Raw genomic sequence first — 57671 nt, 5'->3', positions numbered from 1 at the left:
GACGGCACCTTCGACTCCAAGAACTTCGTGAAGTCCGTCGAGCTGATCATCACCGCGATGGACATCTCGATCTGCTTCGCCGACTTCCCGACCGCCCCGATCGGTGAGACCACGCGGGCCTACCGCCAGCTGGGCATCGGCTACGCCAACCTCGGCGCGATGCTGATGGCCACCGGCCACGCCTACGACTCCCGCGGTGGCCAGTCGCTCGCCGCAGCGATCACGTCGCTGATGACCGGCACCGCCTACCGCCGCTCGGCCGAGCTGGCCGGCATCGTCGGCGCCTACGACGGCTTCGCCCGCAACGCCGACGCCCACACCCGGGTCATGCGCAAGCACGCCGCGGCCAACGACGCGATCCGCCCGGTCGGCGCCGACGACGCCGACGTGCTCAAGGTCGCCACGACCCAGTGGCAGGAGGGCCTGGCCATCGGCGCGGAGAACGGCTGGCGCAACGCGCAGGCCTCCGTGCTGGCCCCCACCGGCACCATCGGCTTCATGATGGACTGCGACACGACCGGCATCGAGCCGGACTTCTCGCTGGTCAAGTTCAAGAAGCTGGTCGGCGGCGGCTCCATGCAGATCGTCAACCAGACGGTGCCGCGGGCGCTGACGAGCCTGGGCTACCAGGACGAGCAGGTCGAGGCGATCGTCGAGTACATCGCCGAGCACGGCCACGTCGTCGACGCCCCGAGCCTGCGCCCGGAGCACTACGCGGTCTTCGACTGCGCGATGGGCGAGCGCGCCATCTCCCCGATGGGCCACGTCCGCATGATGGCCGCGGTCCAGCCGTTCATCTCCGGCGCGATCAGCAAGACGGTCAACATGCCCGAGTCGGCCACGGTCGAAGAGGTCGCCGACATCTACTTCCAGGGCTGGAAGATGGGCATCAAGGCCCTCGCCATCTACCGCGACAACTGCAAGGTCGGCCAGCCGCTGTCCGGTGGCAAGGGCAAGAACGACGGCACCAAGGACGAGGTCGCCGTGGCCGAGGTCGCCCCGGCGGCCACCGCCCTGGCCCACCCGGTGCGCAAGCGCCTGCCGAAGAAGCGCACCAGCGTCACCACGTCCTTCAGCGTCGCCGGCGCCGAGGGCTACATGACCGCCGGCATGTACGAGGACGGCAGCCTCGGTGAGGTCTTCCTCAAGCTGGGCAAGCAGGGCTCGACCCTGGCCGGCGTGATGGACGCCTTCTCGATCGGGATCTCCCTGGCCCTGCAGCACGGGGTGCCGCTGGAGACCTACATCCAGAAGTTCACCAACATGCGCTTCGAGCCCGCCGGCATGACCGACGACCCGGACATCCGGATCGCCCAGTCGGTCATGGACTACATCTTCCGTCGCCTGGCGCTGGACCACCTGCCCGCCGAGACCCGCGCCGGGCTGGGGATCTTCTCCGCCGAGGAGCGGGCCGAGCAGGTCGCCGGCTCCTACGGCACCTCGGCCTCGACCCCCGAGGTCAGCGAGGACGACGTCGACCTGGAGGCCCTGCGGGGTTCCGCGCCGACCGAGACCCACGCCGAGGCCCCGGCCAAGGCCGAGGCACCGGTGGTGAAGGAGTCCCCCAAGAAGGCGATCAAGGAGGCCCACTCCTCCGCCGAGCTGCTCGAGCTGGTCACCGGCACCGCCACCGACGCGCCGCTGTGCATGACCTGCGGCACGAAGATGCGCCCCGCCGGCAGCTGCTACGTCTGCGAGGGCTGCGGCTCCACCAGCGGCTGCAGCTGACGTCGTCCGCCCCGGGCGTCCGCTGAGCCCGCGCCGGTCCCCTGACCTCGGACCGGCGCGGGCGGCGGCCCGGGTCACGACCGCCTGACCTCCGGCCCGGCGCCCTGTTCCCCCAGGGCCCCGGGCCGGAGGTCTGTCCGGACCCCCTCGGCCGGCGCCCCACCCGGCCCGGGCAGCCGACGGACCGCCGATCCCGGTGAGGACCCCACCGGCAGCGGTGCCGGAGGTCCGGCCTCGCGCCCAGTGGTCTGGACGACCCGTCTGTGGCCCGTGCAGCTGTCCGCCCACGCGAGGACCCCGCCCGGCGCACCCCGGGACGGGGGAGTCCGGCCTACGGTGGCGCGATGAGCCGGACGCCGGCCGACGGGCCGTTCTTCCACGGGACCAGGGCCGACCTCCGGGTCGGTGACCTCCTGACGCCCGGCTTCCGGTCCAACTACCGCCCCGACGTCGTGATGAACCACGTCTACTTCACCGCGCTCCGGGACGGCGCCGGCCTCGCGGCGGAACTGGCCGTGGAGCTCGCCGGTGGCGGCGACCCGCGCGTCTACGAGGTCGAGCCGACCGGGCCGTTCGAGGACGACCCGAACGTGACCGACAAGAAGTTCCCCGGCAACCCCACCCGGTCCTACCGCAGCAGCGCACCGCTGCGGGTCGTCGGGGAGGTCACCGACTGGACCAGGCTGACCCCGGGGGCGCTGCAGCTGTGGCGGGACCGCCTGTCCGCGCTCCGCTCCGGCGAGATCATCAACTGAGGCACCGCCCTCCCCACGCCGGGACCACCCGGTGACGTGAGGGCGACGGTCAGCCGGTGACGGTGGCGTCGGCGAACACCAGCGGTGCCCAGCGTGAGTGCGCGGTGCGGCCGAAGCCGGGGTCGACGCCGATCAGCAGCTCGCCGGCCACGCTGACCGCGACGTGCCGGTCGTCCCGCTGCAGCTGGATCCGGTCGCGCAGCTCGGGCGCGCGCAGCACCGGCTCGCCGCGCTCGTGGCCGACCACGCTGGAGTGGCCGTGCACCTGGGTGAAGGGCATCCGCACGCCCAGCACCTCGTCGGCGACCCAGGACGCGGCGAGCTCGGCGCCGGCCTCGGCCCACATCGGGCCGGCCGTGAGGTCGGGCGGGCCGCCGCCGAGCATCGCGCCGGCCCGCCACAGCACCGCCGGGTGGGTCCCGCGCAGCCCGTTCAGCGCGGCGGCGGCGTCGTCGGCGGTCCGGGGGCGGCCGAGGCAGCGGTGCAACCCCGACGTCAGCCCGGCGTGGCTGACCAGCACCTGCTCCCCGTCGCCGAGGGTGACCGCCGCGGCGACCCGCATCGCGCCGGTCGCCCACCAGCGGCGCATCGTCTCCTGCGCCCCGGCGGGGACCGTCTCCGGCCAGTCGAAGGCGGGCACGTCCACGTACTGGCCCTCGTGGTTGCCGGCCAGCTGGTGCCACTGCCCGGGCTGGTCGGCCAGCAGCCGGTCGACCAGTGCCACCACACCGGCGGAGTCCGGGCCGCGGTGGACGAGGTCGCCGACCTGCACGACCTGCAGGTCGGCCGGCAGGCGGAGCGTGCCCGGGTCGGCACCCAGCCGCCGCAGCGCCCGGCTCAGCTGCGCGAGGTGCCCGCCGATGTCACCGATGACCGCCACTCGTCCCACGGCGTCCATCGTGCCCGCGGCGCACCGGGCGGCTGTCCGGCGGGCCGGGACGGCGGCCGGACGAGGGCACCTGCTGTTCGCCTAGCGGGCTGCCCCCGGCAACATTGGTGACACACAGCGTGCGTAGGGTCACGCGCCGTGACTTCCGCTGACTCTCCTGTCCATCCGTGCTGAGCGCCACCCCCTCACGCCGGCGGCCCTCCCGGAGCCTCCCGCGGCTCGCCGGAGCGCTCGCCGCGGCCACCGCGCTGGGCGCTGTCCCGCTCGTGCTGGCCGCGCCCGCCGCGCAGGCCGCCCCCGGCGACCCGTCGGTCGTCGCCGTCGGCAGCGGCTCCTACGCCGCCGCGCCCCCGGCCTCCCTGGACGCCGGCCACACGCCGACCGTGTCGGCCACCGTCGACCAGCAGCTGTTCATCGACTCCAGCCAGGACGGCGAGCCGGTCCCGACCAACGCCTGGTGGACCGACCTCGTCGTGAGCCGGTACTCCGGTGACCTGTGGGCCGACCCGCTGGTCGTCTCCAACAGCCAGACCGGCACGAAGGTCACCTACCCGACGCAGTGGAACGCCGACGGCACCGCGATGAAGCTCGAGCAGCCGCTCGTCGTCGGCGGCACCGTCACCCCGCAGCCGGCCCCCGGCGACGTCGTCCTCGCCGACTTCGACTCCGCGACCGGCGCGCGCGGCTGGACCACCACCGGCGACGCCTTCGGCACGCTGCCCTCGCCCGGCACCAGCCGGGGCCAGAGCGCGGTCGCGGGCTTCCTCGGCACCGGCCTGGCCAACTCCTTCACCGACGCCCGCGGCGACGGCGCCACCGGCACGCTCACCTCGCCTGCCTTCACCGTGGACCACGCGTTCGCCGGCCTCATGGTGGGCGGTGGCAACCACCCGGGCACGGAGGAGGTGCAGCTCGTCGTCGACGGCCGGGTCGTGCAGTCGGCCACGGGCCAGGACTCCGAGACGCTGCGCTGGGTGACCTGGGACCTGTCGGCGTACACCGGCCGGCAGGCGCAGGTCCGGGTGGTCGACACCCTGGGTGCCGGGTGGGCGCACGTGCTGCTGGACCAGGTCGTGCTCACCGACCAGGCCACGGGCCTGGACACCCGTTTCGACCCCGCGTTCCGGGCCGACAGCGCCAAGGCGCTGCGCTGGGGCGACCAGAACGTCAGCTGGCGGATGACCCAGACCGGCGGTAGCCAGCACGTCGACGTGACCGCCTCGCGCGGCATGCCCTACACGTGGTTCGAGTACACCGACATGGCCCCGCGGCTCACCCTCGCCCCGGGTGCGGTGGTCACCACCTCGACCGGGACGCCGATCACCTTCCCGGTCACTACCGACCGGTTCGCCGTCACGCAGGGCGGCCGCACCTACGGCGTCCACGTGCCCGTGGGCACCACCTTCTCCCGCGCCGGCGACGTCCTCACCGCCGAGACCCCCGTCGCCCACCTCGTCGTCAGCGCCGTCCCGGCCACCGGTGCGACGCTCGACGACCTGCACCGGACCGCCTTCGCCGTCCCGCGCGACGTCTCGATGGACTCGGTCTACGACCAGGCCGCCGGCACGGTCACCGAGACCTGGACGACGCAGGCCGATGCCCTCGAGGGCACCAGCACCGCCACCGTGCAGGGCTGGCTGCCGCACCACTACGTGGAGACGACGACCGACCTGCAGTTCGCCGCGTTCGGCTACGCCACCCCGCGCGGGCCGATGAAGACGACCGTCGGCGACCGGCCGTGGACGGTGACCTACCCGTTCAGCGGCATCAGCCCGCTGGCCGCGCTGCCGACCGCACCGGAGTACGACCCGGCGCGGATGAAGCGCTACGTCGACGAGTACGCCGAGCGCACCACCTACGGCGGCGACACCTACTGGGGCGGCAAGGACCTGCAGCAGTACGCCGAGTACATGCTCATCGCCCAGCAGATCGGCGACACCGAGGCCTTCACGAAGCTGCAGTCGACGCTGCGCACCGCGCTGACCGACTGGTACACGTACACGCCGGGGGAGAAGGAGCACTACTTCGCCCGGTACGACACCTGGAAGGCGCTCATCGGCTTCGGTGACTCCTACGGCTCGTACCAGTTCACCGACAACCACTTCCACTACGGCTACTTCACCCTGGCCACCGCGCTGCTCGGGCTGACCGACCCGACGTTCACCGACCAGTACGGCGACATGGCGACCCTGGTGGCCAAGCAGTACGCCAACTGGGACCGCGACGACGACGACTTCCCCTACCAGCGCACCTTCGACACCTTCGAGGGCCACTCCTACGCCGGCGGCTTCAGCTCACCCGGCGGCAACAACCAGGAGTCCAGCTCCGAGGCGGTCCAGTCGTGGGCCGGGCTCTACCTGCTGGGCAGCGTGCTCGGCAACGCCGACATGCAGGCCGAGGGGGCGATGGGCTACGTCACCGAGCGCGCCTCGGTGCGGCAGTACTGGCTCGACGCCGTCGGCAGCCCCGCCGCCAGCCACCCGCAGGGGCCCTCGACCTACCCGGCGGCCTTCACCCACACCACCGCCGGCATCGTCTTCGACAGCGGCCCGACCTTCGCCAACTACTTCTCCGGCGACCCGGCCTGGACCTACGGCATCCAGTGGATGCCGACCGCCCCGTGGTTCAACTACCTCGGTTGGGACCCCGCGTTCTCCCGCTCGCGGCTGACCGACCTGTTCGCGCTGCGTCCGGCCGCGCTCGCCGCCGGGGTGCCCGGCGACGTCGCCGGCAAGCTCCAGGCGGCGGCCAAGAGCTGGTACGGCGTCGGCACCTACGGCGACACGAAGATCACCCTCGACCGCAACGCCGCGATCGGGAGCCTGCAGGACGCCGTCCGGACGGCGTACCTGCACAACCCGGCATATGTGACGGCGATGACGCCGGACAACCCGCTGGTCGTCGACGGTCGGCTGCTGGTGACGGTGGCCGCCGACGGCACGCTTGCCTTCCCGGCCGACGTGTGGACGCCGGCCGCGCTGCCCGCCGCCCTGACCCCGATCGCCCCGCCGGCGGACAAGCCGGACGCCGACCCGCGGACGTGGGGGCCGGCCTGGCCGGTCTTCCAGCGGCTGTCGACCGGCTACGTGGCCGACCCCGCGGTGGCGAGGGCGCTGTACGCCTACGACGCCGGCGACTACACCCCCGGCGAGGACACCGCGCAGGCCGCGGCTGTCTACAGCCGGATCGGTGACGCGCTGGGCAACGTGCTGCTGGGCTACCTCGCCCAGGCCGACCCCGCCCAGTACGTCGACATCAGCGACGCGCTGTGGCAGGCCCAGGACCCGGTGGCGACGTCGCAGTCGATGGCCGGGATCGTCTACTGGAACGCGATGTCGAACCTGGGCACCGGCACCGAGACCCTCGACCGGCACACCGGCGCGCCGCTGAGCCAGGTCTACCGGGCCGAGGACGGCACCTGGACCTACGTGGTCACCAACCCCACCGGCACCGAGCAGGCCTACCCGGTCTACGAGGGCACCGGCGCGGCCGCACGGACGATCGGCACCATCCGGGTGCCGGCACACAGCACCGTGCGGCACCACCTGGACGCCGCGCTCGACCACGTCGACGTGACCACCCCGGGTGCGGTCCGCACCGTCCAGCCCGGCAGCACCGTCGCCTTCACCGCGACCGGTGTCGACCAGTACGGCGCCACCGTCGCCCTGGACGGCGTCCGGTGGGCGGTCTCCGGCGGCGGCACCATCAGCCCGGCCGGGGTCCTCACCGCCACCACCGAGGCCGACCCGGTGACCGTCACCGCCACCAGCGGCGGGGTCACCCAGGCCTACACCCTGCGGGTCGCGCCGGCGCCGGTGCTCACCACGCTGACCGTCACCCCCGGCTGGCAGCAGGTGGTCAGCGGACAGTCGCTGGAGCTCACCGCCACCGGCCGGGACCAGTACGGCGACCCGGTCGCGGCCGGGGACCTCACCTGGACGACGACCGCGCCGGGCACGGTCGCCGGCGGCCGGTTCACCGCAGCCGGCACCGGCGCCGGGTACGTGACGGCGACCGCGGCGAACGGGGCCACCGGCTCCGCGGTCGTGGCCGTGGTCGCACCGCTGGCCGACGTCGCGCGCGGCAAGGCCGTCACCGCCAGCAGCTCCCTCGGCGGCAACACCGCGGCCCTCGCCGTGGACGGCCGCAGCGACACCCGCTGGGAGTCCGTGCACGGCAGCGACGCCCAGTGGCTGCAGATCGACCTGGGCGCCGAGCACGACGTCCGCCGGGTGCACGTCGACTGGGAGGGGGCCGCGGCGCGCACCTACCAGCTGTCGGTCTCGAACGACCCGGACGGCGGCGCGGCCGCCGTGCAGACGGTGACCAAGACCGACGCCGGCGACGACGACCTGGTCGTGGCCGCCACCGGCCGGTACGTCCGGATCACCGGGCTGACCCGGCTGACGCAGTACGGCTACTCGGCCTACGGCGTCGAGGTCTACGGCACGCCCAGCGCGGCGGCGGTCACCCCGGCCACCGTGCTGGTCACCCCGCCGGTGAGCACCGTGCTCGCCGGGGTGACCACCCAGCTCACCGCGTACGCCTTCGACGCCGCCGGCAACGGTGGCCCGCTGACGGCGGGCACCCCGGTGACCTGGACGGCCACCACCGGCCAGGTCGAGGGCACCGGCCGGTTCACCGCGTCGGCGTCGGGCGCGGCGACGGTCACCGCCACGGTCGGCGGCGTCGCCGGGACCGCGACGGTCGGCGTCCGCCCGCAGGCCGCCGCCCCGGCTCCGACCCCGACCCCGGCCCCGGCGCTGCGCGACGTGGCGCTCGGCCGGGAGGTGACCGCGTCGTCCGTGGAGTGGGAGGGGACGCCGCTGGCCGCTGCGGTCGACGGCCGGCACACCACCCGCTGGTCCAGCGCCTGGGGCAATGACGACGAGTGGGTGCAGGTCGACCTGGGCCAGGTCACGCCCATCTCGCGGGTCACCACCGACTGGGAGGCCGCGCACGCCGCGACCTTCCGCATCCAGGTGCGTGACAGCGTCGACGCGCCCTGGCAGCAGGTCGGGCCCGACCGCACCGGCTCGGTCGGTGAGACGGCCTACGACGTCTCGGCGTCCGCGCGCTACGTACGGGTGCAGGGGCTGACCCGGGCAACGGGGTACGGCTACTCGCTGTGGGAGCTCGGGGTCTGGTCGCCGGTCACCGGCGGCTGACCTGGCAGGAGGGGGCCGGCGTCGCGGTGGCCGGAGAGCCACCGCGACGCCGGTCATCCCGACTGTCAGCCGGCGGGGCGTACGGCCGGTCAGCCGGCCAGGACGACGAACAGCTGCCGCGGGCCGTGCACGCCCTCGACCCGCTGCAGCTCGATGTCACTGGTCGCCGACGGGCCGCTGATCATCGTCAGCGGCCGGACCGGGTCGAGGGCGGCGATGCCCTCGGGCACCCCGGCGACCACCTGGTCGACGGTCACCACGCACACCAGGCAGTCGGGCAGCAGCGACAGCGCCCGCCGCCCGCAGGCAGGGGAGCCGTCGAGCACCAGCGTGCCGGTCTCGGCGATCGCCACCGCGACCGCGGTGACGGCGGCGGCCCGCTCGGCCAGCTGCACCGCGGGCCGGTCGTCGTCCACGTCGCAGCCCTCGGGCCGCCAGGCGGCGTCCAGGCCGGGCGCGACGACGACGCCCGCCGCCGCCCAGCCGGCACCCAGGCCGCGGTCCAGTGCGGCGCGCACGGTCGCGCCGATCTCGTCCGGGGCGCAGCGCAGCACGTCGGCGCGGTAGTCGGTGACCCGGTCGACCAGCAGGTCGAGCAGGGCGGCGTCCGCGGGGGCGGTCCCGGCCCGCCGGTAGGTGCGAACCACCTGCGGCACCGGGGCGCGGGTCTCGCCGAGCGCCGTCCGGATCCGGGCCAGCACCTCGTCGCGGGCGTTCACCGGGTGCTCCTGGCGACGCTCGTGCTCTGCTGCCGGTGCGGCAGCAGAGCACGAGCGTCCGCGGAGTGGGTCATCGGCCGTGCTCCTCGGTCCACTGCTGCACGAACGTCCGCGCCGGCGGGGTGGGCAGGTCGCGGCTGCGGGTCCAGCCCGAGAGTGGTCCCGGGAAGGCGTTGGGCAGCGTCGGCCTCCCGCGTGCGAGGAGCCGGCCCAGCCGGGCGCCGCGCTGGGCCAGGTGCCACAGCCGGGGATGCGACATCACCCGGGCCAGACCGCGGAAGGCGAGCGCCTCGGCGGTCGGGCGCTCCTGCGCCTCGACGTGCTCGGCGCGCAGGTGCACCAGGATCGAGGGGATGTCGATCGCCACCGGGCAGACCTCGTAGCAGGCGCCGCAGAGCGAGGAGGCGAACGGCAGCGAGGCGTTGTCCTCGACGCCGGTGAGCATCGGGGACAGGACGGCCCCGATCGGGCCGGGGTAGACCGAGCCGTAGGCGTGCCCGCCGGTCCGCTCGTACACCGGGCAGACGTTCAGGCAGGCCGAGCAGCGGATGCAGTGCAGCGCCTCGCGGCCCACCTCGTCGGCCAGCACCGCCGTCCGGCCGTTGTCCAGCAGCACCAGGTGGAACTCCTGCGGGCCGTCGCCGGGGGTGACCCCGGCCCAGGTCGAGGTGTAGGGGTTCATCCGCTCGCCGGTGGAGGAGCGGGGGAGCAGCTGCAGGAACACCTCGAGGTCGGTCCAGGTGGGCACCACCTTCTCGATGCCCATCACGGTGATCAGCGTCTGCGGGAGGGTCAGGCACATCCGGCCGTTGCCCTCGCTCTCCACCACCGACAGCGTGCCGGTCTCGGCGACGGCGAAGTTGGCCCCGCTGACGGCGACCCGGGCGCGCAGGAACCGCTCGCGCAGGTGGGTGCGCGCCGCCATGGCCAGCTGGCGGGGGTCGTCGGTCAGGTCGGGGTCCACGCCGGGGATCGTGCGGGCGAAGACCTCCCGGATCTCGGCGCGGTTCTTGTGGATCGCCGGCACCAGGATGTGGCTGGGGGAGTCCTCGGCCAGCTGCACGATCAGCTCGGCCAGGTCGGTCTCGAACACGTCCAGGCCCACGGCCTCCAGCGCCTCGTTGAGCCCGATCTCCTGGGTGGCCATCGACTTGACCTTGACCACCTCGGTGCTGCCGGTGGCCTGCACCAGGGCGGTGACGATCGCGTTGGCCTCGTGCGCGTCGCGGGCCCAGTGCACGGTGCCCCCGCGCGCGGTCACCTGGCGCTCCAGCTCGACGAGGTGCTCGTCGAGCCGCGCCATGGTCGCGGCCTTGATCGCCTTGCCGGCGACCCGCAGCTGCTCCCAGTCGGGCACCTCGGCGACCACCCCGGCCCGCTTGCCGCGGATGGTCGCCGTCGCGTGGCCGAGGTTGGCCCGCAGCTGGCCGTTGCGCAGCTCGTGCCGGGCGGCGTCCGGGAAGGACTCGGTGCCACGCAGGTGCCCGACGCCCCGGGGGGCCGTGGGCAGGCCGAGGAACACGGCGGTCACGCGGTCACCGTCCCGGTCACCAGTGCCTGGTCCTGCTCCGTCGCGGCCAGGATCTCGGCCAGGTGGACGGTGCGGGTGCCGGCGCGCAGCCGGGACAGCCCGCCGCCGATGTGCATCAGGCAGGACGCGTCGCCGGCGGTGCACACCTCGGCGTGCGTGGACAGCACGGCCGCCATCTTGTCGGTGAGCATCGCGGTGGAGGTGTCGGCGTTCTTCACCGCGAAGGTGCCGCCGAAGCCGCAGCACTGCTCGGCGCCGGGCAGCTCCACCAGCTCCAGGCCGCGCACCGCCCGCAGCAGCCGCAACGGCCGGTCACCGACCCCCAGCAGCCGCAGCGAGTGGCAGCTCGGGTGGTGGGTGACCCGGTGCGGGTAGTACGCCCCGACGTCGGTCACCCCGAGGACGTCGACCAGGAACTGCGACAGCTCGTACGTGCGCCCGGCGAGCTCCTCCGCGGCCTGCGCCAGCGCCTCGTCCCCGGCCCGCCGGGCGACCGCGGCCTGCTGGTGGTGGACCGAGGCCACGCACGAGCCGGACGGCGCGACGATCACCTCGGCACCGGCGAAGGCCCGCACGTGGTTGGCGACGATGCCCAGCGCCTCGCGCCGGTACCCGGTGTTGACGTGCACCTGCCCGCAGCAGGCCTGCGTGGGCGGGACGACGACGTCCTGGCCGAGCCGCTGCAGCAGCCGGCCGGTGGCCGTCCCGACCGACGGCGTCAGGGTGTCCACCAGGCAGGTGGCGAAGAGCGAGACCTTCATGGCGCCTCCCCGGGCGGTGTGACGGCGACCACCCGCCGGGCACGCTACCCGCGGCGCCGGCGCGGGCGGGACCTGCTGCGGTGGCCGCGACCGGCGGGATGACGGAGGCTGGGGCGCCCCCCGCGACGACGTCGTCCCGGCCGGCGGCCGCGGGTGAGCAGCGCCCGCCCGAACACGACGAGAGGTCCTCCCGCCATGGGGCACGCACGCCGCTGGTCCTGGGTGCTGGTGCTGGTCGGCGGCGCCGCGCTCTACGAGTTCATCCGCCGGGCGATCGCCGACACCAGCAACCCGAACCTGCTGCCCTCGCTGATCCTGCTGGGCGCCGCCGTCGTCCCGACCGCCTTCGTCACCTTCATCGCCGGCCGGCGGCTGGTCTTCGGCGCGGGTGCGGGCACGGTCCTGCTCACCGCGCTGGTGGGCGGGGTGATCGGCGTCGTGACCGCCGGGGTGCTCGAGTACAACACCCTGCAGCGGCTGGGCACCCTGCCGATGCTCGCCGTCGGCCTCATCGAGGAGGCGGCCAAGCTGATCGTGCCGGCGCTGGTGCTGCTGGCCGTCCGCCGCAACCGGCACCCCGCCGACGGCCTGCTGCTCGGCGTCGCCTGCGGCGCCGGCTTCGCGGTGCTGGAGACGATGGGCTACGCCTTCGTCGTCCTGGTGCAGTCCCGGGGCGACCTTGAGGTCGTCGACGACCTGCTGTTCCTGCGCGGGGTCCTCAGCCCCGCCGCGCACATGGCCTGGACGGCGCTGGCCGCCGCCGCGCTGTGGCAGGCCGCGGCCGGGCGCTGGCACACCGCGGCGCTGGGCCGCTTCGTGCTCACCTTCGCCCTGGTCGTCGCGCTGCACACCGCCTGGGACCTGTCGGGCTCCACGGTCGGCTATATCGTCCTGGCCGTGATCAGCCTGGCGCTGCTGGGGGTCACCAGCCACCGGCTGGCCGCGCCGCACCGCCGTGACCCGCTGGACGGTCGGCTGCTCGCGCCGGTCTGAGCGCCCGTGCGCAGCTCCTTCAGCGGCGGCGGGGCACCAGCGCCCAGCAGCCCAGCAGCAGCGCGGCGAGCAGGCCGGCGACCACGGTCGCCACCGGTGCCGACGTCGCCGGCACCAGCGTGCTCGCCCCGACGACGGCGAGGCCGGCGAGGGTGGTGGCGGCGGTGCGCAGCACCCAGCGCCGGACGACGGCCGCGGCGACCGGCGTGCGCGCCGGGACGACGGCGGCGAACGCGGCCGCACTGTGCACGACCGCGGTGCAGACGGCCAGCGCCAGCAGCCGGGCGGTGCCGGCGTCGCCGCCGGTGGCCACCCAGGAGAGCGTGGCGGTGCCGATCAGCACCAGCGGCGCGGCCGACCCGGGCTGCTGCACGGCGATGAACACCGCCACCAGCCCGATCACGGTCAGCACCACCCCGACCGGGTCCAGCGAGGGCCCGGGCAGGGCCAGCGCGGCCAGCCCGCAGACGGCGACCAGCACCCGGGCGGTCACCGCCGGGCCGCCGCACGGGTGAGCTCCAGCAGCGTCTGGTCCAGGCTCGACGCCCCGCGCCACGGGACGACGGGCACCCCGAGTGCGGTCAGCTGCGCGATGCGGGTGCTGCGCTCCAGCCGCCACAGCCGCAGCGCCGGGGCGGTCCACGGCCCGACCTCGGTGGGGCCGGCGTCGTCGGGGAGGGTGTCGAGGACGACGACGGTGTGCCCGCCGCGGCCCAGCGCGGCGGCCCGGTCGAACACCCGGGTGCCCACCAGCGGGCTGACGACCAGCACCAGCGCCTGCGGGTCGATGCCGACGGGCTCGGGCAGCGCGGGTTCGGCGCCCCCGAGCCGCGGTGCGCTGACGTCGAGCAGGGCGGCCAGCACCGCCTGCAGCTGGCCGCGGCCGCCCCGCGCGGGCAGCTGCCGCAGCCGGCTGCTGCAGGCGATCAGCCCCACCCGGTCGCCCAGGCCCAGGTAGAACTCGGTGAGGGCCGCGGTGGCGCGCACCGCGGCGTCGACCCCGCTGGCCCGCCCGGCCAGCCCGCCACTGACCCCGGCGTCGTACCGGGCGTCGAGCAGCACCAGCACGTCGGCGTTCCGCTCGGAGGTGGTGGCGTTGACGTGCAGCTCGCCGGACCGCAGCGACACCCGCCAGTTGACCCGCCGCATCCGGTCACCGGGGGCGAACACGCGCACGCCGTTGAGCTCGGAGCTCTCACCCGGCCGCGGTGAGCGGTGCAGGCCGGTACCGGTGCGCGCGCGGGGGAGCAGCGTGGCCCCGCGGTGCGGCTCGGCCACCGGCAGCACCCGCACCCGCCGCGCGGGCAGCACGGCCGGCCCCCACCGGAGCAGGCCGCCGGCCGCCGAGCAGCTGACGGTCGCCGGGCCCACGTCGGACCGGCCCCACCGGGCGGCGGTGAGGTCGAAGGGCAGCTCGGCGTGGTCGCCGACGGGGGCGACGACCCCGGCGGGGCGGCGCCCGGTGCGCGACCGCACCCAGCCGGGCGTGGGCACCGCCGCGGTCACCGTCTCCGCACCGGCCACCCCGGTGAGCCGCACGACCGCCTGCAGGTCGCTGCCCTCGGCCGGCGTCTCGTCGTCGACGTCCAGCTCGGCCGCCGGTGCGCTGCCCGGACGCCGCACCAGCGGGAGCGCGGCGACCGCCAGCGGGGCGGCGATCGCCAGCAGGTCGGGCCGGTGGGCGAGCACCGCCACGACGGCGGTCACCGCCGGCAGGACGCTGACCCGCAGCAGCGCCGCGGTGGGCTGCCAGCTCACCCGGGGACGACGGCGAGCGTGCTCGTGGGCACCGGCACCTCGGCCAGCACCGCCCGCGCGACCGACACCGGGGTCACCCGCTGCATCCACGTCTCGGGCTTGAGGGTCAGCCGGTGGGCCAGCGCCGCCACGCCCAGGTCCTTGACGTCCTCGGGGACGACGAAGTCGCGCCCGCGCAGCACCGCCAGCGCCCGGGCGGTGAGCAGCAGCGCCAGCGCACCCCGCGGTGAGGCGCCGACCTGCACCTCGGGGCGGCTGCGGGTCGCGGTCACCAGGTCCACGCAGTACCGGCTCACCGACTCCTCCACGTCCACGGCCTCGACCGCGGCCCGCATCGCCCGCAGCCCGGCGGCGTCGGTGACCGGCTCGAGCGTGACCTCCTCGCGGCGGCGGCCCAGCCGGCGGGTGAGCACCTGCCACTCCTCCTCCGGCGGCGGGTAGCCGAAGGAGACGCGCAGCAGGAAGCGGTCCAGCTGCGCCTCCGGCAGCGGGTAGGTGCCCTCGTGCTCGACCGGGTTGGCGGTGGCCAGCACGCAGAACGGGTCGGGGAGGGCGAACGTCTCGCCCTCGACGGTGACCTGGTGCTCCTGCATGGCCTCCAGCAGGGCGCTCTGCGTGCGCGGCGGGGTGCGGTTGATCTCGTCGGCCAGCACCAGCCCGGCGAACAGCGGACCGGGCCGGAAGACGAACTCCGAGGTCGCCTGGTCGTAGACGAAGGACCCGGTGACGTCGGCGGGCACCAGGTCCGGGGTGAACTGCAGCCGCCGGAACGACAGCCCCAGCGCCTGGGCGAAGGACCGGGCGGCCAGCGTCTTGCCCAGCCCCGGCACGTCCTCCAGCAGCACGTGCCCACCGGCCAGCACCGCGGCCAGCACCAGCTGGAGCTCGGCGCGCTTGCCGACCACCGCCTGCCCCACCCGGTCCAGGACGGCGGCCCCCAGCTCGGCGGTGGCCGCGGGGGTGAGAGCGGGTCGGTCCTCGGTCACAGCTGCTCCAGTTCCTCGGTCCAGTCGGAGAGCGCCTGCGGGGTCAGCCGCAGGCTGCCCGGCGGTGCGGTGAGCAGGGCGCGGGTGTGCGGGCCGACCACCTGCTCGGCGGCGGCCCGGCCCTCAGGGGTGTGCCAGTCCAGGCCGCGGGCGTGCCAGATCCGGTCGACGGCTAGCCGGGCCAGCTGCGGGCGCACCCGGGTCTCGAACCGCTCGGGGTCGCGGCTGGCGCCGTCGAGGGTGAACACCAGCACGCCCAGGTCGCCGAGGCCGGCGTTGCTGTCGGGACCGGGCGGGCGCTCGTCCTCGGGCGGGAGCGGGTCGGTGGCGGGCGTGCCCAGCCAGATCGCCAGCAGCGCACCGGCCACCAGCCCGGCGACCAGGGCGATCGCCCAGGGGACGTCGGTGCCGACGTAGTCGGCGGCCGGGACGACGGCCGCCCCGAGCGCCAGGCCGCCCAGCACCGAGGCCGGCGCCGTCCAGCGGCCGTTCACCCGGCCGCCAGACCGGTGCGCAGCTCGGTGAGCACCCGGCGCGCGTCGTCGCGCTCCGGCTCGCCCACGGGGTGCTCGGAGAAGCGGGCGACCCGGTAGAGCTCGGCCAGGTGGTGCAGCGCCGGCGCGGGCAGCCGGTGTGCGCGGGCCAGGCGCGCGGCGTACTCGGCGGCGGTCTCCGACGGCAGCGCCGGGGTCCCCGCCTCGGCGGCGGCCGCACCGAGCAGCAGCCAGGCCTGGACGACGGCGTCGCGCGCGACGGGCTGCTCGACCGCGTGCAGCGCCCGCTCGACCGCCGTCGTCAGCTGCGGCCGGGCCGCCTCCGGGCCCGGGGGTGCGCTGCCGGTGGCACGGTCGGGCAGCCGGCGGGGCAGGTGGCGCACCAGCCGCGCGATCCCCAGTGCGGCGACCAGCAGGACCAGCCCGACCACGACGACGAGCAGCACCTGGCCGACCACCGGGCTGCCCGGCCGCACGTCCGGCACCCGGCTCGGCGTCGCGGCTGCGGCCGGCGGGGGCAGGGGTGCCCCGGTGCGCAACGGCGCGGTCGACGTCGCGGTCGGACGCTCGGGCGTGGGTGCGGTGTACGGGCCGCCCCGGGCGCTGACCCCGAGGACGACCAGCAGCACCAGCAGGACGGCGGACGCCGCGACCGCAGCGAGCTGCACGCGCGGGGGGCGGACCTGACCGTCCGGTTGCACGCCCACCCCCGCAGTCCGCGACGGGGCCGCGACCGGCCCGGTGACAGCACGATGGCACGCCGCACCGGCCGGCTCCGGTCCGGGGCGCGGTCGGCCGGCGAGGGATCGATCCCACCCCCGCGCCGGGGGCACCCGCTGCATCGGCCGGCGCCCCGCGGGGTAGCGCCGTGGCCATGACCGAGAGCAGCCAGCCGCCGCGCGTCGCCGTCGTCACCGGATCGGAGTCCGGCATCGGCCGGGCCACCGCCGTCGCCCTCGCCGAGGCCGGGCACGACGTCGGCCTGACCTGGTACCGCGACCAGGCGGCCGGGGAGGCGACCGCTGCCGAGGTGCGGGCCACCGGCCGCCGCGCCGAGCTGCGCCACCTCGACCTCACGGCCCTGCCCGGCGCCGCCGACGTGGTCGACGAGCTGGCCGAGGCGCTCGGCGGCATCGACGTGCTGGTCAACTGCGCCGGCACCGGCGACGCCGCCCTGCTGGTCGACACCGCCTACGAGGACTGGCTGAGGGTGCTCGACACCGACCTCAACGGCGCCTTCCTGTGCCTGCAGCGTGCCGCCCGCCGGATGCTCGCCGCGGGCCGGGGCGGACGGATCGTCAACATCACCAGCGTGCACGAGACCCAGCCGCGGGTCGGTGCGGGCGCCTACTGCGCGGCCAAGGGCGGGCTCGGCCTGCTCACCAAGGTCGCGGCCCTGGAGCTCGCCGACTCCGGCATCACCGTCAACTCCGTCGCGCCCGGGGAGATCGCCACCCCGATGACCGGCCAGGAGGACGAGGACCCGACCGCGCCCGGCAAGCGCCGCCCCGGCATCCCGGTCGCCCGCCCCGGCGACGCCCGGGAGATCGCCGCGGTGGTCGCCTTCCTCGCCTCACCCGCGGCCGCCTACGTCAACGGCGCCTCCTGGCCGGTCGACGGGGGCATGCTGCAGATGGGCCCGATGGCCGGCTCGAACATGACCACCGACGACTGGCGCACCCCCTGACCGACGACGCCTCGCCGGAGGACGCGGGACCCGACGAGCAGCTCGACGCCGTCGCCGAGGAGCTGTACGGCGTCCCGCCGGAGGAGTTCGTGGCCGCCCGCACCGCCGCCCGGGACGACGCCCGGGCGGCGGGGGACCGGCCGCTGGCCACCGCGATCGCCGCGCTGCCGAAGCCCACGACCGCGGCCTGGGTGTGCAACCTGCTCGTGCGCCGGCAGCCCGAGGAGGTCGCCCAGCTCGCCGAGCTGGCCGAGCTGTTGCGCGCGGCGCAGGTGAACCTCTCGGGTGACCAGCTGCGCGAGCTGGGCCGGCAGCGCAACCAGCTGGTGGCCGCGCTCGCCCGGCAGGCGCGCGGCCTGGCCCACACCGACGGCCACGACGTGAGCAGCGCCGTGGCCGAGCAGGTGGAGGCGACGCTGCGGGCCGCTGTCGCCGACCCCGGCGCCGGGGCGGCGTTGCAGGCCGGCCGGCTCACCACCGCGCTGTCCTACAGCGGGCTCGGCCCGGTCGACCTCGGTGGTGCGGTGGCGACGCCGGTGCGTGCGTCCGCGCCGGCGCGCACGGCCCGACCCGCGGGGGAGCGGGAGGCCGGGCACCGCCGCCGGGACGGCGACCAGCAGCGCCGGGAGGCCGAGGAGCAGCGGCGCCGGGAGGCCGCCGAGCAGGCCCGCCGCGAGCTGGCCCAGGCCCGCCGGGACGCGGAGGACGCCGCCGCCGTCGCCACGGACGCCGCGGCCGCCGCGGAGACCGCCGACGCGGAGGTCACCGCCGTGGGCGAGCGGCAGGACGGCGCCCGCCGGCGCGTCGAGCGGCTGGAGCGGGAGCTGCGCCGGGCCCGGCGTGAGGCCGAGGAGGCCGCCGCCGCGGTCGCCGATGCGCAGGACCGCCGGGACGCCGCCGTCCGCCGGGCGGAGACGGCGGTGGCGATCCGGGAGCGGGCGCAGGCCCGGGTGCGTCAGCTGGCCGAGGCCGTCGGCGACCCGTCCGGGACCTGAGGGAGCCCGCCGCACCGGACCTGCCGCACGACGGCCGGACGCACGACGGCCGGACGCACGACGGCCGGACGCACGACGGCCCGGCCCCCGCAGGTGCGGGGACCGGGCCGTCGGGTGGAGCGGGACGTCAGGCGGACTCGCGCCCGGTGACGTCGACCTTCTCGCCGTAGTGGTGCCGGCCGCCGGTCTTCGAGACCTCGAAGTCCGAGCCGAGCTCCTCCAGGGCGAGGCGGCCGTAGACCTGCTGCTGGGTGGCGGTGCGCTGCGAGCGACCGCGGCCCAGGAAGCTGACCGCCCAGTGGAAGACCGTGTTGAACCGGTTCTTGAAGCCCACCTGGTACATGACGTGCACGGCCAGCCAGAGCACCCAGGCCGGGAAGCCGCTGAACTGGAACTTCCAGGTGTCGGCCACCGCGTCGAAGCGGGAGATGGTGGCCATGCTGCCCTTGTCGAAGTAGTGGAACTCCTTCGCCGTGGGGCGGCCGGCGGCGCGGGCCTTGACGGCGGCCGCGGCGAACTTGCCGCCCTGGATGGCGACCTGCGCGACACCGGGGAGGCGGTTGAGCGACATCATGTCGCCGACCACGTGCACCTCGGGGTGACCGGGCAGGGTCAGGTCGGGCTGCACCGAGATGCGCCCGGCGCGGTCGACCTCGGCACCGGACTGCTCGCCGAGCCGCTTGCCCAGCGGGCTGGCCTGCACGCCGGCGGCCCAGATCTTGGTGGCCGAGTGGATGCGGCGCTCGTGGCCGTCCTTGTCCTTCAGGACGATGCCGTCGGCGTCGACGTTGGTGACCATCGCGCCGAGCTGGATCTCCACGCCGATCGAGTTGAGCTTCTTGGCCGCGGCCTGGCCCAGCTTGTCGACGAACGGGGGCAGCACCTTCGGCGCGGCGTCGAGCAGGATCACCCGGGCGCTGGTCGGGTCGATGTGCCGGAAGTCCTTGCGCAGCGTGCGGCGGGCGAGCTCGGCGATCTGCCCGGCCATCTCGACACCGGTGGGGCCGGCGCCGACGACGACGAAGGTCAGCAGCCGGTCGATCTCCTCCGGGGCGGTGGCCAGCTCGGCCAGCTCGAAGGCGCCGAAGATGCGACCGCGCAGCTCCAGGGCGTCGTCGATGCTCTTCATGCCCGGGGCGAACTCGGCGAACTGGTCGTTGCCGAAGTAGGACTGCCCGGCACCCGCGGCGACGATCAGCTCGTCGTACTCGTGGACGCTGGTGCGGCCCAGCACGACCGAGGTGACCGTGCGGGCGGTCAGGTCGATGTCGGTGACCTCACCGAGCACCACGCGGGCGTTGTCCTGGTCGCGCAGGATCTCCCGGGTGGCGGGGGCGATCTCGCCCTCGGAGAGGATGCCGGTCGCCACCTGGTAGAGCAGCGGCTGGAAGAGGTGGTGGGTGGTCTTGGCCACGAGGGTGATGTCGACCGGGGCCTTCTTCAGCTGCTTGGCTGCGAAGAGGCCACCGAAGCCGGAGCCGACGATGACCACCCGGGGCCGCCGTCCGGTGGACTGGGTTGCGGTGGTCACGCTGCCTCCTGATGTCGTCATGATGACTGTCATCCTCCCACTACTGCGCTCGTTCGCGCGGCCGCCCTCCGGTGCGAGGGGCGGCGTCGTCCCTCACACAGTCGGCATCCAGGTCAGCAGCCTGGAGGCGAACGGTGTTCCCACACCCGTGTGGGTCCCCGGACTCGGTCTGGGGGCACTCTCCTCTGCCCGGGTCCGGCGGCTGGTCGGCGGGCGTGTCGTGCTGCTGCCGGGCGCGGGACGGTCGGGCCGCGCCGGGCCGGTGGCCGAGCTGGCCGCCCGGGTGCAGGCCGCGCTCGGGCCGGGTCCGGTGGTGCTGGTCGGTCACTCGCAGGGCTGCCCGGTGGTCGCCGCGGTCGCCGAGCGGGACCCGCGCGTGGTCGCCGTCCTGCTGCTCGGCCCCAGCGCCGACCCGCGGATGCGGCGCCTGCGGGTGCTGGCCGGTCGGTGGCTGCGGACGGCGGCGGGGGAGCCGTGGCGCCAGGCCCCGCAGATCGCGGTGCAGTGGCTGCGCACCGGACCGCCGGCGATGGTCCGGCTCTGGCGCCGCACGTCGGTGGACGCGATCGACGAGCGGCTGCGCCGGGTGGGGGTGCCGGTGGTCGTCGTCCGCGGGTCGCGGGACGCGCTGTGCCCGCACGACTGGGCGGCGCACCTGGCCGGCTCGGCGCCGCAGGGACGGCTGGTCGAGCTGCCGGGTGCGGGGCACATGACGCCCCACACCCGGCCGGACGAGATCGCGGCGCTGGTCCGCGAGCTGATGTAGCGCTGGGGGACGAGCCCGGAGCCCGGGGTCCCTCAGGAGCCGGCGGCGGCCTTGGCGGCCTTCTTCGCGGCCTTCCGGCGGGCCTTGGCGCGCTGCTCGCGGGGGGTGGAGCTGCCGAGCGTGATCCCGGCGTCCTTGCTGGTGAGGCCCTGGGTGACCAGGCCCAGGCCGGTGCCGAGCATCCACACGTCCTTGGCGATGGTCAGCCCCTCCTGGGTGGGGGCGACGCTGCGGCCGGGCTTGGTCATGCCCGGGGTGCGCAGGTAGAGCCCGAGCAGGCCGACGGACAGCCCGGTCAGCGCGGCACCGGCGACGGCGGCGGGCACGAAGGGGGTCAGCAGCGCCGTGCCGATGACGATCTCGCTGGTCGAGAGCACCTTGGCGAAGGTCTTCGGCGGCACCTTGCCCAGGAAGGGGTAGGTGCCGGCGGCGAAGCCGTGCAGGCCGGCGGCGGTGCCCTCGTCCGCGTTCCGCTTGCCGAGGCCGGAGTTCAGGATGAAGGCGCCGGTGGCGATGCGGGGCGCGATCTCGCTGGGGGTGATGGGCAGACGCATGGGGACCTCACTGGCGACGGGGATGCTGGAACGCTCAACATCATGGTCGCCCCCGGGGCGTCCCCGCGACCGGGGATCCCCCGGACGGGCACGGGCCGGTGGCGGCCGTCCGTCGAGGACGACCGCCACCGGCCCGTGCGGGTCGGTGCGAGGTCAGCGGCCGGTGCGTCCGCGCCCGCGGCCGGCACCCGACGGCGCCTGCCCCGCGCGCGCGGCCAGCTCGGCCCGGGTGCGGGCCGGGCCGCCGGAGCGTGCCTGGCCGCCGGACCCACTGCGGCCGCCGGCGGACGACGAGGCACCCGCGGTGCTGCCCGCGCCCCCGCCGCTGCGACGGCGGCGGCCGCCGTTGGCGCCACCACCGGCGCCCTGCGGCTGCGGCTCGGCCACCGGGGCCGGCTCGACGTAGGGCGCGGCCGGGCCGGTCAGCGCGGTGATCTCCCGGGCGCCGGGCTTGATCGCCGACACGTCGGGGGTGATGCCGGCCTGGCGGGCCAGGGTGCGCACCTCACCGGCCTGGTCGGGCGTGGCGATGGTGACGACGATGCCGCCGGCACCGGCGCGGGCGGTGCGGCCCGAGCGGTGCAGGTAGGCCTTGTGCTCGGCCGGCGGGTCGACGTGGACGACGATCGCGACGTCGTCGACGTGGATGCCGCGGGCGGCGATGTCGGTGGCGCACAGCACCCGGGTCTCGCCGTTGCTGAACGCCTCGAGGTTGCGCTCGCGGGCGTTCTGGCTGAGGTTGCCGTGCAGGTCGACCGCGGGCACGCCGGCGGCGGTGAGCTGCTTGGCCAGCTTCTTGGCCTGGTGCTTGGTGCGGGTGAACATCACCGTGCGGCCCAGGCCGGAGGCCAGCTCCTGGACGATCTGCGGCTTGTCGGCGGCGTCGACCCGGAACACGTGGTGGGTCATCGTCGAGACCGGCGCGACGGCCGGGTCGACCGAGTGCGTGGTGGGCCGGTCCAGGTAGCGCTTGATCAGCACGTCGACGCCGTTGTCCAGGGTGGCGGAGAACAGCAGCCGCTGGCCGACCTTCGGGGTGCGGTCGAGCAGGCGCTTGACGCCGGGCAGGAAGCCCAGGTCGGCCATGTGGTCGGCCTCGTCGAGGATGGTGATCTCGACGGCACCCAGGTCGCAGTGGCCCTGCTGGATGAGGTCCTCGAGCCGGCCGGGGCAGGCGATGAGGACGTCGACGCCGGCGGCGAGCGCCTGCACCTGCGGGTTCTGGCCCACGCCACCGAACACGACGGTGGAGCGCATGCCCAGCGCGCGGGCCATCGGGTCCACGACGGCGTTGACCTGGTTGGCCAGCTCGCGGGTCGGCACCAGGATCAGCGCGCGCGGCCGCTTGGGCTGGCGCCTGCTGGTGGAGGCGGCGAGCCGGGCGACCAGCGGGATGGAGAAGGCCAGCGTCTTGCCCGAGCCGGTGCGCCCGCGGCCGAGCACGTCACGGCCGGCGAGGGTGTCCGGCAGCGTCGCGACCTGGATCGGGAACGGCGCGGTGATGCCGCTGGCGGTGAGCACCTCGACCAGCGGGGCCGGGACGCCGAGGCCGGCGAAGGTGGCGTCGGTGGGCAGCACGGTGGCGTCGGCGCCCACCGGCACGAGCGGGGCCACGGGCACCTGCTCCTCCGCGCGGGGGGCGGACTGCTGGCCCTCGGGGCGGGGGCCGGTGCCGCGGCCGCGGCCACCGCGGCGGCGGCGCGCCGCGTCACCCTCGGCGGCGGGACCGGCCGGGGCGGCGGGGCGGGGGGTGCGGGACCCGGCGTCCGCGGCGGGCGCGGAGGCGGGGGAGGTGGCGCGGCGACGGGGTCGGTCGTCGCTGCCCTGGGCAGGGGTGGTCATGGGAGTCCTCAACAGTCCGGTGGCTCCCGTCGGCCTCCCGGGCGCGGGGCCACCACTGAGGGGCCGCGCTGCTCCGGGTCGGACGTCGGGTCGCCGGCGCGCCTCGGTGGCGCTGCCTCGCGCCGACGTCGAGTCCACCTGCTCTCGGATGAGCGGAGGGCGGCGCCGGTGCCTCCCACTCTGCCAGACCTGATCTTCCTCCGGGCCCAGGCGCGAGAGGGACTGGTCACACCGGGGTGGGTGTCCCGTCACCCGACGTGGCCCCGCGGAACGTGCGCCGGTAGGCCAGCGGGGCGACGCCGATCGCGGCGTGCAGGTGCTGGCGCAGCGAGGCGGTGGTGCCGAAGCCGGCGTCGGCGGCGATCCGCTCGACGGGGGTGTCGGTGGTCTCCAGCAGCCGCCGGGCCAGGTCCACCCGCTGCCGGGTCAGCCACCGCTGCGGGCTCAGGCCGGTCTCCTGCCGGAACCGCCGGGTGAACGTGCGCACGCTCATCGCCGCGTGGGCGGCCAGCTGTTCCAGGGTCAGCGGCTCGCCCAGCCGGGCGGTCGCCCACGCCCGGGTGGCTGCCGTCCCGGTGTCGCCGGTGGCCAGCAGGGGGCGGTCGATGAACTGCGACTGGCCACCGTCGCGCCAGGGGGCGACCACCCGCCGGCGGGCGACGTCGTTGGCCACCGCGCTGCCGTGGTCGCGGCGCACCAGGTGCAGCATCAGGTCGATGCCGGCGGCGTTGCCGGCGGAGGTCAGCACGTCGCCGTCGTCGACGAACAGGACGTCGGGGTCCAGCCGCACGCTGGGGAACAGGGCCGCGAACGCCTCGGCGTGCCACCAGTGCGTGGTGGCCGGCCGGTCGTCGAGCAGCCCGGCGGCGGCCAGGGCGAACGCACCGGTGCAGATGCTGGCCAGCCGGGCCCGGCCGGCCACGTCGACCAGGGCCTCCCGCACGGCCGGGTCCAGCGTGCCGTCGAGCTGCGGCCCGCCGTAGATGCCCGGCACGACCACCGTGCCGGCCGTGGCCAGGACGCTCGCGTCGTGGTCGGGGAGCACCGCGTAGCCGGCGCTGGTGGCCACCGGCCCGCCGTCCAGCGAGGCCGTGCGCACCCGGTACAGCGGGTTGCCGTCGGCGTCGACGGCCCCGCCGAGGAAGGCGTGCGGCAGGCCCACCTCGAAGGCGACCACCGTGTCCAGGACCAGGACGACGACCTCGTGGGGCACCGGAGCAGCCATGGCCCGATCCTTGCACATGCTGGCCGTCGGGCCACTGGCTCCGAGGCCGTCCCGACCGCCAGGATCGCTGCCGTGAGCACCCCGACCGCCCTCCGCACCCACCGCGTCCACCCCGCCTGGTGGGTGGCGGCGGTGACGTTCCTGGCGCTGATCGGCGCAGCCGCCTTCCGCTCGGTGCCCGGGGTGCTCATCGACCCGCTGCACGAGGAGTTCGGCTGGTCGCTGTCGACGATCTCCGCCGCCGTCGCGGTCAACCTGGCCCTCTACGGGCTCACCGCGCCCTTCGCCGCCGCGCTGATGGAGCGCTTCGGCATCCGGCGGGTGGTCGTGTCGGCGCTGCTGGTCACCGCGCTGGGCAGCGGGCTGACGGTGTTCATGACCGCCAGCTGGCAGCTGCTGCTGTGCTGGGGCGTGCTGGTCGGGCTGGGCACCGGGTCGATGGCCATGTCGCTGGTCGCCACGGTCACCGGCCGCTGGTTCGTCGCCCGCCGCGGGCTGGTCTCCGGGATCCTCACCGCCGCCGGCGCCACCGGCCAGCTGGTGTTCCTGCCGCTGGTCGCCCAGGTCAACGCCCACCTCGGCTGGCGTCCGGCCGCGCTCGGCACGGCGGCCGCCGCGCTGGCCGTCGTCCCGTTCGTGGCCTGGCTGCTGCGCGACCGGCCCCGCGACCTGGGGGTCACCCCCTACGGCGGGACGGCGGCCGACGACGTCGACCCGGTGCGTGGCAACCCCGGCCGCACCGCGCTGCGCGGGCTCACCGAGGCCGTCCGGACGAAGGCGTTCTGGCTGCTGGCCGGCGGGTTCATGATCTGCGGCGCCTCGACCAACGGCCTGGTGCAGCCGCACTTCATCCCCGCCGCGCACGACCACGGGATGCCGGCGACCACCGCGGCCGGGCTGCTGGCGCTGGTCGGCGTCTTCGACGTCGTCGGCACCGTCTTCTCCGGCTGGCTCACCGACCGGGTCGACCCGCGGCTGCTGCTGCTGGCCTACTACGGCCTGCGCGGGATGTCGCTGTTCCTGCTGCCGCAGCTGTTCGGCACCGACATCCAGGCCTCGATGCTCGCCTTCATCGTCTTCTACGGGCTGGACTGGGTGGCCACCGTGCCGCCGACGCTGGCGCTGTGCCGGCAGTACTTCGGCGCCCGGGCACCGGTGGTGTTCGGCTGGGTGTTCGCCAGCCACCAGATCGGTGCGGCGCTGGCCGCCTTCGGCGCGGGCGTGGTCCGGGAGGCGACCGGGTCCTACGACGCCGCCTGGTACGGCGCCGCCGCGCTGTGCGTGCTGGCCGCGGGCCTGTCGATCTCGGTGCGCCGCCGCCCGGCGGACCCGGCGACGGCGCTGCCGGTCACCCCGACGCCGGCCGCTGCCGTGGAGGCGCACGGCTGACCAGGCCGGCGGTGCGGGTGCACCGCCGGCCCGGGGGTCAGCTGCGGCCGAGCACCTCGGCGGTCAGCACGTGGCCGCCCAGGCCCCAGCCGCCCTCGGCGACCTCGTCGACCAGGACGAGCGTGGTGGCCCGGGCCCGCTCGCCGTACACCTCGGCGTAGGCCTCGGTGACGGCGTCGATCAGCTTCTTCTTCGACTCCGGGGTCAGGGTGTCGGCGGGGACCTTCAGGTTGGCGAACGGCATGGCTGTCTCCTCGGTGGGTCGTGCGGGTGGTCGGACGAGGCCGCGCTCGGCGCAGCGCCGGTACCCACCCTCCGCGGGGTGGGGGAGGGCAACCAGCCACTGCTCACCCAGGGGACGGCGACCCCTGGCTGGGCCGCGGGTGCTCCCACGACACTGGACCCGTGGACCCAGCAGAGCTCGGCGCCTTCCTGGCCTCCCGGCGGGCGCGCATCCGGCCGGCGGACGTCGGCCTGCCCACCGGTCCACGGCGGCGGGTGCCCGGACTGCGCCGGGACGAGGTGGCCACCCTGGCCGGGGCGTCGGTCGAGTACTACACCGAGCTGGAGCAGGGGAGCGGTGCCCGCCCGTCGGCGCAGATGCTGGCCGCGCTGGCCCGGGCGCTGCGCCTGGGCACCGACGAGCGCGACCACCTCTTCCACCTGGCCGGGCAGCCCGCCCCGGTCGCCGGGCACGCCGCGGACCACGTGCAGCCCGGGATGCTCGCGCTGCTCGACCGGCTGGACACCACCCCGGCACGGGTCGTCACCGACCTGGACCAGACGCTCGCGCAGAACCGGCTGGGTGCGGCGCTGCTGGGCGAGCCGCCCGTCCGGCGTGGGCCGGCCGCGAGCTTCGTGCACCGCTGGTTCACCGACCCGGCCAGCCGCGCGCTCTACCCGGTCGAGGACCACCCGCGGCGCTCCGCGGAGTTCGTCGCCGACCTGCGCGCCGCGGTCGCCCGCCGGGGCCGGGACGAGGAGGCCGCGGCGCTGGTGTCCGGGCTGCGGGCGGCGAGCGCGGAGTTCGCCGGGCTGTGGGACTCCGGGGACGTCGCCGTCCGCCGGTCGGTGCACAAGCGGATCGTGCACCCCGCGCTGGGCGTGCTGGAGCTGGACTGCCAGCGGCTGTTCAGCGAGGACGGCCGGCAACGGCTGCTGTTCTTCACCGCACCGCCGGGCAGCGCCGCGGCCGGTCAGCTCGAGCTGCTGGCGGTCATCGGCAGCCAGCAGCTCGACGCGGGCTCGACCCCCGGCTGAGCCGCGGGCCGCCTGCCGTCACCGGCGCGGAGGTGGCGGCGTGCAGCCCGGTCACGAGCGGGGCAGGAGCACCACCTCGCCGCCCCGGGCCGGGGCGTAGGCGACGCCGCGGAAGCGCCACCGCTCGTCGGGGGCGTCCGTCGGCACCAGCACGTGGCGGCGGAGCAGGGTCCGGAGCACGACGCGCATCTCCATCTGGGCGAAGGCCGCGCCGATGCAGCGGCGTGAGCCCCCGCCGAACGCGACCCACTCGCCGACGACGGGCCGCGAGCCCAGGAAGCGGTCGGGGTCGAAGCGCTCGGGGTCGGGGAAGACGGTGGGGTCGCCGTGCACGAGCTCGACCGGGACGACCAAGGTCTGGCCGCGCTGCAGGGTGACCGAGCCGAGCTCCAGGGACGCAGCCGTCACCTGGCGCGGCACGAGGCCGACGACGGGTCGGGTGCGCTGCACCTCCGCGATCGTGGCGTCGAGCAGGGTGTCGAGCAGGGCGTCGTCGCCGTCGTCCAGCGCGGCGGTGAGGCGCGTGAGCAGCTCCGGGTGCCGCCGCAGCCGCTCCAGGGCCCAGGCGAGCGTGATGGCGGTCGTCTCGTGCCCGGCGGCCAGCACGGCGAGCAGCTGGTCGCCCAGCTCGGACCGGGACATCGCCGAGCCGTCCTCGTACCGGCTCTGCAGCAGCATCGACAGGACGTCGGTGCGGGAGCCGGGGTCCTCGGCCGCGCGCGCGACGAGCCGGTCGAGCACCGCCTCGTAGCGCTCGCGGAACACCCGCAGCCGACCCCACGGTGCGCGACCGCCGAGGTCCCACCGGGGCACCGGGAGGACGAACAACCGTGAGCCCAGCTCGACCCAGCGGGGCAGCACCTCGCGCAGCTCGTCCAGGTCCTCGCCCTCGGCGCCGAACACCGCCCGCAGGACCACGTCCAGGGTGATCCGCATCGTCGAGGGCAGCACCGGGAACGCCGCACCCAGGGGGCGCTGGGCGAGCTCCGCCTCGGTCGCCTCGACCACGATCTGCTCGTGGGTGGCGATCCGGCGGCCGTGGAACGGCGGGGCGAGCAGCCGCCGCCGGGCGGCGTGCGTGGCCCCGCGCTGGGCGAACAGCGACCCCGTCCCCAGCAGCAGCCCCAGGTTCGGGTCCTGGGCGTCCACGACGTCCGGACCGGACCGGAACAGGGTGCGGACGTCGGCCGGGTCGCTGACGACCACCACGTCCCCCAGCAGCGGCAGCGGGACCGCGAAGGTGGCGCCGTGCCGCCGCCGGAGGGCGGTCAGGGTGGCCCGGCGGTCGACCAGGGTCGCCCCGCGCTGGACGAGGTGCGGCAGCCGCGAGCGGGGCGCGGTCCGGACGGGAGGTGCGGTGGTGGTCGTCATCTCGGCTCCCTGGAGGTCGGAGCACCGATCGTCACGACCGCCCGGTCACCGGGGCATCCGCGCGGACACGGTGATCCCGGCCGGACGTGGCCGGCGGTCCGGGACGTGGCCGCGGACCGGGCGGGCGCCTCAGCCCACCGGGAAGTGGTCGGTCCCCAGCACGGTCAGCAGCGCCAGCTTCTCGGCGTCCTCGGTGCCGGGTGTGGCGGTGAAGACCAGCAGCGTCTGCCCGTCGTCGGGGTCCAGCAGCGTCTGGCAGAACAGGTCGATCCGGCCGAGTCCTGGGTGCACGAACCGCTTCGCGCCGCTCCAGCGCACCCCGACCTCCTGCCGGTCCCACACCGCGGCGAACTCGGCGCTGACCCCGTGCAGGTCGGCGGCCAGCCGGGCCGCAGCCGAGGACGCCCCGTCGCGGGTCGCAGCGGCGCGCAGCCCGGCGACGTAGGAGCGCGCGGTCACGTCGTGGTCGGCCGGGAGGTACCGCGCGCGCTCGGCCGGGTCGGTGAACCAGCGGTGCACCGCGCTGCGGGCCGGGCCGGTGAACCGGGTCTGGTCGCCGAGCAGGGCCACCGCCGGCGGGGTCTGCAGCAGCGTCTCGCCGACCGGGCCGATCACCTGGGCCGGGGTGTCCTGCAGCCGGTCCAGGACCCGCATCAGCCCCGGGCCGACGTGGTCGCCCACCGGTCGCTGCGCCGGACGGTGCCCGCAGAGCAGGAACAGGTGGTCGCGCTCGGCCGACGTCAGCCGCAGCCCGCGGGCCAGCGCCGCGGCCATCTGGGGTGAGGGCTGCGGTCCGTCACCGCGCTCCAGGCGGGCCACGTAGTCGACCGACATGGCGCACAGCTCCGCCACGTCCTCCCGCCGGAGCCCCGGGGTGCGGCGCCGCGGGCGGTGCCCCAGGCCCACGTCGCCCGGCTGCAGGGCCTCCCGGCGGGCGCGCAGGAACGCACCCAGCGCCTCCCGGTCCAGCGGTGCGGCCACGGCTCCTCCTCGGTGCGGCGGCCGCGTGGCCGTCGTCTGCGTCCATCGTCCCGGCGGCGCGGGGTCCGGACCACTGACTGCTGGTCAGTGGCTGGGCGCTGCCTTCCTGCCCTCCCGCGCAGGCCGTCTCCTGGGTCGGCGGGAGCGGCGCACGGCCGCCCCGGACGACGAGGAGCGTGGAATGGCGAACTGGACGGCGGCCGACCTGCCCGACCTGACCGGACGGACGGTGGTGGTCACCGGCGGGGCGCGCGGCCTCGGGCTGGTCACCAGCCGGGAGCTGGCGCGCGCCGGCGCCTCCGTCGTGGTCGGGGTGCGCGACCCGGAGCGGGCGCGCCCGGCGGTGGAGGCACTGCCCGGCGACGTGGAGCTGCGACGGCTGGACGTGTCCGACCTGACCTCGGTGCGCGAGTTCGCCGCAGCCTGGTCCGGCCCACTGGACGTGCTCGTGCACAACGCCGGCGTCATGGACGTGCCGGCGGCCCGGACGGCGGACGGCCTGGACCTGCAGACGGCGACCAACCACACCGGGCCCTTCCTGCTGACCCAGCTGCTGCTGCCGCACGTCACCGACCGGGTCGTCGCCGTGACCAGCCAGCTGCACCGGCTGGGGCGGCTCGACGTCGCCGACCTCGACTGGCGCACCCGGCGCTACTCGCCGCTGCAGGCCTACCGGGACTCCAAGCTGGCCCAGGTGCTGACCTCGCTGGAGCTGCAGCGCCGGCTCACCGCGTCGGGCAGCGCGGTGCGGTCGGTGCTGGCGCACCCGGGGATCGCGCACACCGGGCTGGTCGACCACTCCCGGCAGAAGCTGGTGCTGCGGCTGGGCGGCCGGCTGCTGAACGACGTCGAGCACGGCGCCCTGCCGACCCTGTTCGCCGCCACGCAGGACGTGCCCGGCAACGCCTACGTCGGGCCCGACGGCCTCGGCAGCGTCAAGGGCCACCCCGTGGTCCGCCGCCCCGCCCGCACGGGCCTGGACGCCGACGCGGCCGCCGCGGTGTGGCGGGCGACGGAGCTGCTGGTGGCCCGGGGCTGAGCCGGGGAGGCCGGGCACCGGCGGTCGCTAGGATCGTCCGACGCCGCCCGGCCCCCGGGTGGGGACGGGCGGGGGCCGTGACGGCAGGGAACGTGGCGCGCGCGGCGATCGACTTCGCCGCCGTCTTCGAGGCGATGCCCACGCCGTACCTGGTCATGACCCCTGACCTGGTCATCGTCGGCGCCAACGCCGCCTACCTGGCCACCACCGGGCGCACGCTGGCCGAGCTGGTGGGCCGGCCGGTGTTCGAGGCCTTCCCCGGCAACCCGTCGGACTCCCAGGCCGACGGCGGGGTCAGCGCGGTGCAGGCCTCCTTCGAGCGGGCCCGCGACACCCTGCAGCCGGACACCATGCCGCTGCAGGAGTACGACATCCCCGACGGTGCCGGCGGGTTCAGCAAGCGGTTCTGGAGCCTGATCAGCACCCCGGTCCTGGACGGGGCGGGCCGGTGCGCCTACGTCCTGCAGCGCGCCGAGGACATCACCGACTTCGTCCGCGACCAGCAGCGGGTCGGGGTGGACCTGTCCGTGCTGCAGCGCCGCATCCTGGAGGTCGAGTCCGACCTCTTCGCCCGCAGCACCGAGCTCGCCGCGGCGCGCGCCGCGGAGGCGCTCAGCGCCGGGCAGCTGGCCGCGCTGGCCGCCGTCGCGCTCCGGCTGGCCGGTGCCCGCAGCGTCGACGAGCTGGTCACCGTCGTCACCGAGGGCGGGCTGGCCCTGGTCGGCTCGCCGGGCGGCGCGGTGGCGGTGCGGGACGGCGACCTGCTGCGCTCCGTGGTGTCCGACGGGCTCGGCGGGGAGACCACCCAGCGCACCTACGCGGAGGTGCCCGTCGACGGCCCGCTGCCGGTGAGCGTGGCCGCCCGCACGGGTCGCCCGGTGCTGCTGCCCGACCGGGAGGCCTGCCTGGCCTTCGCCCCCGAGATGGCGGGCGTGGTCGAGGCCACCGGCGCCGTCGCCTTCGCCAGCCTCCCGCTGCGCACCACCGAACGCGACATCGGCGTGCTCACCGTCGCCTACGACGCGCCGCAGGCGTTCCAGCCCGAGGACGTCGAGCTGCTCACCGCCTTCGCCGCCCAGTGCAGCCAGGCGCTGGACCGCATCCAGACCCGTGAGGCCGAGCTGCGCAGCGCGCGGCAGCTGTCCGCGCTGGCCGGGCTGGCCCTGGAGCTGGGCGGGGCCGAGACGCTGGGCGAGCTGGTCGCCGTCGCGGAGCGGGGCCTGGCCGCCCTCGGTGCGCAGGGCGGGGCCGTCGCGGTCACCGACCCCCGCGACCCGGCGATGATCCGGCTGGTGCTGTCCGAGGGCCTGGGCGAGACGGCCCAGCAGACGTTCGGGCTCGTGCCGCTCGACGGCCCGCTGCCGATCAGCGTCGCCGCCCGGACCCGGCGTCCGGTGCTGCTGCACGACGCCGCGGAGGCACGCGCCCTGACCGCCGAGATGGACCGGGCCATCGCCGAGACCGGCTGCGAGGCCTGGCTCGGGCTGCCGCTGGAGACCGGCGGCCGGCTGGTCGGGTCGATCGTGATCGGCTGGGCGCAGCCGCAGGCGCACCTGCCCGAGCAGGTCGGCACCGCGGTCGCCTTCGCCGCGCAGATCGCCCAGGCGCTGGACCGGCTGGAGACCCGGACCTCCGAGCGCTCCGCCCTCGCCGCGCTGGCCGGCACGGTCGAGGCGCTGCAGCGCAGCCTGCTGTCCGAACCACCCGAGCCCGACCACCTGCAGGTCGCCGTCCGCTACCTCCCCGCGGCGCGCCAGGCCCAGGTGGGTGGCGACTGGTACGACAGCTTCGTGCTCGCCGACGGCCGCACCGCGCTGGTCATCGGCGACGTCACCGGCCACGACAGCATCGCCGCCGCGGCGATGGCGCAGGTGCGCAACGTGCTCCGCGGCGTCGCGCACAGCGGCGGGGGCACCCCGGCGCAGGTGCTCAGCGGCCTGGACCTGGCGATGCGCGACCTGGCCATCGGCACGCTGGCCACCGCGGTCCTGGCCACCGTCGAGCAGGTCGACGGCGGCCGGGTGCTGCGCTGGTCCAACGCCGGGCATCCCGCCCCCCTGCTGGTGCGCCCCGACGGCAGCGTCGAGGTGCTGGAGCGGCCCGCGGACCTGCTGCTGGGCGTCGACCCGGGCGCCCGCCGGGCCGACCACCTGCACCTGCTGCAGCCGGGCTCGACGGTCCTGCTCTACACCGACGGCCTCATCGAGCGGCCCGGCGTCCCGCTCGACGAGGGCGAGGCGTGGCTGGTCGGGCTGCTGCAGGAGATCGGGCAGCTGCCGCTGGAGCAGCTCTGCGACCGGGTGCTCGGTGAGCTGGCCGGCCGGGTCGACGACGACGTGGCGCTGCTGGCCATCCGCGCGCACCGGGAGGACCGGCCGCGACCCGCCGAGGCCGGCCCCGTCCAGCTCCCCGAGGGCCACAGCGCCCTGCGCTGACCGGTGGCCCGGGGCAGGGCATGCTGCGGGCGTGCCGGAGCCCACCGAACTGCGCCGCCGGGTGCTCGCCGCCTGGACCGACTCCCCGGCCCGCTTCCGCGAGGACGCCAACGCCGAGGAGGACCTGGTCCGCGGCGGCTACCGCGACCGGCTGCTGGTCGAGCTCGCCCAGAACGCCGCCGACGCCGCGGCCCGCACCGGCGTCCCCGGGCACCTGCGCCTGGAGCTGACCGGGGACGTGCTCCGCGCGGGCAACACCGGCGCCCCGCTGGACGACGACGGCGTGCAGGCGCTGGCCACCCTCCGCGCATCGGCCAAGCGGGACGCCGCCGACGCCGTGGGCCGCTTCGGTGTCGGCTTCGCCGCGGTGCTGGCCGTCAGCGACGCCCCCGCCGTGGTGTCCACCGGACGGTCGGTGCGCTTCTCCGCCGAGGACACCCGGGCCGCCGTCGCCGCCGTGCCGGCGCTGGCCGCGGAGCTCGCCCGCCGGGGCGGCGCCGTCCCGGTGCTGCGGCTGCCCTTCGACGCCGACGGCGCCCCGCCGGCCGGGTTGGCCACCGAGGTCGTGCTGCCGCTGCGGCCGGGCAGTGCCGACGCCGTCCGGGCCGCGCTGCACGCGCTGGACGCCGAGCTGCTGCTCGCGCTGCCCGCACTGGCCCGGGTCGACGTGGTCGTCGACGGGGCGACCCGGACGCTGACCCGGGAGGACGACGGCGGCCGGGTCCGGCTCGGCGACGGCGACCGGACGAGGACGTGGCAGCTCGTGCAGCGCACCGTGCAGCTGCCCGCCGAGCTGCTCGCCGACCGCCCGGTCGAGGAGCGCGGGCGCCGCGCGGCCACCCTCACCTGGGCGGTCCCGCTGGACGAGGCCGGCGTCCCGGCTCCGCTGCCCGGCCGGCAGGTGCTGCACGCCCCGACCCCCAGCGACGAGCCGCTGTCGCTGCCCGCCCGGCTGGTCGCCCCCTTCCCGCTGGGCCCCGACCGGCGGCACGTCGCGCCCGGGCCGGTCACCGACGCGCTGGTGCAGGCCGCCGCCGACGGCTACGCGGAGCTGCTCGCCGCGCTGCCCGCCGACCCGGTGCTGCTGCGGCTGGTGCCCGGGGTGGGCCTGGCCGCCGCCGCGCTGGACGCGGCGCTGTGCACGGCGGTGCTCGACCGGCTCACCGCGACGGCGTGGCTGCCGCCGGCCGACCCGGAGGAGCGGCCGCTGCGGCCCGACCGCGCCGTCGCGCTCGACGAGGCGACCGACGAGCGGGTGGCCGCGTTGGTCGGCGTCCTGCCCGGGCTGCTGCCGGCCGGCTGGTCGCACCGCCGCGACGCCCCGGTGCGGGCCGCGCTCGGGGTGCGCCGGGCGGGGCTGGCCGACGTCGTCGAGGCGGTGCGCGGCGTGCGGCGACCGGGGGAGTGGTGGGCCGACCTCTACGCCGCCCTCGACGGCGCCGACCGGGAGGAGCTGGCCGCGCTGCCGGTGCCGCTCGCCGACGGGCGCACCGCGCAGACCCCGGCCGGCGTGCTGCTGGCCGACGCCGCGCTGCCCGCTGGCCGGCTGGCCCCGCTGGGGCTGCGGATCGCCGACCCGGCCGTGGCCGTCGGCCCCGCCCGGCGCGTGCTCGAGCGGCTCGGTGCCCGCCCGGCGACGGCGGCCGCGGTGCTCGCCGACCCCGACGTCCGGGCCGCGGTGGAGACCTCGCTGGACCGGGCGGACGACGGCGAGGACGTCGAGCCGCTGGCCGTCGCCGTGCTCACCCTGGTCGCCGCGGCCGGACCGCGCCCCGGCGAGCTGCCGTGGCTGGCCGAGCTGGCGCTGCCCGACGACGACGGCGGCTGGGCGCCCGCCGGGGAGCTCGTCCTCCCGGGCTCACCGCTGGCCGACGTGCTGGCCCCCGGCGCGCTGGGCACCCTCGACCCGGAGGTCGCCACCGGGCAGGACGCGGGTGCGCTGCGCGCGGTCGGCGTCCTGGACACCTTCGCCCTCGTCACCGCCGCCGACCCGGAAGAGCTCGACGTCGACCGGGCCGAGGAGTGGGCGGAGGCGGTGCTGGACCGGCTGCCGGACGGTGCGCCACCGCCGGACTGGCCCCCGCTGACCGCCGTCCGCGACCTGGAGCTGGTGCGGGACTGGGACCGGGCGCTGCCGCTGCTGGCCGCCCTGCCGGCGACCGCGCGTGCGGACGTCGACCTCGGCGGCACCGCCGTGCCGGGCCACCTGCGCTGGTGGCTGCGCACCTCACCCGTGCTGGGCGGCACCCGTCCCGACCAGCTCCGGGCGGCCGACGGCGTCGAGCTGCAGGGACTGTACGAACCCGTCCCGGACCTGCCGCCGGCGGTGCTGGAGCTGCTGCGCCCGGCCGCGACCGTGGCCGACCTGCTGGCCGACGTCGACGACGCGGTGGAGCTGCTGCACCGGCTCGGCGACCCGCAGCGCACCGTCGGCCCGCCCGTGCTGGCCCGTGTCTACGCCCGGCTCGCCGCCGCGCTGGACGGCGTGGACGTCGAGCCGCCGGCGCGGGTGCGGGTGGCACCGGACCGGGTCAGCGCCGAGGCCGTCGTGCTCGACGCACCCTGGTTGCAGCCACTGGTCGATGCGCCGCTGGTGCCGGCCGGTGGTGCCCCGGAGGCGGTCGCCGACCTGCTCGACCTGCCGTTGGCCAGCGAGCTGGAGCAGGCGCGGGTGACCAGCCGGGCGGCGCGCACCGTCGCCTGGTCGGAGGTGCCCGGGGCGCGGCTGGCCGCCACCCGGCTGGGGCTGGCCGAGCTGACCGGGTCGGTGGCGGTGCACCCGACGCTCACCGTCAGCGGTGGCCGCAGCGTCGCCTGGTGGCCCGGGGCCGACAATGACGCGGTCGACGGTACGCCCGCGGCGCTGGGCCGGGCGCTGGCCTGGCGGGCCGGGGCCTGGCCGCTGCGCCAGGCCCTGGCCGAGGCCTTCGCTCACCCCCAGCGCGCCGCCGAGCTCGCCGCGGAGGACAGCGTCGGCTGAGCGATCACCCGGCGAGCGACCGTCCGACCCGCCCCGACGACCGACCGATCGCGGGTCCTGCGCTCCTCCTGCAGGGGCCCGCCACGGGCCTGCGAGTGGTGGGGAGCATCGGGAGGACCCCGTCCTCCGCACCCCTCGCAGGCTCGGACGGGGCCGTCAGAACCAGCGGGGGGCGGCCTGGGCGCCGGGGGCGTGGCCGTGCCGGCTGTCGGCCCGCGGGCCGTGGCCCTCGCTGCGGCCGCCCGAGCGGGGCGCCGGCTGGGCGGCCTGCCAGGTGCTGAAGAGCGACAGCCACTGCGCCGCGGTCAGCGCCGACGGGCGGGCCGTGGGCGCGAGGCCCTCGGCGTGCAGCCAGCGCACCCCGCCGGTGCCGGGCAGCTGGCTGCGCAGCGCGGCGCCGAGCGCGGGCGCCCGGCCGGCCAGCACGCCGTGGACGAGCCGGTCGAGGTCGGCATGGGCGTCCTCGGGCAGCTGGGCGCGGGCCTCGGCGACGGCGTCGAGGGCAGGGGTGGGTCGTGACACGGGGGCCTCCAGGAGGGTGCGGCCGGCGGCCGGCGGGCGCGCCGGGACGAGCGGGGTGCGGGGCCGGCCGGTGCGGGACCGGCCGACGGCGGTGCTGCTGTGCAGCCCGCGTCAGCTCATCGGGGGTGCGGCCGTGTCAGGAGCCCATGGCGGGGACGGTACGACCGCCGTGCGGCCGCCGTCCACCGGTTTGCCGGCGGGTGGTCAGGAGGTCGTGTCGGCGTCGGAACGGGGCGTGGTGCCGGCCTGCCCGTCGCGGGCCCGGGCGGCCTGCCGCGCCAGGTGGGCGGCGTAGCGCGCGGCGTCCTTCTCGCGGGACCCGGAGTTGCGCTCCCACTTGGCCTTGCGCCGCCGGGCCCGGACCTGTTCGCGCGCCTCGTAGTCGGGGTGCTCGTCCCAGGTGCTGGCCAGCTGGACGACGACGACGGCGGCGGCGCCGAAGATCAGCACGACCGCACCGAGGATCGGGTCCACGGTGAACGCCAGGACGCTCAGCACCACCCACACGACCCCGGCGACGATCGTCCGCTTCGACATGCCGACCAGTATCCGCCCGGCTCCTGTGTGCCGTCGCCGATGACCGCCGGTGGGGAGGAGACCCCGGACACGCCCGGTGTGGAGGCTGTGAGCACCGGCGTGGCGGGAGCCGCCACGCCGACGACCTCTTGTGCGCGACCGATCTGGTGCCTAGCGTCCTGGTCGCGGTTCAACCACCAGCCGCGACCGAGTGCACGTCTGCTCGGCGCTCACGGTCGACGTCCGTCGTCGGCCCTGGCCTGCCGGAGGTCCGCTTGACCGCACTCCCCATCGATCTCGACCCCACCCGCATCGACGTCCGCGCCGCCACCTCGGCCGACGGCGCCGTGATCACGGTGAGCGGTGAGATCGACTCCACGACCGCCCCCGGACTGCGCACCTGCCTGCTCGAGGTGCTCGAGCGCCCGGGCACCGTCACCGTGGAGGTCGACCTGACCGGGGTCAGCTTCCTCGACTCCGCCGGGCTCTCCGCCCTGGCCACCGCGCACCGCGCCGCCCAGGCCGGCGGCCGCACGCTGCAGATGCGGGTCGGCGGCACCCGGGCCGTCGTCCGTCCGCTGGAGATCACCGGCCTCCGGGACGTCTTCACCGTCGTCGGGTGACCGGGCCGGCGTCCATGATCTGGTGATGGTCACCACCACCTGGCGCGGCGCCTTCTCCAACGACGACGTCAACGCGCTGCACGCCGAGGGCTTCGGGCACCGCCTCCTCGACGACGACTGGAACGCCCAGGTCGAGCGGTTCAGCCTCGGCTGGGTGACCGCCGTCGACGGTGCCGAGCTGGTCGGGTTCGTGAACGTGGCCTGGGACGGCGGCGTGCACGCCTTCCTGCTCGACACCCTCGTGCGCGCCGACCGCCGCCGGCAGGGCATCGGGTCGGCCCTGGTGCGCGCCGCGGTCGCCGGCTCCCGCGGGACCGGCTGCGAGTGGCTGCACGTGGACTTCGAGGAGCACCTGCGCGGCTTCTACCTCGACGGCTGCGGCTTCGCGCCCACCGGCGCCGGCCTGGTCGCCCTCGCCTGACACCCGCTCGGGCCGGGGTGGCCGGGGTCAGCTGGCCGGGTCGCGGTCGGGGTAGCGGGCCCGGGCCAGCGCGTAGACCCCGAACGCGGCGAACCCGACCGCTACGGCGGTGAGCAGCCACTGCCCCGTGGGCACGGCGCCGATGGCGTTCATCGCGCCGTCCAGGCCGGTGGCCGTCGACACGTCGGAGGTGGCCGCGGCGTACACCAGCAGCCCGCCGGAGACCGCGAACGCGATGCCCTTGGCGACGTAGCCCACCGCGCCGACCCGCTGGATGAACGGCTCGACCCGGTCGGGGGCGGCGTCGAGGTCGACGTCCCGCATGAACCCGCCGGTCACCCCGCGCACCAGCGTGTAGAGCCCGACGGCCACCACGCCGACGCCCACGGCCACCACGAGCGCGGCACCGCCGGGCACGTGCAGCGCGTCGTCGGTGAGGTCGCGGAACCGGACGGCGGCGTCGTACTCGGCGCCGACGGCGAAGAACAGCGCGGTCACCCCGAGCACGGCGTAGACCACCGCCTTCGCCCCGCACTTGGCGCACACGACCGCCACCCGCCGCCGGTGCCCGGGACGCAGCAGCCCGGTCCACCAGCGCAGCACCTCACCGGCCTGCCACACCGCGAGCGCGAGCATGCCGAGCCCGATCACCCACAGCAGCACCCGGCCACCGGGGGAGCCGGCGACGGTCTGCAGCGCCCCGGTCTGGTCGGCGTCCTCGGTGCGGGGCGTCTCGGACCAGGCGATCCGGAACGCCAGCCAGCCGATGAGCACGTGCAGGACGCCGTAGGCGACCAGGCCGACGCGGGCCAGGTGGGTGAGCACCGGGTGGTCGGTGACCTCACGGGCGCGGGTGACGGCGTCGTGCACCCGGCGCGGGACGACGTGCACCGGGCTCAGGTGCGCTCGGGGTAGCGGGCGCGGAACAGGCAGAAGACGCCGAACGCGGCGATGCCCAGGGCCACCAGGGTGAGCAGGACCTTGCCGAAGGGAGCGTCGAGCAGGGTGCGCATCGCGCCGTCGAGCCCGCTGGCCTTCTCCGGGTCGAAGGTGACCGCCGCCCAGCCGAGCAGCCCGCCCACCAGCGCCAGCGCCACGCCCTTGGCGGGGTAGCCGACCTGGCCGAGCCGCTCGATCACCCGGCGCTGCCCGGCACCGGCCCGCGCGGTGTCGATCTCCTTCAGGAAGTGGCCGGTGACGCCCTTGCGCACGTGGTAGACCCCGACGCCGATCACCACGAGCGCGGCGACGCCGACCAGGAACCGCCCGCCCGGCCAGCCGAACACCCCGGCGACGGTCGACTGCTGCTGGTCGGAGCTGGACTGCCCGCCGCCGGTGGCGAACCGCAGGGCGGTGACGGCGAGGAAGAGGTACACGACGGTCTTCGCGACCGCCTTGACGACCTTGCCGGCGGCCTTCTTGCGTGCCTCGCCCTGAGCCTGCAGGCCGGCGCGGTGCCGCAGCACCTCGGCCAGCTGCCAGACGGCGAGCGCGACCAGCCCGACCACCAGCACCCACAGCAGCGCCCTGCCCAGCGGCTCCCCCGCCAGGGTGGCCATCGCGCCGGACTGGTCGGCGGACCCGCCGCCGCCGCCCCAGGCCAGCTGGAGGGCCAGCCACGCGATGAGCAGGTGCACGACGCCGTAGGCGGTCAGGCCGACCTGGGCGAGGCGCTCGAGTGCCCGGCTGTCACCGGCCCGCTGCGCTGCGTTCCCGGAGGAGCCCACGACGTTCCCCGAGGTGCCCATGACCGTCTCCTCCTGTCACCGCGCCCCCGACGACCGTCGCCGGCTCCGGACGCAGGCGCTCGACGATCACGCGGCGGACAGCCTCGCACGGGCGAGGGCCGACCGCCGGTCGGCGATCAGCTGACCGGGTGCCGGGCCCGGGTGAAGCAGTACACGCTGAAGGCGGCGAACCCGGCCGCGATGCCGGTCAGCACCCACGGCCCGTACCGGGTCGCCACGATCGTCTGCAGGGCGCCGTCCAGCCCGGTCGCCTGGTCGGGGTCGAAGGTGGCGGCCGCCCAGCCGAGCACCACGCCCACGGCGGCGAAGGAGGCGCCCTTGGCCACGAACGCCCCCTGGCACACCACCCGGGTCAGCCGGCCCAGCCGCGGCGGGAGGCCGTCGAGGTCCAGCTCGTCGAGGAACCCGGCCCGCCAGCCCTTCTGCAGCTGGTACACCCCGATGACCACCAGCACGACGCCGGCGCCGACCACCAGCCACTGCCCGCCCGGCAGCGCGAGCACCCCGCGGGCGGACCGCTGCTCGTCGTCGCGCTGCTGCCCGCCCGCCAGCGCGGCCCGCACCGTCAGCCAGGTCAGCCAGCCGTAGACCAGCGCGCTGCCCACGGTGCGCAGCAGCTGGAGCACCGCGGCCCGCCGCTCCGGCCCGGGCTGCGGCACCGCCCGGCGGTGCCGCAGCACCTCGACCGCCTGCCACACCGTCAGCGCGGCGAAGCCGACGGCCAGCAGCACCAGCAGCGACCGGCCGGCGGTCGACCCGGCCAGCACGGCGAGGGCACCGGTGGGGTCGGCGGTGCTCTCCTGCCCGCTGCTGCGCGGGCCGCCGCCGCGCCAGGCGAGCTGGAGCACCAGCCCGGCCACCAGCAGGTGGACGACGCCGTACCCGGCCAGCCCGACCGCGGCCAGCCGACGCAGGGTGCTGCTGCGCGCCGCGTCGTGCACGGCACTGCTGGTCTCCACCCACCGCCCCGTCCCCGGGCCGGCACCGGCCCGGCGCACAGGGTTCCACGCGGGTCCGCGGGCTGCCCGGCACCGACCCGCGCCGGATGGGGGAGACTGGGCGCGTGACGAACGCCGTGACCGCCGGCCGGCTGGCCGGGACCTCCCCGTCGACATCCCCCTCGGTCCGTCCCACCTGGGTGCGCCCGGCCGCGCTGGGCGCGGCGCTGCTGGCCCTCGCGGTGCTGGCCGGCACCTGGTCGGGTGCCGGTCCGCGGGTGCTGCTGGGCGTGCTCGGCGTCGGCGCGCTCGTCCGCGGGGCCACCCTGCTGCGGGCGGCCCGCACCGGGGGAGCCGACCGCACCGTCGCCGTCGCCGGCGCCGGGGCCGTCTGGCTCGGGCTGCTCGCCGCGGCCGTCGCGCTGCTGTCGGCCACCGCCACCGGCTGGGTCTTCGTGGCCGCCGCCGTGCTGGCGCTGCCCGCGCTCGCCGCTCTCTCGGCCGTCCGTCCCGCGGTCGCCGCCGCCGGGGCCGTGGTCGTCGCCGCGGCTGCGGTGCTCACCGCCGTCCTGGGCGGCGTCGACAGCCTCCTGGACGCCGGCCGGGTCCTGGCCGTGGCCGTCGTGGCCCTCGCCGGGATCGGCTACCTGGTCGCCGCGGTGCGCTCGGCCCGCGAGGCGGCCGCGCCCGCGCCCGCCGCCGGCTGCGGTGGCTGCGCGTGCAGCGCCGGTGGCGGCGGCTGCGGCGCAGCCGCCCTGCGCTGACCCGGCGTCGACGGGCCGCCGTCCAGTCGTTCCCCGCACGACACGTGGTCGTCACGGACGCTGCCTAGCCTCGAGCGTGCGGTGGGCAGACAGGTGTTCCTGGCCCGCCGGCACGTCGACGCCGGCACCTGCCCGGCGGGCTGGGAGGACGACCATGAGCGAGACCATCGAGCGCACCACCTGGACGTGCGAGAACTGCCGGCACGCCAACGACGTCGCCCGCCGGCGCTGCACCGACTGCGGCACCACCCGCGACTGACCCCGGGTACACCGCCCGACCGGCCCCGACACACCGCAGGGACGGTTGAGCGGGGCCGCTGCGGGTGACCGGCAGGGCATGGCAGATCTCCCCGAGGCCGCCGGCCGGCTCGCCGCCGTCCCGCTGGCGCTGCTGGCCCGGGCCTCCGGTGGCCGGCCGATGCACCCCCGCGGCGTGGTGCTCACCGCCCGGCTGCACCGCACCGGGCTGCCGCGGCCCAGCGGCGTCGCCTGGCTGGACGAGCCCGGCACGGACGACGTCCTGGTCCGGCTGTCCCGTGGCGCCGGGCTGCCGCCGCGGTGGCCCGACCTGCTCGGCTTCGCGTTGCGCGCGCCGGGGGAGCGGCCGGTCGACCTGCTGCTGTCCTCCTCCGGGCGCGGCCGGTGGACCCGCCGGCTGCCGGTGCTGCGCCGCGACCCGGCCACCACCTACGGCTCGATGATGGGCTACCGCGGTCCGGCCGGACCGGTGCTGCTGGCCGCGCACCCGCACGGTCCCGGCGTCTTCGGCCTCGCCGCGACCGTCGGCTCCGGACCGGAGCAGCCCTTCGCCCGGGTCGTGCTCGGGGAGCGACCACCCCAGGCCCCGCCGCTGCACTTCGACGCCGTGCTGCACCCACCGCCCGGCCTGGTCGCCGACGGCCCGATGGCCCGGTTCCGGCGGCCGGCCTACACCGCGGCCCGCGCGGCGCTGGGTGAGCCGCTGGACGCCGTCCGGCCCCCGGTCCGGTGAGCGGCCACGTCTTCGTCGTCGGCGCCGACCTGACCCGGCTGTCCTGCGACGACGTCCTGGTGCCCACCGACCGCGACCTGCGGGTGGGCACCAGCTGGGTGCCGCTGCTGCCGGCCGGCTCGGTGGCCGTCACCGACGACGACGGCGTGACCGTGGCCGGGTCCTTCGACCCCGGCGCGCGGGTGCGCGAGCTGCCCGGCGACGGGGCCCGGCGCACGTGGCTGGTCGACACCGTGGAGCACGAGGACGGCGGTGACCGCGGGCTGAGCTGGCTGCTGGAGGGTGCGCGGGAGGCGCTGGCCGCGGTCGCCCGGCGCCCGGTCGAGCGGCCCGCGCACGGACGGGCCCGCCGGCTGGTCGGCCTGCCCGCGCTGGGCACCGGCTGGGGCGGCGCGGCCGGCCGCCGCGGGGCGCTGCTGCAGCAGCTGCTGCCGGTGCTGCGCGAGGCCGCGGCCGAGCACGGCTACGACGTCGCGCTGGTGCTGCGCCGGCCCAGCGACCTGGCCGCCGCGCAGCGGGTGCGCCGCGCCGAGGGCGGGGGATGGGCGCTGCCGGCCCCCTTGCGGGAGGTGGCCGAGGACCTCGGCGCCCGGGCGCGGGCCGGCGAGCTGGCCGTCTTCCTGGGTGCCGGGGTGAGCGCCGCGGCCGGGCTGCCCACCTGGGAGGCGCTGCTCGACGAGCTCGCCGACCGGGCCGGGCTGCCCGAGGAGCTCACCGCCGGGCTGTCCGGGCTGCCGCCGCAGGACGCCGCGGCGCTGCTGGCCCGCGAGCTCGGTCGCGACCAGCTGACCACCTACGTGCAGCAGCGCTTCGGCCCCGGGCCCTACGGGCTGGCGCACGCGCTGATCGCCGGGCTGCCGGTCGCGGAGTTCGTGACCACCAACTACGACCCGCTGGTCGAGCTGGCCGCCGCCGACGTCGGGCGGCCGTTGCGGGTGCTGCCGTTCGCCGAGGTCGAGCCGGGCGCCCGCTGGCTGCTCAAGCTGCACGGCGACGCCGCGCACCCCGACAGCATCGTGCTCACCCGGGAGCAGTACCTGGAGTTCGGCGACCACCGGACGGCGTTGGCCGGGGTGCTGCAGACCCTGCTGCTGACCCGGCACGTGCTGTTCGTGGGCACCTCGATGCTCGACGACGACCTGATCCGCATCGCCCACCAGGTGCGCAGCGTCCTCACCGTCCCGGGGGACCCGCACCGGCGGCGCAGCGGCACCGTGCTGGCGCTGCAGGAGGACCCGGTGCGCGCCCGGCTGTGGGAGCGCGACGTCGACACGGTCGCCATGGCCGCCGCCGGCGCCCCCGGTCCGGAGGCCGCCCGCCGGCTGGAGGTGCTGCTGGACCTGCTGGGCTGCCTGTCCAGCCCGCCCACCGGCTACCTGCTCGACCCGGCCTACCGCGGGTTGCTCGACGCCGAGGAGCGCACCCTCTCGGCCGCACTCGGCGACGTCGCCACGGCGCTGGCCGGCACGTCCGGGCGCAGCTGGGCCGGGCACGAGGTCCGCCGGCTGCTGGAGGAGCTGGGCCACGGGGCGGGATGACCGGACCACCGGCGGGCGGACCCGGCCACGGAGCGGGACGACCGGGTCACACGGTGGGATGAGTGGACTCCTGCGGGGCTGGGCACGGGGCCTGCCATGACGCGGCGGCCCCGGCTCGACCAGTCCCTCCCGATGCTCGCCAAGGGCTACGCCTGGCTGCCCGACCGGCGCCGCGCGGCCGGCCGGGACACCGTGCGCACCCGGGTGATGCTGCGTCAGGCGCTGGCCGTCGAGGGCCCGGCCGGGGCGCGGTTCGTCTACGACGAGGACCACGTGCGCCGCGGGGGTGCGCTCCCCGAGCCGGTGATCAGCACGCTGTTCGGGCACGGCGCCGTGCACACCCTGGACGGCGAGGCGCACCGGGTGCGGAAGGCGATGTTCGTGCACCTGCTGATGGGCCCCGGCGTCGGCGAGCTGGTCGAGGCGGTCACCGCCGCCTGGGACGACGCGGTGCCGCGCTGGAGCGAGCAGGGGCAGGTCGTGCTGATGGAGGAGGCCGCCCGCGTGCTCACCCGCGGGGTCTGCGACTGGGCCGCCGTCCCGGTGGCCGACGACGAGCTGCCGTCGCTGGCCCGCGACCTCACCACCCTGGTCGACGGCTTCGCCACCGGTGCCCCGCGGCACTGGCGGGCCCGCCGCGTCCGGCAGCGGCGCGAGGCGTGGCTGGCCGGCATCGTCGAGGAGGTGCGCTCCGGCGCCCGCACCGTGCCGGCCGGCTCGGTGCTGGCCACGGTCGCCGCGCACCGCGACTCCGACGGTGAGCTGCTCGAGCCGCGGGTGGCCGCGGTGGAGGTGCTCAACGTCGTCCGGCCCACCGTCGCCGTCTGCTGGTTCGTGGCCTTCTCCGCCCACGCGCTGCACCGCTGGCCGGGGAACCGGGAGCGGCTGTGCACCGGCGACCCGGCGTTCGCCGAGGCCTTCGCCCACGAGGTGCGCCGCTTCTACCCGTTCGCGCCGTTCATCGGCGGCCGCTCCCCGCGCGAGGTGGAGTGGGAGGGCGAGCGGGTGCCGGCCGGGTCGATGGTGCTGCTGGACCTGTGGGGCACCGACCACGACCCGCAGCTGTTCCCCGAGCCGTACGCCTTCCGCCCCGAGCGGTTCCTCGCCGGCGACCGGGTGCGCGAGATCGGCGCGTGGGAGCTGGTGCCCCAGGGTGCCGGCGACCCCCGCACCGGGCACCGCTGCCCGGGTGAGGACGTCACCGTCGCGCTGCTGTCGGCCCTCGCCGTCCGGCTGGCCCGGCTGCAGTACCGGCTGCCGCCGCAGGACCTCACCATCTCGCTGTCCCGGATCCCGGCGCGCCCGGCCAGCGGAGTCGTGCTGAGCGGTGTCCGGGCGGGCTGAACCGGTTCCGGTACCGCGCGGCGGGACTGTGCCGGGGGTGGGCGGATGAGTACGGTGACCGTCGTGAGCGTCCGCGCGCGCAACGACGTCCGGGTCAGCGGCGCGCCCGGTGCCCGGCCGATGCTCTTCGCGCACGGCTACGGCTGCGACCAGCACATGTGGCGGTACGTGACGCCGCACTTCGCCGCCGACCACCAGGTGGTCACCTTCGACCACGTCGGGTTCGGCAACTCCGACCTGACCGCCTACGACCCGGTGCGGTACGGCTCGCTGCGCGGCTACGCGGCGGACGTCGTGGAGGTCCTCACCGAGCTGGACCTGACCGACGCCGTGTTCGTCGGGCACTCCGTCAGCGCGATGATCGGCGTGCTGGCCCACGCGATGGCGCCCGAGCGCATCGGCGCGATGGTCATGGTCGGCCCGAGCGCCCGCTACGTCGACGACGGCGACTACGTCGGTGGCTTCAGCCGCGCGCAGCTGCGGGAGCTGCTGGAGAGCCTGGACGCCAACCACCTGGCCTGGTCGACGCTGATGGCCCCGCAGGTCATGGCCAACCCCAACCGGCCGGAGCTGGCCGCCGAGCTGACCACCGCCTTCTGCCGCACCGACCCCGACGTCGCCCGCCAGTTCGCCCGCATCTCCTTCCTGTCCGACAACCGGGCCGACCTGGCCGGCGTCGACGTGCCGACCCTGGTGCTGCAGTGCGCCGAGGACGTCATCGCCCCGGTCACCGCCGGCCGCTACGTGCACGAGCACGTCCCCGGGTCGACCTTCGTCCAGCTCTCCGCCACCGGGCACTGTCCGCACCTGAGCGCCCCGGAGGAGACCTCCGCCGCCATCCGGGCCTGGCTGTGACCGACGCCCGCGGGACGGCACGGCCCGTCGCCCGCGACCGCCGGCTGGTCGACGGTGTCCGGGCGGCGCTGGACGAGCTGCTGGACGACGACCCCGCGGACCTCTACGAGAACGCCCCCTGCGGCTACCTCTCGATGCTCGCCGACGGCACGATCGTCAAGGTCAACCAGACGATGTGCACCTGGCTGGGGCTGCCGCGGGGGGAGGTGCTGCGCACCCGGCTGCGCGACCTGCTCAGCCTGGGCGGCCAGGTGTTCCACGACGCCCACCTCACCCCGCTGCTGCGCATGCAGGGGGCGGCCCGGGAGGTCGCACTGGACGTCGTCCGGGCCGACGGCTCGCTGCTGCCCTGCCTGGTGAACGCGATCGAGGTGCGCGACGCCGACGGTCGCCCGCTGATCGTGCGCGCCACCCTGTTCGAGGCCACCGCGCGCCGCCGCTACGAGCTGGACCTGCTGGCGGCGCAGCGGGTGGCCGAGGACTCCGGGCTCCGGTCCCGCACGCTGCAGCAGTTCGTCTCCGAGCTGGCCGCGGCGGTGACCACCGCGGACGCCGCGGCCGTGGTCGTGCACCGCAGCCGGCGCGCGGTGCACGCCACCGGGGCGGCGCTGTGGCTGGTGGCCCCGGACGCCGCCCGGCCCGGTGCCACCGAGCCCGCGGCGGTGCTGAGCGCCGCCGAGAACGTGCCGGCCGCGCTGCTGGCCGCCCTGGACGCCACCTCGGCCGGCCGGGTGGGGCTGGTGCTCAGCTCGGGGGTGCGCACGGTGCCGGTGACCGCGGCGCTGCGCGAGGCCTGGCCGGAGCTGGCCACCGCCGCGGCGGCGGCGCGGGTCACCGACCTGGTCGTCGTCCCGGTGACCACCGACGGCACCCACCTGGGTGCCCTGCTGCTCACCCTCGGCGACCCGGACGACGGCGAGCTCATCAGCCTCACCGAGCCGGCCGCGCACCGCTCGCTGGACCCGGCCGACGTCGACCTGCTGGTCACCCTGGGCCGGCAGGCCGGTCAGGCGCTGGAGCGGGCCCGGCTGCACGAGGAGACCGCCCGCCAGGCCGAGCGCTCGGGCTTCCTGCTCGACGCGGCCCGGATGCTGGCCCGGGCGGCCGGGGTGGGCGAGAGCGTCGAGCGGCTGGCGGAGATGGTGGTGCCGCGGCTGGCCGACCTGTGCGTGCTGGACCTGGTGGGCGAGCACGGCATGGAGCGGGTCGTGGCCCGGCACGGCGACCCGGGGCGCCAGCCCTTCGTCGACGTGCTGCGCGCCTGGGCCCCGCCGCACCGCGACCTGCCGGCGCCGGCCCGCACCGCGATGGCCGAGGGCCGCACCCGGTGGTTCACCGCCGTCGACGAGGCCGAGCTGGCCGCGATGGCGCGCAGCCCCGAGGAGGTCGCCGCCGCCCGCGCCCTGGAGCTGATCAGCCTGGTCAGCGTCCCGCTGATGGCGGAGGGCCGGGCGCTGGGGGTGATGACGCTGGCGGTCGACCGGCGCCGGCGTCCGTTCACCGCCGCCGACGTGGAGCTCGCCGAGCAGCTGGGCCTGCAGGTGAGCCTGATGATGGCCAAGGCGCAGCGCTACGAGCTCGAGGCCCGCACCTCGCACGTCCTGCAGGCGACCCTGCTGCCACCGCCCCCGCCGCCGGTGCCCGGCATGACGGTGGCGGTGCGCTACCTCGCGGCCACCTCCGGGGTGGAGATCGGCGGTGACTTCTACGACGTCGCCCCGCTGCCCGGCCGGCACGTGGCGATCGCGGTCGGTGACGTCGTCGGCCACGACATCACCGCCGCGGCGACCATGGGGCAGCTGCGCAGCGTCTACCGGGCGCTGCTGGTGGAGGCCCCGGCGCCGGCCGCCGTCATCGACCGGCTGCAGGCCAGCTGGCCGCTGCTGGGGCTGCAGCGGATGGCCACCGCCCTGTTCGCCACCCTCGACGTGCCCACCGGTGAGCTGCACGTGGCCTCGGCCGGCCACCCGCCGCCATTGCTGGTCGTCGACGGCCGGGCGGAGTTCCTGCCGGTGGTGCCCACCCGGATGCTCGGCGCCCCGCCCGCGCCGGCGGCGGAGTGGAGCGGCGTCGTCCCGCCCGGGGCCACGCTGGTGCTGTTCACCGACGGGCTCGTGGAGAGCCGCAGCAGCGACATCGACGCGGGCCTGGAGCGGTTGCGGGCCGCGGCCGGCCGGTCGGCGACGTCCACCCCCGACGAGCTGTGCGACCGGCTGCTGTCCGACCTCGCCGGCACCCACCGCGCCGACGACATCGCCCTGCTCGCGCTCACCCGCGACCCCTGAGTCCCGTGTGCGCCTGTGCGCGCAGCGGGCGAGCGCCGACTGTGCGCCCAGCGGGGTCAGCGGGCCGGATCCAGCCCGGTGTGCGCACAGTCGTCTCACTCGATCGCCGCACCGCGTCTTCTGAGCCGCTGTGCGCTGCTCCGCCCCTCCACCGTGCGCGCAGCGGGGCCCGCCAGAGGTACCCGGCCCGGTGTGCGCACACTCGGCGCACCAGGCTTGACCCTTCTCCGCGACCGATGCGCCGCCGGTCTCGCCGCCCGTCGCTGGTGCCGATCGACCGTGCCCTCAGCGGGGTCGCCAGGACGGATCGGGCCAGGTGAGCGCACAGTCGGCGGACCTGTGGACGACGAACCCGGGCGCGACGTCTCTTCGGGGACGCTGCTCGGGTGTCCGTCCGCGCCGATGCCCCGCTGCGTGGGGTGTTCCGCGGTTCGGTGGCCGTCCACCGGGGGCTGGTGACGCCTGATGTGCTGCGCGGGCCGCGGTACCGGGCGCTGTTCCGGGACGTGCACATCGCCGCTGACGTCCCGGTCACCCACGCCCTGCGCGCCCGGGCGGCGGCAGGCGTGCTCCGGCCCGGAGCGGTGGTAACCGGGCGCAGCGCCGCGGTGCTCTGGGGCGTGGACCTCGCCGAGCCCGAGGACGACGTCGAGCTGACCCTCCCGCCGGGCGCCCACCCGGTGCGGGCTCCCGGTCTGCGCGTGCGCCGAGCTGTCCTCGACCCGCACCGGGTGTGTACCCACCGCGGCGTCCGGGTGACCGATCCCGTGTCGACCACCGTGGCGCTCGCCGCCGCGCTGCCGCTGGACGAGGCGGTGGTCGCCGTCGACTGGATGACCGTGTCCGGGGCCGCCGGGCTGACAGCGGTCAGGGCGCTGGCCACCGCGCAGGCCGGGCGCGGCTGCCGCCGGGCCCGCACGGTGTGCGCGCTGGCCGACGGTCTCGCGCAGTCGCCGCAGGAGACCAGGCTGCGGCTGCTGATGCGGCGGGGTGGGCTGCCGGCCCCGGTGGCCCAGCACCGCGTCGTCCACGGCGGCCGGTTCGTGGCCGACGTCGACTTCGGCTGGCCGGCACACCGGGTGGCCGTGGAGTACGACGGGCTCTGGCACGCCGAGCCCGGTCAGTTCGCCAAAGACCGGCAGCGGCTGAACCGGCTCACCGCCGCCGGCTGGCGCGTCGTCTTCGTGACCGCCGCCGACCTCTACCGCCCCGAGGCGCTCGTCGCCCGCATCGCCGCCCTGCTGGCCACTTGAGTGGGCTGCGCGGCCACCGACTGTGCCCCCAGCGGGGTCGGCGAGCCGGGGTCAGCCCGCTGGGTGCACAGTCGATGGCGCGCCGCGACGTCGCCCGGGTCCCTCAGGCGGGGACGAGGGTGGACAGCTCCTCGGGGAGCTCGCCGGGGTGGACGACGGCCAGGCGCTGGGTGGACCGGGTGAGGGCCACGTAGAGGTCGCTGTACCCGCGCACGCCCTCGGCGAGCACCGCGCACGGGTCGACCAGCACCACCGAGTCGAACTCCAGGCCCTTGGCCTCGCCGGGCACCAGCACCACCGGTGCGCGGCGGGAGTCGGCGTCCGCGCCGGCCTGCGCGGTGGGCAGCTGCTGCCGGACGGCGTCCAGGGTGGCGGTCAGCCGGCTCGGCGGCACGATCACCGCGACCGTGCCGCCCAGCCCGGCGAGCTCGGCGGCGACCTCGGCCACCCGCGTCGGCAGCTCGGCCTCGGCGGCCCGCTCCTCGGTCGGCGGGACGCCGGTCCTGCGCACGGACCGCGGGGCGGAGGTCTGTGCACCACCGGCCGCCAGGACCGCGGCCGCCACGGCCATGATCTCCGCGGGCGTCCGGTAGTTGACGGTGAGCTCGGCCAGCCGCCAGTGCGCGTCGCCGACCGAGGGCCGCAGCGCCTCGCCCCAGGCCTGCGCGCCGGCCAGGCTGCCGGTCTGCGCGAGGTCGCCGACGACGGTCATCGACCGGGTGGGGCAGCGGCGCACCAGCAGCCGCCAGGTCATCGCCGACAGCTCCTGCGCCTCGTCGACCACCACGTGCCCGAAGGTCCAGGTGCGGTCGGCGGCGGCCCGCTCGGCCGTGGTGCGGTAGTCGACCTCGGCGTTGCGGGCGGCCAGCGACTCGGCGTCCAGCAGGTCGCCGGCGGTGAGCTCCTCGCCCTCCTCGTCGTCCTCGAGGTCGGTGGAGCGCGAGCCGTGCAGCATGTCCAGGGTGTCCTGGGCCTCGGCCCGCTCGCGACGCTGACGGCGGGCCTCGGCGGCCCGCTCGGCGCTGTCGTCGTAGCCGAGCAGCTCGTCGGCCTCCTCCAGCAGCGGGACGTCGGCCGGGGTCCAGGCGGTGCCGTCGGTGCGCAGCAGCAGTGCCCGGTCCTCCTCGGTCCAGTTCTTCGTCGCCCGCCTGAGCCGGTCGGGGGAGGTGAGCAGGTCGGCCAGCAGCTCCTCGGGCGTGAGCTTGGGCCACAGCTCCTCGACCAGCCGGCGCACCGCGGGGTCGCTGATGACCTCCGAGCGGAGCGCGTCGACGTCCCGGCTGTCGAGCAGGGTCTCCCCGCCGCGCACGTCGGCGCCGATCCGGCCCACGTACCGCTCGGTGACCAGGTCGGCCACGGCGCGGGCGAAGGCCGGGCGGCCGAGGTTGTGCTGCCGGGAGGCCCGGCGTCCGGCGGTGCGGGCGCGGGTCAGGTCGGCCGGGCGCAGCGAGATGCGCACCCCGTCGATGACCAGCTCCCGGACGCCGCGGCCCAGCGTCTGCCGGTCGCGGACGGCGGCGGTGAGCACGTCGACCATGGCCAGCCGGCCCTTGACCTCGGCGGTCTCCGGGGACTCGGTGCCGCGGGCGTCCAGGCCCGGGCGCAGCTGACCCAGGCCGGCGAGCAGCACGCCGGTCTCGCCGAGGGAGGGCAGCACGTCGGCGATGTAGGACAGGAAGGTCGGCGTGGGGCCGACGACCAGCAGGCCGCTGCGGCCCAGCCGCTCGCGGTGCGTGTAGAGCAGGTAGGCCGCGCGGTGCAGGGCGACGGCGGTCTTGCCGGTGCCCGGCCCGCCCTGGACGACGAGCACGCCGCGGGCGTCGCTGCGGATGATCGCGTCCTGCTCGGCCTGGATGGTGGCGACGATGTCGGTCATCCGGCCGGTGCGCTCGGCGGTCAGCGCGGCCATCAGTGCCGCCTCGCCGGTGAGCGCCGGACCGTCGCCGGCGGAGGCGGCGTCGATGCTCAGCACCTCGTCGTTGACCGCGACCACGGTTCGCCCGCGGGTGCGCACGTGCCGGCGGCGGACGACGCCCTCGGGCCGGAAGGGGGTGGCCGTGTAGAACGGCCGGGACGCCGGCGCACGCCAGTCGACCAGCGCGGGGTCACCGGCGGGGTCGTCGGCGGGCAGGCCGACGCGGCCGATGTACAGCGGCTGCGGCTGCTCCTCGCGGTCGAGGCGGCCGATCACCAGGCCGTGCTCGGCGGCGTCGAGGGCGGTGATCCGCTGCGTCTGGAAGCTGGCGGCGGCCTCCCGTTCACCGAGGGCCTGCGGGTTGATCGCCGGCATCGCCAGCGCCTGCTTGAACCGGTAGACGGCGTGCTCGCGGTTGGCGTCCAGCCGTCGGTAGAGGTCGGTGACGGCGGCCTGCTCGGCGGCGAGCTCCGGGTCCGATGCGGGGTCCGTGCCGGGGGAGGGGCTCGACAAGTCCTGCAACTCCTACGCGTGGGGGTCCAGCGAGCCGTGATCGGCGACCGCCCATCCTGCCACCGGTCCGTGCCGGGGCGCGGCCGGTCTCCGGCGGGCGGACCCACGCGGAGTGCCCTACCCTCCCCGATCACGGCCAACAGCGGCCTGACCAGGACAGGAGCAGTCGTGAGTTCGTACCGCTACAAGCCGAGCAAGCCGATGGGCGTCCTGTCGATCGTCGTCGGCATCGGGATGCTCGTCGTGGGGCTGACGCAGTTCGGCGGGGCCGAGGGCGGCGGGCGGACCTTCCTGGTGGTCTGGTGCATCGCCGTCGTGGGCATCACCGGGGTCAACGCGTGGGCGGCCTTCTCGGAGAAGGGCTCACTGGCGACCTACCGCCGAGTGCCCGACGAGCTGCGCGCCGACGAGCCGGGCGCGGACGCCCCGCGCTGAGCCGGGGTCAGAGCCGGGACGTCGTCGCGTCGTCCTCGGCGCCGGCGCAGTACTGGTCGAGCACCGCGCGGAACACCGGCTCGTCCGGGTCGGCGTGGGCGAAGAGCGTCATCGACGAGCGCAGCTTCTGCGCGTCGATGCCGCCGAACACGGCCACCGGGTCGGTGAGGTCCAGCGCGGTCAGCGCACGGGCGCACTCCAGCAGGCGCGGCCCGAGCACCGGGTGGGCCAGGTACGCGCGGGCCTCGGCGAGGTCGCGGACGGCGTAGCGCTGGGCCATCTCGCTGCGGCCCAGCCCGGCGAGCTGGGGGAACACGAACCACATCCAGTGGCTGCGCTTGCGGCCGGCGCGCAGCTCGGCCAGCGCGGTGTCGAAGGTGTCGCCAGCGTCCTGCGCGTCGACGAAGCGCTGCAGGTCGCTCACCGGGAGGTCCGCACGCCGTCGAGGGCCACGGCCACCACCCGGTCCCGCTGGGCGTCGTCGGCGAAGGACACCGACGTGATGCCGGCGAGCAGCTTCACCAGGTCGTCGAAGCAGAGGTCGGCGCGCACCTCGCCGGCGGCCTGGGCGCGGTCGAACAGCGGCGTGCCGGCGCCGTACATCTCCGCGCGGCAGGCGGCGAACACCGGTGACCCGGCGCTGAGGGCCTCCTTGATCGCCTGCTTGGTGGCGATGTAGCCGACGAAGCGGTCCAGCCAGCCGGCCAGCGCCTCCCACGGCGGCAGGTCGGCGACCTCCCGTGCGGTGGCGCACAGGTCGGCGACCTCGCCGATGTAGAGGCGCTCGACGAGGTCCCGGCGGGTGGGGAAGTTGCGGTAGAGCGTGCCGATGCCCACGCCGGCGCGGCGGGCGACGTCCTCGAGCGAGGCGTCCGCGCCCTGCTCGGCGAACACCTCGCGGGCCGCGGCGAGCAGGGCGTCGAAGTTGCGTGCGGCGTCGGCACGCTGCGGACGGCGCACGCCCAGTTCGACCAGTCCTGCACCGAGCTCGGCCACGCCGCCACCTTCCCCTTGCAACCGGAGGTCTGCCTCCGCTAATGTGGAGGTGCGCCTCCAGTTGACCCGATGATAGCCCCGGCCCGCTCGCGACGGACCCCGGTGAGGTCGGGCGAGCGCGCGTCCCCTCCTGCTCATCTCTCCGTCTGGAGCGACCATGTCCGCACCACGCTCCTCCCCACGGCTCGTGCTCACCGTGCTCGCCGCGGCCACCGCCTCCTTCGCCATGCTGCAGTCGCTGGTCACCCCGGTGCTGCCGACGATCCAGCACGACCTGGGCACCTCTGCCTCGGGCATCACCTGGGTGCTCACCGCCTGGCTGCTGTCGGCCGCGGTGGCCACGCCGCTGCTCGGCCGGGTCGGTGACATGCAGGGCAAGGAGCGCACGCTGGTGCTCTCCCTCGCCGCGATCGCCGTCGGCTCGCTGATCGCCGCCCTCGCCCCGTCGCTGCCCCTGGTGCTGCTCGGCCGGGTGGTCCAGGGCCTGGGGGGTGCTGCCTTCCCGCTCGCCTTCGGCATCCTGCGCGACGAGTTCCCGCCGCACCGCCTGCCCTCGGCCGTCGGCTTCCTGTCCGCGGTCATCGCGGCCGGCGGCGGCGTCGGCATCGTGCTGGCCGGCCCGATCGAGAGCGCCCTGGGCTGGCGCGCGCTGTTCTGGATCCCGATGGTCGTGGTGACCGGCACCGCCGTCCTGGCCCGCCGGTACGTCCCGGAGTCCCCGGTCCGCACACCCGGGCGGGTCAACGTCGTCGCCGCCCTGCTGCTGGCCGGCTGGCTGGTCGCACTGCTGGTCCCGCTGTCGCAGGCCTCGTCCTGGGGCTGGGCCTCCGGGCGCACCCTCGGGCTCCTCGCCGTCGCCGTCCTGGCCCTGGCCGCGTGGGTGGCCGTCGAGGTCCGCTCGGCGACCCCGCTGATCGACATGCGGATGATGCGGCTGCCGGCGGTCTGGACCACCAACCTGGTGGCGCTGCTGTTCGGCGCGCAGATGTTCGGCGTCTACGCCTTCCTGCCCCAGTTCGTGCAGCTGCCGGCCAGCACCGGCTACGGGTTCGGTGACAGCGTGACCGTCGCCGGGCTGCTGATGCTGCCGCTGCTGGTGACCATGTCGGTCACCGGCGTCCTGTCCGGGCGGATCGTCACCGTGCTGGCCTACAAGCCCCAGCTCGTGCTCGCCTCGGGCATCGCCGCGCTGGGCTGCGCGGGGCTGGCCCTCTTCCACGCCGCCCCGTGGCAGGTGGCCGTCGCCGCCGGCTGGCTGGGCGTCGGCTTCGGGCTGGCCTACTCCGCACTCACCAGCCTGATCGTGCGCAGCGTCCCGGCGCACCAGACCGGCGCGGCCAGCGGCATGAACCTCAACATCCGCACCATCGGCGGCGCGCTGGGCACCGCGCTGGTCAGCAGCGTGGTCACCGCCTCCGCCGGCGCCGACGGCCTGCCCGCTGAGTCCGGCTTCACCACCGCGTTCTGGGCGCTGTCGGGTGCCTCGGTCGCGGCCGCGGTGCTCGCCCTCCTCGTGCCCGGCGCAGCGCGCCGCCGTCCGGTCCCGGCCGCCCCTGTCCCCACCCCGGCCGTCTCCGTCCCTGCCCCGCTGGACGACGTCTCCGTCGTCCCCGTCAACTGAGAGGGACCCCGTGTCGAAGACCTGGCTCGTCACCGGCAGCTCGCGCGGCCTCGGCCGCGCCCTGGCCGAGGCCGTCCTCGAGGCCGGCGACTCCGTGCTGGCCACCGCCCGGGAGCCGGAGCTGCTCGCCGACCTGACCCACCGCTTCGTGGGCCGGGTGCGCCCGCTGGCACTCGACGTCACCGACCCCGACGCCGGTGCCGCCGCCGTGGAGGCCGCGGTCGCCGCCTTCGGCCGGCTGGACGTGGTGGTCAACAACGCCGGGCACGCCGACAGCGCCCCGGTCGAGGCGACCACCGAGGAGTCCTTCCGGGCGCACCTGGAGACCAACCTGTTCGGCGTCATCCGCACGACCCAGGCCGCCCTGCCGGTGTTCCGGCAGCAGCGGTCCGGGCACTTCCTGCAGTTCTCCTCGATCGGTGGGCGGGTCGGCGGGACGCCGGGCCTGGCGGCCTACCAGACCGCGGCGGCCGGGGTGGAGGCCTTCTCGGAGGTGCTGCACGCCGAGGTGGCCCCGCTGGGCATCCGCGTCACGATCGTCGAGCCGGGCGCCTTCCGGACGGGCTGGGGCACCTCGATGCGGCTGGCCGAGGTGGGGGAGGACTACTCGGGCACGGTCGGCCGGGTGCACGAGCGCCGCCGGCTGACCGACGGCCGGCAGCCCGGTGACCCGGCGCGGGCGGCGCAGGTGCTGCGGGACGTCGTGGCCTCGCCCGAGCCGCCGCTGCGGCTGCTGCTCGGGTCGGACGCGCTGCTGCTGGCGGAGCGGTCCTCCCGGGCCCGGGCACGGGAGGCGGCGGTCTGGTCCGGCGTCAGCCGGTCGACCGACTTCGACGACGCGGTGCAGCGCTCGGCCTGACCCGCAGTCGCAACGGGTTGTGCGGGCGCGGTGACCGTGGGCGACACGCCGGGCCGGACCAGCAGGGACACGTCCCGGTCATGTGTGCCCGGTGTGTCGTTCATGAGCGGTGCTTACGTTCGGCGGGCGTCACCGACCCTGCCCCTCTCGGAAGGACACCCCGTGCTCCTGCCCCCCGGCAGCCCCCGCACCGCCGTCCGGATCACCGTCGCGGTCGCCGCCGCCGCGGTCGCCGTCGTGACGGTCCCGGCCGTGGCCTCGGCCGCGCCGCCCACGACCCCGTTCCTGTCCGAGTTTCACTACGACAACGCCGGGACCGACGCCGGTGAGTTCGTCGAGGTCCAGATCCCGGCCGGCACCAGCTCGGCCGGGCTGTCTGTCGTGCTCTACAACGGGGACGCCGGCAAGGGCCTCCGGTACGACTCCGACGCCCTCCCGGTGGTCACCGCCCCGGCCGGGGCACCGGCCGTCGCGGTCGTCAGCTACCCGGCCAACGGCGTCCAGAACGGCTCGCCCGACGCGATCGCCCTGGTCGACGCGTCCGGCGCGGTGCTGGACTTCCTCTCCTACGAGGGGGTCGTCACCGCCACCGACGGTCCGGCGTCCGGCCGGACGAGCACCGACGTCGGCGTCAGCGAAGCCGGCACCGAGCCCGTCGGGCAGTCGCTGTCGCGCACCTGGTCCGCCACTGGGACCTCGGTCTGGTCCGGTCCGGCGACGTCGACCCCGGGCCAGGTCAACCCCGGGAACGAGGGCACGTCCCCGACGACGCCCCCGCCGGCACCCGTCGACCCGTGCACCGTCCCGGTGACGAACGAGATCGGCGCCGTCCAGGGCTCCGGGAGCGCCACCCCGCTGGCCGGCCGGACGGTGACCGTCCGCGGCACCGTCGTCGGCGACGTCCCCGGTCTGGCGGGCTTCTACCTGCAGGACGCGGACGGGGACGGCGACGCCGCGACCTCCGACGGCGTCTTCGTCACCTCGACCGCCGCGGTCGACCTGGGTGACACGGTCGCCGTCACCGGCTCGGTCTCGGAGGCCTTCGGCCAGACGCAGATCGCCGGCGGCAGCACGGTCGCGGTGTGCGCCGACGGCACCGCCGCCGACCTGCCGGCCGCAGCACCCCTGGACCTGCCGGCCGACGACGCCACCCGTGAGCGCCTCGAGGGCATGCGGGTCGCGCCGGTCGACCGCCTCACCGTCGCCGAGGTCTACGCGCTGACCAGCTATGGCGAGCTCACCCTGGCCGAGGGCGGCGTGCTGGTGCAGCCGACCGAGGCCGCCCGCCCGGGCACCCCGGAGGCGGCTGCGGTCGCGGCCGACAACGCCGCCCGGACGATCCTGCTCGACGACGCGGTCAGCGCCCGCACGAGCGTCACCACCGCGCCCTACCTGACCTCGACCACCCCGGTCCGGGTCGGTGACCAGCTCACCTTCACCGAGCCGCTGGTGCTGGGCTTCGGCTTCAGCGAGTGGCGGCTCATCCCCGCCGACGGCACCGCGGACGGCGTCTTCGCGCCGCAGGACACCCGCACGGCCGCGCCGCAGCCGGTCGGTGGCGACATCCAGCTGGGCACCTTCAACGTGCTGAACTACTTCCTCACCCGGGACCCGAAGGTCGGCCGCGGCGCGACCACCGACGCGGAGTTCGAGCAGCAGGCGGCCAAGGAGGTCGCGGCCATCTCGGCGCTGGACGC

The 57671-nt window shown here is 76.3% G+C and carries 49 protein-coding genes (2 of these 49 only partly in view); 25 read left to right on the top strand and 24 right to left on the bottom strand.

Going from position 1 to position 57671, the window contains the following annotated elements:
• Both KUM42_RS04475 and arr read left to right on the top strand, forming a co-directional pair.
• Nucleotides 1–1728, top strand: the 3' portion of a protein-coding gene (locus tag KUM42_RS04475; protein WP_237495308.1) for a vitamin B12-dependent ribonucleotide reductase. It extends 1182 nt beyond the left edge of the window; 1728 of the gene's 2910 nt are visible here — the last part of the coding sequence; its start codon lies beyond the left edge, outside the window; it ends in the stop codon at nucleotides 1726–1728.
• 344 nt (nucleotides 1729–2072) lie between these two features.
• The gene (arr, locus tag KUM42_RS04470; protein WP_237495306.1) at nucleotides 2073–2483 is read left to right on the top strand and encodes an NAD(+)--rifampin ADP-ribosyltransferase; all 411 of its coding nucleotides are present in this window, start codon (nucleotides 2073–2075) and stop codon (nucleotides 2481–2483) included.
• Nucleotides 2484–2532: 49 nt separating this feature from the next.
• Here the strand turns inward: arr and KUM42_RS04465 are convergent, their stop codons facing one another.
• Nucleotides 2533–3372 carry a metallophosphoesterase gene (locus KUM42_RS04465; RefSeq protein ID WP_237495304.1) on the bottom strand — a complete coding sequence of 280 codons (840 nt, stop codon included), beginning with the start codon at nucleotides 3370–3372 and terminating at the stop codon, nucleotides 2533–2535.
• Nucleotides 3373–3539: 167 nt separating this feature from the next.
• On the opposite strand from KUM42_RS04465, the gene KUM42_RS04460 reads away from it, so the two are divergent.
• Nucleotides 3540–8540 carry a glycosyl hydrolase gene (locus tag KUM42_RS04460; RefSeq protein WP_237495302.1) on the top strand — a complete coding sequence of 1667 codons (5001 nt, stop codon included), beginning with the start codon at nucleotides 3540–3542 and terminating at the stop codon, nucleotides 8538–8540.
• 89 nt (nucleotides 8541–8629) lie between these two features.
• Here the strand turns inward: KUM42_RS04460 and KUM42_RS04455 are convergent, their stop codons facing one another.
• The 3 genes from KUM42_RS04455 to KUM42_RS04445 all read right to left on the bottom strand — a co-directional run bounded on the left by KUM42_RS04455 (nucleotide 8630) and on the right by KUM42_RS04445 (nucleotide 11551).
• Nucleotides 8630–9259 carry an LUD domain-containing protein gene (locus KUM42_RS04455; RefSeq protein ID WP_237495300.1) on the bottom strand — a complete coding sequence of 210 codons (630 nt, stop codon included), beginning with the start codon at nucleotides 9257–9259 and terminating at the stop codon, nucleotides 8630–8632.
• Between the two features lie 70 nt (nucleotides 9260–9329).
• Nucleotides 9330–10790: a LutB/LldF family L-lactate oxidation iron-sulfur protein gene (locus KUM42_RS04450; protein WP_237495298.1), complete on the bottom strand. Its 1461-nt coding sequence runs from the start codon at nucleotides 10788–10790 to the stop codon at nucleotides 9330–9332.
• A complete protein-coding gene (locus KUM42_RS04445) occupies nucleotides 10787–11551 on the bottom strand; it encodes a (Fe-S)-binding protein (protein ID WP_237495296.1) in 765 nt (254 codons plus the stop codon). Before KUM42_RS04445 ends, KUM42_RS04450 begins: the two co-directional genes overlap by 4 nt.
• A gap of 195 nt (nucleotides 11552–11746) precedes the next feature.
• On the opposite strand from KUM42_RS04445, the gene KUM42_RS04440 reads away from it, so the two are divergent.
• Nucleotides 11747–12544, top strand: coding sequence for a PrsW family intramembrane metalloprotease (locus KUM42_RS04440; protein WP_237495293.1), 798 nt, complete (start codon nucleotides 11747–11749; stop codon nucleotides 12542–12544).
• A 19-nt stretch (nucleotides 12545–12563) separates the two neighbouring features.
• On the opposite strand, the gene KUM42_RS04435 is transcribed toward KUM42_RS04440, so the two are convergent.
• From KUM42_RS04435 to KUM42_RS04415, 5 genes are read right to left on the bottom strand one after another with little or no spacing between them, the layout of a single operon-like run.
• The gene (locus KUM42_RS04435) at nucleotides 12564–13037 is read right to left on the bottom strand and encodes a hypothetical protein (RefSeq protein WP_237495292.1); all 474 of its coding nucleotides are present in this window, start codon (nucleotides 13035–13037) and stop codon (nucleotides 12564–12566) included.
• Nucleotides 13034–14302: a DUF58 domain-containing protein gene (locus KUM42_RS04430; RefSeq protein ID WP_237495290.1), complete on the bottom strand. Its 1269-nt coding sequence runs from the start codon at nucleotides 14300–14302 to the stop codon at nucleotides 13034–13036. Before KUM42_RS04430 ends, KUM42_RS04435 begins: the two co-directional genes overlap by 4 nt.
• Entirely contained in the window at nucleotides 14299–15288 is a 990-nt protein-coding gene (locus KUM42_RS04425) for a MoxR family ATPase (protein ID WP_237495288.1), read from the bottom strand. The genes KUM42_RS04430 and KUM42_RS04425 overlap by 4 nt, the downstream gene beginning before the upstream one ends.
• Entirely contained in the window at nucleotides 15285–15782 is a 498-nt protein-coding gene (locus tag KUM42_RS04420) for a hypothetical protein (RefSeq protein WP_237495286.1), read from the bottom strand. The genes KUM42_RS04425 and KUM42_RS04420 overlap by 4 nt, the downstream gene beginning before the upstream one ends.
• Nucleotides 15779–16450, bottom strand: a complete 672-nt coding sequence (locus tag KUM42_RS04415; RefSeq protein ID WP_237495284.1) for a DUF4129 domain-containing protein — start codon at nucleotides 16448–16450, stop codon at nucleotides 15779–15781. Before KUM42_RS04415 ends, KUM42_RS04420 begins: the two co-directional genes overlap by 4 nt.
• A 206-nt stretch (nucleotides 16451–16656) precedes the next feature.
• Between KUM42_RS04415 and KUM42_RS04410 the strand changes: the two genes are divergently transcribed.
• A complete protein-coding gene (locus KUM42_RS04410; protein WP_237495282.1) occupies nucleotides 16657–17469 on the top strand; it encodes an SDR family oxidoreductase in 813 nt (270 codons plus the stop codon).
• An 89-nt stretch (nucleotides 17470–17558) separates the two neighbouring features.
• Complete coding sequence (locus tag KUM42_RS04405; protein ID WP_237495280.1) at nucleotides 17559–18464, top strand: hypothetical protein; 906 nt, start codon at nucleotides 17559–17561, stop codon at nucleotides 18462–18464.
• A 127-nt stretch (nucleotides 18465–18591) separates the two neighbouring features.
• Here the strand turns inward: KUM42_RS04405 and KUM42_RS04400 are convergent, their stop codons facing one another.
• Nucleotides 18592–19995 carry an NAD(P)/FAD-dependent oxidoreductase gene (locus KUM42_RS04400; RefSeq protein ID WP_237495278.1) on the bottom strand — a complete coding sequence of 468 codons (1404 nt, stop codon included), beginning with the start codon at nucleotides 19993–19995 and terminating at the stop codon, nucleotides 18592–18594.
• On the opposite strand from KUM42_RS04400, the gene KUM42_RS04395 reads away from it, so the two are divergent.
• Nucleotides 19886–20761, top strand: a complete 876-nt coding sequence (locus KUM42_RS04395) for an alpha/beta fold hydrolase (RefSeq protein ID WP_370629337.1) — start codon at nucleotides 19886–19888, stop codon at nucleotides 20759–20761. The genes KUM42_RS04400 and KUM42_RS04395 overlap by 110 nt on opposite strands.
• A gap of 32 nt (nucleotides 20762–20793) precedes the next feature.
• Here KUM42_RS04395 and KUM42_RS04390 read toward each other — a convergent pair whose 3' ends face one another.
• The 3 genes from KUM42_RS04390 to KUM42_RS04380 form a co-directional block, all read right to left on the bottom strand.
• The gene (locus KUM42_RS04390; protein ID WP_237495277.1) at nucleotides 20794–21315 is read right to left on the bottom strand and encodes a hypothetical protein; all 522 of its coding nucleotides are present in this window, start codon (nucleotides 21313–21315) and stop codon (nucleotides 20794–20796) included.
• A 153-nt stretch (nucleotides 21316–21468) separates the two neighbouring features.
• Nucleotides 21469–23157 (bottom strand): DEAD/DEAH box helicase, encoded by a 1689-nt coding sequence (locus KUM42_RS04385; RefSeq protein WP_237495275.1) that lies wholly within the window; start codon nucleotides 23155–23157, stop codon nucleotides 21469–21471.
• 226 nt (nucleotides 23158–23383) lie between these two features.
• Nucleotides 23384–24382, bottom strand: a complete 999-nt coding sequence (locus KUM42_RS04380) for a GlxA family transcriptional regulator (RefSeq protein WP_237495273.1) — start codon at nucleotides 24380–24382, stop codon at nucleotides 23384–23386.
• 72 nt (nucleotides 24383–24454) lie between these two features.
• Here KUM42_RS04380 and KUM42_RS04375 point away from each other — a divergent pair, with 72 nt between their 5' ends.
• Entirely contained in the window at nucleotides 24455–25771 is a 1317-nt protein-coding gene (locus KUM42_RS04375) for an MFS transporter (RefSeq protein WP_237495271.1), read from the top strand.
• A gap of 37 nt (nucleotides 25772–25808) precedes the next feature.
• Here KUM42_RS04375 and KUM42_RS04370 read toward each other — a convergent pair whose 3' ends face one another.
• A complete protein-coding gene (locus KUM42_RS04370) occupies nucleotides 25809–26015 on the bottom strand; it encodes a 4-oxalocrotonate tautomerase family protein (RefSeq protein ID WP_237495270.1) in 207 nt (68 codons plus the stop codon).
• Nucleotides 26016–26176: 161 nt separating this feature from the next.
• On the opposite strand from KUM42_RS04370, the gene KUM42_RS04365 reads away from it, so the two are divergent.
• On the top strand, nucleotides 26177–27031 hold the full coding sequence (locus KUM42_RS04365) for a helix-turn-helix domain-containing protein (protein WP_237495268.1): 855 nt from the start codon (nucleotides 26177–26179) through the stop codon (nucleotides 27029–27031).
• A 51-nt stretch (nucleotides 27032–27082) separates the two neighbouring features.
• On the opposite strand, the gene KUM42_RS04360 is transcribed toward KUM42_RS04365, so the two are convergent.
• Both KUM42_RS04360 and KUM42_RS04355 read right to left on the bottom strand, forming a co-directional pair.
• On the bottom strand, nucleotides 27083–28402 hold the full coding sequence (locus KUM42_RS04360; RefSeq protein ID WP_237495267.1) for a cytochrome P450: 1320 nt from the start codon (nucleotides 28400–28402) through the stop codon (nucleotides 27083–27085).
• Nucleotides 28403–28531: 129 nt separating this feature from the next.
• Complete coding sequence (locus tag KUM42_RS04355; protein ID WP_237495265.1) at nucleotides 28532–29383, bottom strand: helix-turn-helix transcriptional regulator; 852 nt, start codon at nucleotides 29381–29383, stop codon at nucleotides 28532–28534.
• 181 nt (nucleotides 29384–29564) lie between these two features.
• Here KUM42_RS04355 and KUM42_RS04350 point away from each other — a divergent pair, with 181 nt between their 5' ends.
• The 3 genes from KUM42_RS04350 (at nucleotide 29565) to KUM42_RS04340 (ending at nucleotide 35837) form a co-directional block, all read left to right on the top strand.
• On the top strand, nucleotides 29565–30422 hold the full coding sequence (locus tag KUM42_RS04350) for an SDR family NAD(P)-dependent oxidoreductase (protein WP_237495263.1): 858 nt from the start codon (nucleotides 29565–29567) through the stop codon (nucleotides 30420–30422).
• Between the two features lie 77 nt (nucleotides 30423–30499).
• Complete coding sequence (locus KUM42_RS04345) at nucleotides 30500–32857, top strand: SpoIIE family protein phosphatase (RefSeq protein ID WP_237495261.1); 2358 nt, start codon at nucleotides 30500–30502, stop codon at nucleotides 32855–32857.
• 31 nt (nucleotides 32858–32888) lie between these two features.
• The gene (locus KUM42_RS04340) at nucleotides 32889–35837 is read left to right on the top strand and encodes a sacsin N-terminal ATP-binding-like domain-containing protein (protein ID WP_237495259.1); all 2949 of its coding nucleotides are present in this window, start codon (nucleotides 32889–32891) and stop codon (nucleotides 35835–35837) included.
• 156 nt (nucleotides 35838–35993) lie between these two features.
• Here KUM42_RS04340 and KUM42_RS04335 read toward each other — a convergent pair whose 3' ends face one another.
• Both KUM42_RS04335 and KUM42_RS04330 read right to left on the bottom strand, forming a co-directional pair.
• Complete coding sequence (locus tag KUM42_RS04335; protein WP_237495257.1) at nucleotides 35994–36359, bottom strand: hypothetical protein; 366 nt, start codon at nucleotides 36357–36359, stop codon at nucleotides 35994–35996.
• Between the two features lie 204 nt (nucleotides 36360–36563).
• Complete coding sequence (locus KUM42_RS04330) at nucleotides 36564–36896, bottom strand: hypothetical protein (RefSeq protein ID WP_237495255.1); 333 nt, start codon at nucleotides 36894–36896, stop codon at nucleotides 36564–36566.
• 254 nt (nucleotides 36897–37150) lie between these two features.
• Between KUM42_RS04330 and KUM42_RS04325 the strand changes: the two genes are divergently transcribed.
• Nucleotides 37151–37498: an STAS domain-containing protein gene (locus KUM42_RS04325; protein WP_237495253.1), complete on the top strand. Its 348-nt coding sequence runs from the start codon at nucleotides 37151–37153 to the stop codon at nucleotides 37496–37498.
• Between the two features lie 25 nt (nucleotides 37499–37523).
• Nucleotides 37524–37919, top strand: a complete 396-nt coding sequence (locus KUM42_RS04320) for a GNAT family N-acetyltransferase (RefSeq protein WP_237495251.1) — start codon at nucleotides 37524–37526, stop codon at nucleotides 37917–37919.
• Nucleotides 37920–37946: 27 nt separating this feature from the next.
• Here the strand turns inward: KUM42_RS04320 and KUM42_RS04315 are convergent, their stop codons facing one another.
• From KUM42_RS04315 to KUM42_RS04305, 3 genes are all read right to left on the bottom strand, one after another.
• The gene (locus tag KUM42_RS04315) at nucleotides 37947–38810 is read right to left on the bottom strand and encodes a DUF1206 domain-containing protein (protein ID WP_237495249.1); all 864 of its coding nucleotides are present in this window, start codon (nucleotides 38808–38810) and stop codon (nucleotides 37947–37949) included.
• A 5-nt stretch (nucleotides 38811–38815) separates the two neighbouring features.
• Complete coding sequence (locus KUM42_RS04310) at nucleotides 38816–39667, bottom strand: DUF1206 domain-containing protein (RefSeq protein WP_237495248.1); 852 nt, start codon at nucleotides 39665–39667, stop codon at nucleotides 38816–38818.
• A gap of 116 nt (nucleotides 39668–39783) precedes the next feature.
• Nucleotides 39784–40626, bottom strand: coding sequence for a DUF1206 domain-containing protein (locus KUM42_RS04305; RefSeq protein WP_237495247.1), 843 nt, complete (start codon nucleotides 40624–40626; stop codon nucleotides 39784–39786).
• Between the two features lie 104 nt (nucleotides 40627–40730).
• Here KUM42_RS04305 and KUM42_RS04300 point away from each other — a divergent pair, with 104 nt between their 5' ends.
• The 7 genes from KUM42_RS04300 (at nucleotide 40731) to KUM42_RS04270 (ending at nucleotide 49635) form a co-directional block, all read left to right on the top strand.
• On the top strand, nucleotides 40731–41369 hold the full coding sequence (locus KUM42_RS04300; protein ID WP_237495245.1) for a hypothetical protein: 639 nt from the start codon (nucleotides 40731–40733) through the stop codon (nucleotides 41367–41369).
• Between the two features lie 337 nt (nucleotides 41370–41706).
• On the top strand, nucleotides 41707–42360 hold the full coding sequence (locus KUM42_RS04295) for a phosphodiesterase (protein ID WP_237495243.1): 654 nt from the start codon (nucleotides 41707–41709) through the stop codon (nucleotides 42358–42360).
• The gene (locus KUM42_RS04290) at nucleotides 42357–43898 is read left to right on the top strand and encodes an SIR2 family protein (protein ID WP_237495241.1); all 1542 of its coding nucleotides are present in this window, start codon (nucleotides 42357–42359) and stop codon (nucleotides 43896–43898) included. Before KUM42_RS04295 ends, KUM42_RS04290 begins: the two co-directional genes overlap by 4 nt.
• 96 nt (nucleotides 43899–43994) lie before the next feature.
• Nucleotides 43995–45242, top strand: a complete 1248-nt coding sequence (locus tag KUM42_RS04285; protein ID WP_237495240.1) for a cytochrome P450 — start codon at nucleotides 43995–43997, stop codon at nucleotides 45240–45242.
• 63 nt (nucleotides 45243–45305) lie between these two features.
• Complete coding sequence (locus tag KUM42_RS04280) at nucleotides 45306–46097, top strand: alpha/beta fold hydrolase (protein ID WP_237495238.1); 792 nt, start codon at nucleotides 45306–45308, stop codon at nucleotides 46095–46097.
• Nucleotides 46094–48382 (top strand): SpoIIE family protein phosphatase, encoded by a 2289-nt coding sequence (locus KUM42_RS04275; RefSeq protein ID WP_237495236.1) that lies wholly within the window; start codon nucleotides 46094–46096, stop codon nucleotides 48380–48382. The genes KUM42_RS04280 and KUM42_RS04275 overlap by 4 nt, the downstream gene beginning before the upstream one ends.
• A gap of 386 nt (nucleotides 48383–48768) precedes the next feature.
• Complete coding sequence (locus tag KUM42_RS04270; RefSeq protein WP_237495234.1) at nucleotides 48769–49635, top strand: endonuclease domain-containing protein; 867 nt, start codon at nucleotides 48769–48771, stop codon at nucleotides 49633–49635.
• 103 nt (nucleotides 49636–49738) lie between these two features.
• Here the strand turns inward: KUM42_RS04270 and KUM42_RS04265 are convergent, their stop codons facing one another.
• Nucleotides 49739–52063 carry an AAA family ATPase gene (locus KUM42_RS04265; protein ID WP_237495232.1) on the bottom strand — a complete coding sequence of 775 codons (2325 nt, stop codon included), beginning with the start codon at nucleotides 52061–52063 and terminating at the stop codon, nucleotides 49739–49741.
• A gap of 168 nt (nucleotides 52064–52231) precedes the next feature.
• On the opposite strand from KUM42_RS04265, the gene KUM42_RS04260 reads away from it, so the two are divergent.
• Nucleotides 52232–52498, top strand: a complete 267-nt coding sequence (locus tag KUM42_RS04260; protein WP_237495231.1) for a hypothetical protein — start codon at nucleotides 52232–52234, stop codon at nucleotides 52496–52498.
• Nucleotides 52499–52505: 7 nt separating this feature from the next.
• Here KUM42_RS04260 and KUM42_RS04255 read toward each other — a convergent pair whose 3' ends face one another.
• Both KUM42_RS04255 and KUM42_RS04250 read right to left on the bottom strand, forming a co-directional pair.
• On the bottom strand, nucleotides 52506–52922 hold the full coding sequence (locus KUM42_RS04255) for a DUF1810 domain-containing protein (RefSeq protein WP_237495228.1): 417 nt from the start codon (nucleotides 52920–52922) through the stop codon (nucleotides 52506–52508).
• On the bottom strand, nucleotides 52919–53494 hold the full coding sequence (locus KUM42_RS04250) for a TetR/AcrR family transcriptional regulator (RefSeq protein WP_237495226.1): 576 nt from the start codon (nucleotides 53492–53494) through the stop codon (nucleotides 52919–52921). The genes KUM42_RS04255 and KUM42_RS04250 overlap by 4 nt, the downstream gene beginning before the upstream one ends.
• Before the next feature lie 157 nt (nucleotides 53495–53651).
• On the opposite strand from KUM42_RS04250, the gene KUM42_RS04245 reads away from it, so the two are divergent.
• From KUM42_RS04245 to KUM42_RS04235, 3 genes are all read left to right on the top strand, one after another.
• Entirely contained in the window at nucleotides 53652–55115 is a 1464-nt protein-coding gene (locus KUM42_RS04245; protein WP_237495222.1) for an MFS transporter, read from the top strand.
• 10 nt (nucleotides 55116–55125) lie between these two features.
• Nucleotides 55126–55974 (top strand): SDR family NAD(P)-dependent oxidoreductase, encoded by an 849-nt coding sequence (locus tag KUM42_RS04240; RefSeq protein ID WP_237495221.1) that lies wholly within the window; start codon nucleotides 55126–55128, stop codon nucleotides 55972–55974.
• A gap of 162 nt (nucleotides 55975–56136) precedes the next feature.
• A protein-coding gene (locus KUM42_RS04235; RefSeq protein ID WP_237495219.1) for an ExeM/NucH family extracellular endonuclease crosses the window boundary here: on the top strand, nucleotides 56137–57671 show its 5' portion. Its footprint extends 1432 nt past the window's final position; 1535 of the gene's 2967 nt are visible here — the first part of the coding sequence; the start codon lies at nucleotides 56137–56139; its stop codon lies beyond the right edge, outside the window.

Origin of the sequence: Modestobacter sp. L9-4 (assembly GCF_019112525.1) — a bacterium.
In the GTDB taxonomy this organism is placed as follows: Bacteria; Actinomycetota; Actinomycetes; order Mycobacteriales; family Geodermatophilaceae; genus Modestobacter.
This window is presented reverse-complemented; position numbering and strand designations above follow the sequence as displayed.

Excerpts from the sequence above, each read along its gene's own strand:
- arr (WP_237495306.1), top strand. The coding sequence starts at position 2,073 with ATGAGCCGGACGCCGGCCGACGGGCCGTTCTTCCACGGGACCAGGGCC.
- KUM42_RS04445 (WP_237495296.1), bottom strand. The coding sequence starts at position 11,551 with ATGAAGGTCTCGCTCTTCGCCACCTGCCTGGTGGACACCCTGACGCCG.
- KUM42_RS04440 (WP_237495293.1), top strand. The coding sequence starts at position 11,747 with ATGGGGCACGCACGCCGCTGGTCCTGGGTGCTGGTGCTGGTCGGCGGC.
- KUM42_RS04410 (WP_237495282.1), top strand. The coding sequence starts at position 16,657 with ATGACCGAGAGCAGCCAGCCGCCGCGCGTCGCCGTCGTCACCGGATCG.
- KUM42_RS04395 (WP_370629337.1), top strand. The coding sequence starts at position 19,886 with ATGTCGACCGGGGCCTTCTTCAGCTGCTTGGCTGCGAAGAGGCCACCG.
- KUM42_RS04390 (WP_237495277.1), bottom strand. The coding sequence starts at position 21,315 with ATGCGTCTGCCCATCACCCCCAGCGAGATCGCGCCCCGCATCGCCACC.
- KUM42_RS04385 (WP_237495275.1), bottom strand. The coding sequence starts at position 23,157 with ATGACCACCCCTGCCCAGGGCAGCGACGACCGACCCCGTCGCCGCGCC.
- KUM42_RS04380 (WP_237495273.1), bottom strand. The coding sequence starts at position 24,382 with ATGGCTGCTCCGGTGCCCCACGAGGTCGTCGTCCTGGTCCTGGACACG.
- KUM42_RS04370 (WP_237495270.1), bottom strand. The coding sequence starts at position 26,015 with ATGCCGTTCGCCAACCTGAAGGTCCCCGCCGACACCCTGACCCCGGAG.
- KUM42_RS04360 (WP_237495267.1), bottom strand. The coding sequence starts at position 28,402 with ATGACGACCACCACCGCACCTCCCGTCCGGACCGCGCCCCGCTCGCGG.
- KUM42_RS04350 (WP_237495263.1), top strand. The coding sequence starts at position 29,565 with ATGGCGAACTGGACGGCGGCCGACCTGCCCGACCTGACCGGACGGACG.
- KUM42_RS04330 (WP_237495255.1), bottom strand. The coding sequence starts at position 36,896 with ATGTCGAAGCGGACGATCGTCGCCGGGGTCGTGTGGGTGGTGCTGAGC.
- KUM42_RS04320 (WP_237495251.1), top strand. The coding sequence starts at position 37,524 with ATGGTCACCACCACCTGGCGCGGCGCCTTCTCCAACGACGACGTCAAC.
- KUM42_RS04310 (WP_237495248.1), bottom strand. The coding sequence starts at position 39,667 with ATGGGCACCTCGGGGAACGTCGTGGGCTCCTCCGGGAACGCAGCGCAG.
- KUM42_RS04295 (WP_237495243.1), top strand. The coding sequence starts at position 41,707 with ATGGCAGATCTCCCCGAGGCCGCCGGCCGGCTCGCCGCCGTCCCGCTG.
- KUM42_RS04285 (WP_237495240.1), top strand. The coding sequence starts at position 43,995 with ATGACGCGGCGGCCCCGGCTCGACCAGTCCCTCCCGATGCTCGCCAAG.
- KUM42_RS04245 (WP_237495222.1), top strand. The coding sequence starts at position 53,652 with ATGTCCGCACCACGCTCCTCCCCACGGCTCGTGCTCACCGTGCTCGCC.